Origin of the sequence: Petrotoga sp. 8T1HF07.NaAc.6.1, assembly GCF_016772115.1 — a bacterium.
Taxonomy (GTDB): Bacteria; Thermotogota; Thermotogae; order Petrotogales; family Petrotogaceae; genus Petrotoga; species Petrotoga mobilis.
In genome coordinates, this window is sequence record NZ_AUPG01000004.1 from 115,343 (window position 1) to 172,502 (window position 57,160).

Annotated in this window: 60 protein-coding genes and 1 riboswitch (1 of these 61 only partly in view); of the genes, 33 read left to right on the forward strand and 27 right to left on the reverse strand. The window is 34.7% G+C overall.

The window, feature by feature from the left end; translation table 11 throughout:
- The 5 genes in view from NAAC61_RS04065 to NAAC61_RS04085 are tightly spaced (at most 34 nt apart) and all read left to right on the forward strand, a layout consistent with a single transcriptional unit that may run on beyond the window.
- Positions 1 to 194, forward strand: partial view of an LptA/OstA family protein gene (locus tag NAAC61_RS04065; protein ID WP_012207876.1) — the end only. The gene continues 433 nt to the left of window position 1, outside the view; 194 of the gene's 627 nt are visible here — the last part of the coding sequence; its start codon lies off the left edge, out of view; the stop codon is at positions 192 to 194.
- Positions 195 to 196: 2 nt separating this feature from the next.
- Positions 197 to 712 (forward strand): hypothetical protein, encoded by a 516-nt coding sequence (locus NAAC61_RS04070; RefSeq protein WP_202695349.1) that lies wholly within the window; start codon positions 197 to 199, stop codon positions 710 to 712.
- A gap of 1 nt (position 713) precedes the next feature.
- Complete coding sequence (locus NAAC61_RS04075) at positions 714 to 1,166, forward strand: type II secretion system protein (RefSeq protein ID WP_121959134.1); 453 nt, start codon at positions 714 to 716, stop codon at positions 1,164 to 1,166.
- Between the two features lie 34 nt (positions 1,167 to 1,200).
- Entirely contained in the window at positions 1,201 to 2,469 is a 1,269-nt protein-coding gene (locus NAAC61_RS04080) for a HEAT repeat domain-containing protein (RefSeq protein ID WP_121959135.1), read from the forward strand.
- A gap of 7 nt (positions 2,470 to 2,476) precedes the next feature.
- Positions 2,477 to 3,097: a ComF family protein gene (locus tag NAAC61_RS04085; RefSeq protein WP_121959136.1), complete on the forward strand. Its 621-nt coding sequence runs from the start codon at positions 2,477 to 2,479 to the stop codon at positions 3,095 to 3,097.
- On the opposite strand, the gene NAAC61_RS04090 is transcribed toward NAAC61_RS04085, so the two are convergent.
- Positions 3,067 to 3,990 (reverse strand): carbohydrate kinase family protein, encoded by a 924-nt coding sequence (locus tag NAAC61_RS04090; RefSeq protein ID WP_121959137.1) that lies wholly within the window; start codon positions 3,988 to 3,990, stop codon positions 3,067 to 3,069. The two genes, NAAC61_RS04085 and NAAC61_RS04090, sit on opposite strands and share 31 nt — an antisense overlap.
- 85 nt (positions 3,991 to 4,075) lie before the next feature.
- Complete coding sequence (locus NAAC61_RS04095; protein ID WP_121514309.1) at positions 4,076 to 4,606, reverse strand: dihydrofolate reductase family protein; 531 nt, start codon at positions 4,604 to 4,606, stop codon at positions 4,076 to 4,078.
- Between the two features lie 322 nt (positions 4,607 to 4,928).
- Here NAAC61_RS04095 and NAAC61_RS04100 point away from each other — a divergent pair, with 322 nt between their 5' ends.
- From NAAC61_RS04100 to glmM, 4 genes are all read left to right on the forward strand, one after another.
- Positions 4,929 to 6,170, forward strand: coding sequence for an ABC transporter substrate-binding protein (locus tag NAAC61_RS04100; protein WP_012207883.1), 1,242 nt, complete (start codon positions 4,929 to 4,931; stop codon positions 6,168 to 6,170).
- 104 nt (positions 6,171 to 6,274) lie between these two features.
- Positions 6,275 to 7,177, forward strand: coding sequence for a carbohydrate ABC transporter permease (locus NAAC61_RS04105; protein ID WP_012207884.1), 903 nt, complete (start codon positions 6,275 to 6,277; stop codon positions 7,175 to 7,177).
- Between the two features lie 13 nt (positions 7,178 to 7,190).
- Entirely contained in the window at positions 7,191 to 8,042 is an 852-nt protein-coding gene (locus tag NAAC61_RS04110) for a carbohydrate ABC transporter permease (RefSeq protein ID WP_012207885.1), read from the forward strand.
- A 5-nt stretch (positions 8,043 to 8,047) separates the two neighbouring features.
- Positions 8,048 to 9,370: a phosphoglucosamine mutase gene (gene glmM / locus NAAC61_RS04115; RefSeq protein WP_121959138.1), complete on the forward strand. Its 1,323-nt coding sequence runs from the start codon at positions 8,048 to 8,050 to the stop codon at positions 9,368 to 9,370.
- A 62-nt stretch (positions 9,371 to 9,432) separates the two neighbouring features.
- Here the strand turns inward: glmM and NAAC61_RS04120 are convergent, their stop codons facing one another.
- From NAAC61_RS04120 to NAAC61_RS04150, 7 genes are all read right to left on the reverse strand, one after another.
- Entirely contained in the window at positions 9,433 to 10,794 is a 1,362-nt protein-coding gene (locus NAAC61_RS04120) for a Do family serine endopeptidase (protein WP_121959139.1), read from the reverse strand.
- An 89-nt stretch (positions 10,795 to 10,883) separates the two neighbouring features.
- Complete coding sequence (pyrE, locus tag NAAC61_RS04125) at positions 10,884 to 11,474, reverse strand: orotate phosphoribosyltransferase (protein ID WP_121959140.1); 591 nt, start codon at positions 11,472 to 11,474, stop codon at positions 10,884 to 10,886.
- Between the two features lie 104 nt (positions 11,475 to 11,578).
- Positions 11,579 to 12,316 (reverse strand): alpha/beta hydrolase, encoded by a 738-nt coding sequence (locus NAAC61_RS04130; protein ID WP_146026678.1) that lies wholly within the window; start codon positions 12,314 to 12,316, stop codon positions 11,579 to 11,581.
- Between the two features lie 19 nt (positions 12,317 to 12,335).
- Positions 12,336 to 13,661: a transcription termination factor Rho gene (gene rho, locus NAAC61_RS04135; protein ID WP_012207890.1), complete on the reverse strand. Its 1,326-nt coding sequence runs from the start codon at positions 13,659 to 13,661 to the stop codon at positions 12,336 to 12,338.
- Positions 13,662 to 14,156: 495 nt separating this feature from the next.
- Positions 14,157 to 15,032 (reverse strand): DUF1385 domain-containing protein, encoded by an 876-nt coding sequence (locus NAAC61_RS04140; protein WP_233581182.1) that lies wholly within the window; start codon positions 15,030 to 15,032, stop codon positions 14,157 to 14,159.
- Positions 15,016 to 15,246: a hypothetical protein gene (locus NAAC61_RS04145; RefSeq protein ID WP_231282472.1), complete on the reverse strand. Its 231-nt coding sequence runs from the start codon at positions 15,244 to 15,246 to the stop codon at positions 15,016 to 15,018. The genes NAAC61_RS04140 and NAAC61_RS04145 overlap by 17 nt, the downstream gene beginning before the upstream one ends.
- Before the next feature lie 26 nt (positions 15,247 to 15,272).
- A complete protein-coding gene (locus NAAC61_RS04150; protein WP_012207893.1) occupies positions 15,273 to 15,572 on the reverse strand; it encodes a stage V sporulation protein S in 300 nt (99 codons plus the stop codon).
- A 159-nt stretch (positions 15,573 to 15,731) separates the two neighbouring features.
- Positions 15,732 to 15,896: riboswitch (cobalamin riboswitch) on the forward strand.
- A 68-nt stretch (positions 15,897 to 15,964) separates the two neighbouring features.
- On the opposite strand from NAAC61_RS04150, the gene NAAC61_RS04155 reads away from it, so the two are divergent.
- Genes NAAC61_RS04155 through NAAC61_RS04170 form a run of 4 tightly spaced genes read left to right on the forward strand, consistent with a single transcriptional unit; the run spans position 15,965 to position 19,383 of the window.
- On the forward strand, positions 15,965 to 16,843 hold the full coding sequence (locus tag NAAC61_RS04155) for an ABC transporter substrate-binding protein (RefSeq protein ID WP_103064770.1): 879 nt from the start codon (positions 15,965 to 15,967) through the stop codon (positions 16,841 to 16,843).
- The gene (locus NAAC61_RS04160) at positions 16,840 to 17,850 is read left to right on the forward strand and encodes a FecCD family ABC transporter permease (protein ID WP_012207895.1); all 1,011 of its coding nucleotides are present in this window, start codon (positions 16,840 to 16,842) and stop codon (positions 17,848 to 17,850) included. The genes NAAC61_RS04155 and NAAC61_RS04160 overlap by 4 nt, the downstream gene beginning before the upstream one ends.
- Positions 17,847 to 18,617 carry an ABC transporter ATP-binding protein gene (locus NAAC61_RS04165; RefSeq protein WP_103064771.1) on the forward strand — a complete coding sequence of 257 codons (771 nt, stop codon included), beginning with the start codon at positions 17,847 to 17,849 and terminating at the stop codon, positions 18,615 to 18,617. Before NAAC61_RS04160 ends, NAAC61_RS04165 begins: the two co-directional genes overlap by 4 nt.
- Before the next feature lie 10 nt (positions 18,618 to 18,627).
- Entirely contained in the window at positions 18,628 to 19,383 is a 756-nt protein-coding gene (locus NAAC61_RS04170; RefSeq protein WP_103064772.1) for a PfkB family carbohydrate kinase, read from the forward strand.
- Positions 19,384 to 19,388: 5 nt separating this feature from the next.
- On the opposite strand, the gene NAAC61_RS04175 is transcribed toward NAAC61_RS04170, so the two are convergent.
- From NAAC61_RS04175 to NAAC61_RS04200, 6 genes are all read right to left on the reverse strand, one after another.
- A complete protein-coding gene (locus tag NAAC61_RS04175) occupies positions 19,389 to 19,841 on the reverse strand; it encodes an RrF2 family transcriptional regulator (RefSeq protein ID WP_103064773.1) in 453 nt (150 codons plus the stop codon).
- A 138-nt stretch (positions 19,842 to 19,979) separates the two neighbouring features.
- The gene (locus NAAC61_RS04180) at positions 19,980 to 20,525 is read right to left on the reverse strand and encodes an ECF transporter S component (protein WP_121959141.1); all 546 of its coding nucleotides are present in this window, start codon (positions 20,523 to 20,525) and stop codon (positions 19,980 to 19,982) included.
- 28 nt (positions 20,526 to 20,553) lie between these two features.
- Positions 20,554 to 21,255, reverse strand: coding sequence for a 2-phosphosulfolactate phosphatase (locus NAAC61_RS04185; protein ID WP_158245394.1), 702 nt, complete (start codon positions 21,253 to 21,255; stop codon positions 20,554 to 20,556).
- Between the two features lie 31 nt (positions 21,256 to 21,286).
- Positions 21,287 to 21,940, reverse strand: a complete 654-nt coding sequence (locus tag NAAC61_RS04190; RefSeq protein WP_012207901.1) for a histidine phosphatase family protein — start codon at positions 21,938 to 21,940, stop codon at positions 21,287 to 21,289.
- Between the two features lie 17 nt (positions 21,941 to 21,957).
- Complete coding sequence (gene guaA / locus NAAC61_RS04195) at positions 21,958 to 23,481, reverse strand: glutamine-hydrolyzing GMP synthase (RefSeq protein ID WP_121959143.1); 1,524 nt, start codon at positions 23,479 to 23,481, stop codon at positions 21,958 to 21,960.
- A 30-nt stretch (positions 23,482 to 23,511) separates the two neighbouring features.
- A complete protein-coding gene (locus tag NAAC61_RS04200; protein WP_121959144.1) occupies positions 23,512 to 24,804 on the reverse strand; it encodes a nucleotidyltransferase in 1,293 nt (430 codons plus the stop codon).
- 241 nt (positions 24,805 to 25,045) lie between these two features.
- On the opposite strand from NAAC61_RS04200, the gene surE reads away from it, so the two are divergent.
- From surE to fmt, 3 genes are read left to right on the forward strand one after another with little or no spacing between them, the layout of a single operon-like run.
- Entirely contained in the window at positions 25,046 to 25,804 is a 759-nt protein-coding gene (gene surE, locus NAAC61_RS04205) for a 5'/3'-nucleotidase SurE (RefSeq protein WP_012207904.1), read from the forward strand.
- A gap of 4 nt (positions 25,805 to 25,808) precedes the next feature.
- Positions 25,809 to 26,345, forward strand: a complete 537-nt coding sequence (def, locus tag NAAC61_RS04210; RefSeq protein ID WP_202695350.1) for a peptide deformylase — start codon at positions 25,809 to 25,811, stop codon at positions 26,343 to 26,345.
- On the forward strand, positions 26,342 to 27,301 hold the full coding sequence (fmt, locus tag NAAC61_RS04215) for a methionyl-tRNA formyltransferase (RefSeq protein WP_012207906.1): 960 nt from the start codon (positions 26,342 to 26,344) through the stop codon (positions 27,299 to 27,301). The genes def and fmt overlap by 4 nt, the downstream gene beginning before the upstream one ends.
- Here the strand turns inward: fmt and NAAC61_RS04220 are convergent.
- Together NAAC61_RS04220 and NAAC61_RS04225 are read right to left on the reverse strand one after the other, a co-directional pair.
- Entirely contained in the window at positions 27,288 to 28,055 is a 768-nt protein-coding gene (locus NAAC61_RS04220; RefSeq protein WP_012207907.1) for a TatD family hydrolase, read from the reverse strand. The genes fmt and NAAC61_RS04220 overlap by 14 nt on opposite strands.
- 34 nt (positions 28,056 to 28,089) lie before the next feature.
- Complete coding sequence (locus NAAC61_RS04225; protein WP_202695351.1) at positions 28,090 to 28,512, reverse strand: PPC domain-containing DNA-binding protein; 423 nt, start codon at positions 28,510 to 28,512, stop codon at positions 28,090 to 28,092.
- A gap of 326 nt (positions 28,513 to 28,838) precedes the next feature.
- On the opposite strand from NAAC61_RS04225, the gene NAAC61_RS04230 reads away from it, so the two are divergent.
- From NAAC61_RS04230 to murA, 3 genes are read left to right on the forward strand one after another with little or no spacing between them, the layout of a single operon-like run.
- Entirely contained in the window at positions 28,839 to 29,672 is an 834-nt protein-coding gene (locus tag NAAC61_RS04230) for a Cof-type HAD-IIB family hydrolase (RefSeq protein WP_202695352.1), read from the forward strand.
- Positions 29,623 to 30,435 (forward strand): hypothetical protein, encoded by an 813-nt coding sequence (locus NAAC61_RS04235; protein ID WP_202695353.1) that lies wholly within the window; start codon positions 29,623 to 29,625, stop codon positions 30,433 to 30,435. Before NAAC61_RS04230 ends, NAAC61_RS04235 begins: the two co-directional genes overlap by 50 nt.
- A gap of 33 nt (positions 30,436 to 30,468) precedes the next feature.
- The gene (murA, locus tag NAAC61_RS04240; RefSeq protein ID WP_202695354.1) at positions 30,469 to 31,761 is read left to right on the forward strand and encodes a UDP-N-acetylglucosamine 1-carboxyvinyltransferase; all 1,293 of its coding nucleotides are present in this window, start codon (positions 30,469 to 30,471) and stop codon (positions 31,759 to 31,761) included.
- 73 nt (positions 31,762 to 31,834) lie between these two features.
- Here the strand turns inward: murA and NAAC61_RS04245 are convergent, their stop codons facing one another.
- The 4 genes from NAAC61_RS04245 to secG all read right to left on the reverse strand — a co-directional run bounded on the left by NAAC61_RS04245 (position 31,835) and on the right by secG (position 35,811).
- Positions 31,835 to 33,205 carry a hypothetical protein gene (locus tag NAAC61_RS04245; protein WP_202695355.1) on the reverse strand — a complete coding sequence of 457 codons (1,371 nt, stop codon included), beginning with the start codon at positions 33,203 to 33,205 and terminating at the stop codon, positions 31,835 to 31,837.
- A gap of 104 nt (positions 33,206 to 33,309) precedes the next feature.
- Positions 33,310 to 34,266, reverse strand: a complete 957-nt coding sequence (locus NAAC61_RS04250) for an S-layer homology domain-containing protein (protein ID WP_202695356.1) — start codon at positions 34,264 to 34,266, stop codon at positions 33,310 to 33,312.
- 99 nt (positions 34,267 to 34,365) lie between these two features.
- Complete coding sequence (gene tyrS, locus NAAC61_RS04255) at positions 34,366 to 35,559, reverse strand: tyrosine--tRNA ligase (RefSeq protein WP_202695357.1); 1,194 nt, start codon at positions 35,557 to 35,559, stop codon at positions 34,366 to 34,368.
- Positions 35,560 to 35,574: 15 nt separating this feature from the next.
- Positions 35,575 to 35,811, reverse strand: a complete 237-nt coding sequence (secG, locus tag NAAC61_RS04260) for a preprotein translocase subunit SecG (protein ID WP_202695358.1) — start codon at positions 35,809 to 35,811, stop codon at positions 35,575 to 35,577.
- Positions 35,812 to 36,349: 538 nt separating this feature from the next.
- On the opposite strand from secG, the gene NAAC61_RS04265 reads away from it, so the two are divergent.
- From NAAC61_RS04265 to arcC, 10 genes are all read left to right on the forward strand, one after another.
- Complete coding sequence (locus NAAC61_RS04265) at positions 36,350 to 37,354, forward strand: LacI family DNA-binding transcriptional regulator (RefSeq protein ID WP_158245174.1); 1,005 nt, start codon at positions 36,350 to 36,352, stop codon at positions 37,352 to 37,354.
- 74 nt (positions 37,355 to 37,428) lie between these two features.
- Positions 37,429 to 40,128 (forward strand): type I pullulanase, encoded by a 2,700-nt coding sequence (pulA, locus tag NAAC61_RS04270; RefSeq protein ID WP_202695359.1) that lies wholly within the window; start codon positions 37,429 to 37,431, stop codon positions 40,126 to 40,128.
- Between the two features lie 145 nt (positions 40,129 to 40,273).
- On the forward strand, positions 40,274 to 41,182 hold the full coding sequence (locus tag NAAC61_RS04275) for an RnfABCDGE type electron transport complex subunit D (RefSeq protein ID WP_202695360.1): 909 nt from the start codon (positions 40,274 to 40,276) through the stop codon (positions 41,180 to 41,182).
- A complete protein-coding gene (locus NAAC61_RS04280) occupies positions 41,179 to 41,790 on the forward strand; it encodes an FMN-binding protein (RefSeq protein ID WP_012207919.1) in 612 nt (203 codons plus the stop codon). Before NAAC61_RS04275 ends, NAAC61_RS04280 begins: the two co-directional genes overlap by 4 nt.
- Positions 41,790 to 42,401: an Rnf-Nqr domain containing protein gene (locus NAAC61_RS04285; RefSeq protein ID WP_103064791.1), complete on the forward strand. Its 612-nt coding sequence runs from the start codon at positions 41,790 to 41,792 to the stop codon at positions 42,399 to 42,401. Before NAAC61_RS04280 ends, NAAC61_RS04285 begins: the two co-directional genes overlap by 1 nt.
- Positions 42,401 to 42,994, forward strand: a complete 594-nt coding sequence (locus tag NAAC61_RS04290) for an NADH:ubiquinone reductase (Na(+)-transporting) subunit E (protein ID WP_012207921.1) — start codon at positions 42,401 to 42,403, stop codon at positions 42,992 to 42,994. The genes NAAC61_RS04285 and NAAC61_RS04290 overlap by 1 nt, the downstream gene beginning before the upstream one ends.
- Before the next feature lie 10 nt (positions 42,995 to 43,004).
- Positions 43,005 to 44,123 carry an FAD-binding oxidoreductase gene (locus tag NAAC61_RS04295; RefSeq protein WP_202695361.1) on the forward strand — a complete coding sequence of 373 codons (1,119 nt, stop codon included), beginning with the start codon at positions 43,005 to 43,007 and terminating at the stop codon, positions 44,121 to 44,123.
- Positions 44,124 to 44,146: 23 nt separating this feature from the next.
- On the forward strand, positions 44,147 to 44,599 hold the full coding sequence (locus tag NAAC61_RS04300) for a hypothetical protein (protein ID WP_012207923.1): 453 nt from the start codon (positions 44,147 to 44,149) through the stop codon (positions 44,597 to 44,599).
- Positions 44,600 to 44,619: 20 nt separating this feature from the next.
- Entirely contained in the window at positions 44,620 to 45,609 is a 990-nt protein-coding gene (gene argF, locus NAAC61_RS04305) for an ornithine carbamoyltransferase (protein WP_202695362.1), read from the forward strand.
- A gap of 5 nt (positions 45,610 to 45,614) precedes the next feature.
- Positions 45,615 to 46,556, forward strand: a complete 942-nt coding sequence (gene arcC / locus NAAC61_RS04310; protein WP_103064793.1) for a carbamate kinase — start codon at positions 45,615 to 45,617, stop codon at positions 46,554 to 46,556.
- A gap of 23 nt (positions 46,557 to 46,579) precedes the next feature.
- Here the strand turns inward: arcC and NAAC61_RS04315 are convergent, their stop codons facing one another.
- From NAAC61_RS04315 to NAAC61_RS04335, 6 genes are all read right to left on the reverse strand, one after another.
- Positions 46,580 to 47,389: a MurR/RpiR family transcriptional regulator gene (locus NAAC61_RS04315; protein ID WP_012207926.1), complete on the reverse strand. Its 810-nt coding sequence runs from the start codon at positions 47,387 to 47,389 to the stop codon at positions 46,580 to 46,582.
- A gap of 19 nt (positions 47,390 to 47,408) precedes the next feature.
- Positions 47,409 to 48,590, reverse strand: a complete 1,182-nt coding sequence (locus NAAC61_RS04320) for a glycosyltransferase (RefSeq protein ID WP_202695363.1) — start codon at positions 48,588 to 48,590, stop codon at positions 47,409 to 47,411.
- A gap of 33 nt (positions 48,591 to 48,623) precedes the next feature.
- Complete coding sequence (locus tag NAAC61_RS04325) at positions 48,624 to 49,598, reverse strand: carbohydrate ABC transporter permease (RefSeq protein WP_121514335.1); 975 nt, start codon at positions 49,596 to 49,598, stop codon at positions 48,624 to 48,626.
- A complete protein-coding gene (locus NAAC61_RS10630; protein ID WP_337919696.1) occupies positions 49,592 to 50,161 on the reverse strand; it encodes a carbohydrate ABC transporter permease in 570 nt (189 codons plus the stop codon). The genes NAAC61_RS04325 and NAAC61_RS10630 overlap by 7 nt, the downstream gene beginning before the upstream one ends.
- Positions 50,071 to 50,475: a carbohydrate ABC transporter permease gene (locus tag NAAC61_RS10635; RefSeq protein ID WP_237729747.1), complete on the reverse strand. Its 405-nt coding sequence runs from the start codon at positions 50,473 to 50,475 to the stop codon at positions 50,071 to 50,073. Before NAAC61_RS10635 ends, NAAC61_RS10630 begins: the two co-directional genes overlap by 91 nt.
- 69 nt (positions 50,476 to 50,544) lie before the next feature.
- Positions 50,545 to 51,834, reverse strand: a complete 1,290-nt coding sequence (locus NAAC61_RS04335) for an ABC transporter substrate-binding protein (protein WP_012207930.1) — start codon at positions 51,832 to 51,834, stop codon at positions 50,545 to 50,547.
- 524 nt (positions 51,835 to 52,358) lie between these two features.
- Here NAAC61_RS04335 and NAAC61_RS04340 point away from each other — a divergent pair.
- The 4 genes from NAAC61_RS04340 to polA are packed head-to-tail and all read left to right on the forward strand — an operon-like array spanning position 52,359 to position 56,987.
- Positions 52,359 to 52,907, forward strand: a complete 549-nt coding sequence (locus NAAC61_RS04340) for a macro domain-containing protein (RefSeq protein WP_202695364.1) — start codon at positions 52,359 to 52,361, stop codon at positions 52,905 to 52,907.
- 4 nt (positions 52,908 to 52,911) lie between these two features.
- Complete coding sequence (locus NAAC61_RS04345; RefSeq protein WP_202695365.1) at positions 52,912 to 54,240, forward strand: phenylacetate--CoA ligase family protein; 1,329 nt, start codon at positions 52,912 to 52,914, stop codon at positions 54,238 to 54,240.
- A 31-nt stretch (positions 54,241 to 54,271) separates the two neighbouring features.
- Positions 54,272 to 54,838 carry a 5'-3' exonuclease gene (locus tag NAAC61_RS10640; RefSeq protein ID WP_237729748.1) on the forward strand — a complete coding sequence of 189 codons (567 nt, stop codon included), beginning with the start codon at positions 54,272 to 54,274 and terminating at the stop codon, positions 54,836 to 54,838.
- Positions 54,828 to 56,987, forward strand: a complete 2,160-nt coding sequence (gene polA / locus NAAC61_RS04350) for a DNA polymerase I (RefSeq protein ID WP_237729749.1) — start codon at positions 54,828 to 54,830, stop codon at positions 56,985 to 56,987. The genes NAAC61_RS10640 and polA overlap by 11 nt, the downstream gene beginning before the upstream one ends.
- Positions 56,988 to 57,160 lie beyond the last annotated feature (173 nt).

The following is a 57,160-nucleotide window of genomic DNA, read 5'->3' on the forward strand; positions in this document are numbered from 1 at the left end:
ATATAATAAACGCAAAATCCTTTGTTTTTGTTGAAAAAGAAAACTTGCTCACACTTTCCGAAAATGTACATATAGTCAATTCTGTGGAAAAAATTGATATGAAATCAGCATATGCCACATTCAATACCCAGACCAACGATATAGAAGCCCAGCAGGTTAATTTAATTTTGGAAGTAGCAGATGAGGAGGAATAGTTGTGAAAAAATTTTTTGTTGTTTTTTTCTTAGTTTCTCTATTTATTTCCGTCTTTTCGCAAACATATTATGAGATGGGTTTTTCTTTGCTGAATTATCCCGATGATTTCAAATTTGCTTTAAGGAGTGGTTTGGAATCAGATTCCTTCAACCTTAATTTTGATCTTAGCCCAACTTTTGAAGAAACGTTCTCTTTGATCACGATTACCGATGTTTCTGCTAAAATTTTGGATATAAACCCGAACGCTTTTTTAGATGTTGGTTTATTATGGGTCTACGGTGAAGATTTTCCAGGTACTCTTGCATATGGAGGTTTCAATCTGAATTTTAACAACATTTTAGGAAAATTGTACATTGGATACCCATTCAACAATACCGACGATCCTTTGAACTATTTCGCAATAAAATTGGGTTATGTAGTTCCAAAACCTGCCGATTTCATCGATGATTTAAAGTTGGAGTTGAGGGTGGTAAATGGAAGGATTGACTTTTCAATCTTTTTAGTAGAACCTTTGTGAAATGAATAAAAATCAAGGGTTTCTACTGATAGAGAGTGTATTTGAGATTTTTATTGTTTCTTTAACAATGTTGATTGTAATAGGTACTTTTTCCGGTACATTGAACATTTTAAAAAGTTCACTGGAGGAAATGATTAATATAAATCTTATTTCAAATGCCATTATGGAAGTGATAGTTATCGCAAAAAATGAGATGACTAATGTGACCTCCTACGATTCCGATTCTTCAACCGTCTTAGGAAATTCATCTGATGGTGAAACAGTTGGTTTTTCCTACAATAGATTTGCACAAAAGATCAACCGTTACAAAGACTCGGGGTGGGATAAAGGATCTACATTAATTTCAGAAAATATAACTGCTTTTTCATACGATGGAAAATTTTTAAAGGTAACATGGAATGATGAGTATGAATTAAAACTTTTCATCCCTGGCCGTGTTACAAAGGAGCGCTAAATAAAGATGAGACTTAGGAGGAAAACATTAATCAATGGCAAATGAAATAATCGAAACATATAAAATTTTAGAAGAAAGAATAAAGTCAGAAAACATTCAAATATACTTTGATATGTTGGATTCTCCTTATCCTTCTTTTAAATCCAAGGCTATTCAGGAACTAACAAAGCAAAAAATTGATGCCCCAAGGATTAAAGAATACTTAAAAGATCCCGATAAAAATGTCAGATTTTCTGCATATAGGTACTTAGATAAAATGGGTCTTTTGGATGAGAATAATATAAAAGAAGCTTTGAAAGACATTTCAGCAAACCTCAGAAAAGAAGCAATCATCAGCTACATTCAAATGGGTATAAAACCTATAGAATTTATTTTGGAGTTTACCGAAGATCCAGATCCAATTGTTAGATATCAACTCATATCCACATTTTTGGAATTCTACCCAGAAGACTCAGAAAAAATTATTAGCAAAATGAAAAATGATCCCTACGTTAAGATAAAACAATTGATTTCAGCTTTGGAAAACATCTCTGAAACCTTAAAATCCGAACAAGTAGATAAAAGCGTTAAGGTTATGGCGCTAAGAAGATTTTATGAAAGAGACGATGCCTATACTTTTTTTAATTCACTAAAAGAAACATACTTTGATTGCAACAATGAAACTAAAGGTATAATAATTAAATTCTTTTCAGGTTTACCATGTGAAGTTATAAATAAATTCATAGAAAAAATCGTGCAAGAAGAAAAGGATATTCACATTCTTCAACTAACTGCAAATACCTCAAAGAAAGTTTGTGGAATTGATTTTGTTCCTACTTGGTTGATCGACAAATTGGTAAACAGCGAAGAGGCAAAAGTCGTAAAGTTTGGATTAAAGTTAGCTTCTGAAAAGGAAGATATGGGGTATGTGGAATTTTGTAGGGACTTGTTATCGGCAGTAGATGATGACTTAGTCATCGGAGCGAGTGATTATCTTATTTATTTTCAAGACTATATGCTTAAAGATTACGTTCCGAACTTTCTCAATTCATTGTCCTCCAAACGAATAAGGGAAGGATTAAAAATAATCAGAAAATTAAAGTTAGATAATTTTTTAGAAGAAATATCATTAATCGCTCTCAACAAAATGAATCCTATTTCCTTGAGAAAAGCCGCCGTCAATCTACTGAAATTTTTTAAAGCCAAAGATTATTGGGAAGTGCCAAATCAAATACTCAAAGACCCTTACGAAAACGGGAATTTAAAACTTGCTGCGTTAAATGCACTTCTACGTCTAAATGCGGAGATGGTAGTTAATTTTTAAAAAGATAATGACCACAATTTTTGAACCTCACTGTCTTGTTTGCAAAAAACCTATTGCCTTTGGAGAACTTATTTGCGACAATTGCAAAGAAAATCTTTATTCGCCTTCTCTTTCAGATGGTGCTTTTAAGGTTTATCATTATGGAAAATACGAGTACCCTTTATCTAACTTAATAAAAGAATTCAAATACAATTCACATCCAAAAATTGCACGGCTTTTGGGGAATATGTTAGCAAAGTTTTTTATAGATTTAAAATTTCCAGAACTAAATTATACTGTGTCATATGTACCTTCAAATTTCTCAAGTGTTCATGAAAAAGGCTTTGTACCTGCTCACTTAATTGCTAAGCATTTTTCAGACATCTTAGGCTTTCCCTTAATAAATCTCTTTTCCTCAAAAACTCTTAAAAGACAAGTTCAATTGGATTATAAAAAGAGAAATGAAAACGTTAAAAACAAGATAAAATTGATTCAGGATCCCCCAAAGAACATTATTATTATAGATGATGTGTACACTACAGGGGCTTCAATGAACGAAGTAGGTAATCTACTCATTAAGAAATGTGATGTTTTAGTTGGCATCACTGTAGCAAAAGCTTATAGGTATTCTTTTAATAAATCTTTATAGTTTTTTATATCACAGATTGCACCAACATATTTTAATTTTTCTGCTGAAAATGCATTCCCTAACTTTGCAGCTTTTATAGGATCCAAACCTATAATCGTTCCTATGTATAAACCTGACCAAAATGCATCCCCTGCTCCCGTTGTGTCTATTACCTCTTTTGCATAGGAGTCAAAATGAGTAATTTTTTTACCGTCCGAAAATACAAATCCCTTTTCACCTAAGGTAAGAATTACGTTTTTTACTCCCCATTCATGAAAAATATTTATGTATTCTTCTTCATTCTTATTTTCTTCGAAAATATGTGTACAATCATCTAAAGAAGGCTTAATAAAATCCACGTAAGGCATAATCAATTTTAGAACATCTTCTATTTCTAAGGATGTTTTCCACAAGATCTTTCGATAATTTGGATCAAATCCTATTAAAACATTATTATTTTTGGCAACTTTTAACAATTTAAGCGTGTTTTTTAGGTTTTTATCAGAAGATAATGACCAAGAAGAAAAATGAAAGATATTTGCTTTTTTCACAATATCAAAGAATGAATCTTGAATTTCTAAATTTAAAGAGGCAGATCTCAATGGATAAAATTCTGGAGATGATTTAGACTTCAAAACATAAACAATATCTGTAGAAAATCCTTCATCTTGTAAGATGCCTTTTATATCAACATTATAATTTTTTAATTGTTCAAGGATAAATTCTCCAAAAGGATCCTTACCTATCCTTGAAATTATAGCGGATTTAAAACCCTGTTTAGAGATATTAACAGCTATGTTACTGGGGGAGCCACCTAAAAATTTGTCAAAAGAAGTTGCATTTTTTAATCCTCTTACATAATCTTTAGAGATGAAGTCTATCAATACCTCACCAAACGAGACAAAATTAACCATACACTAATCCACCTTCTTTTTTTATCTTAGCTTATCGCTCCACTCTCCGCCTTATCTTTGAAAACTTCTTTTATTTCGCATAAGGCTATTTTTTATCGTCAGTTTTCAGGTAATGCAAAAGAATAGTATCTTCATTTAATTTTTTAAAATCATTCAGCTTGAAATTATATTTATCATTCACGTATTTGAAAATCGATAGATCACCTTCAATAATTACTGGTTCGATAGTTAGAAAGATTTCATCAATTAAATTTTTCTCTAAAAACAAGGAGTTTATCGTAGAACCACCTATTAATGCAACTTCAGGGTATCCTTTCTTCTCTAGTTTATCCAACAATATCTCTGGAGGATTATCTGTAAAGTAGAGATATTTGTCATATTTTAACTCAACTTCTTTATATTTTTCAGGATTTCCTGTCAACACAATATTAATTCTATTTTTTAAAGGAGATCCTATCTCTTCAAATGTTTTTCTCCCCATAAGTATTATGCCAATATCTTTGGTTATATTATAGAAATGTTCCTTATCTTCTGCTGAGGACCAACTTCTCTGAGAATCATCTGACATTCGGATTTTTCCATTGATACTTTGAACCATAATTAACTTTACTCTCATAAAATTAATCCTCCCCAAACTTAAATTCTCTTAAAATTAATATTTTTTAGAATTTACAAAACTTCTTACCGCCCTAAGCACCCTAGATTAGTTCGAAATGTTAAATTATTTTTGTTTTTTTAATAATAGTTATAACAGAATTTATCATTTTCAAGGAAAACTAAGATTTTTGGCTCTAATCGTCTTTATTCGGATTTAATTGGTTCTAACAGCTTCTAATTTCATATAATTACCTTTTGAGATGAAGGTTACATGTGATAAAATAATTAATGATTAATTTGTTTATTTAATTTATTATATCATATCAGGAGGTGGCAGTAGTATGAAAAAAGTAGTTGTTTTATTTGCTATATTGACGATGGTGTTGAGTGCCTTTTCTATTACCATTACAATGACAGCGGGTGCAGTAGGAAGGGAATTAGAAGTTCTCAATGAACAAGTTGAGATGTTTATGAAAGAAAACCCAGACATAACGGTAAATGTTCTTCCAATGCCCAACAGCTCTACGGATAGGCACGATCTTTACGTTACTTACTTAGCTTCAGGTACACCGGATCCAGATGTATTAATGCTTGACGTTATCTGGCCAGCAGAATTTTCGCCATTCTTAGTAGATTTGACTGATGACTATGATTATTTTGGACTTGATGGATTTTTCCCTGGAACCGTTGCTTCAAATACCGTCGATGGCAGTTTGGTTGCAGTTCCTTGGTTTACTGATGCAGGTATTCTTTATTACCGAAAAGATTTGTTGGAAAAGTACGGTTACGATGTTCCAGAAACATGGGATGAACTTTATACAATTGCAAAAGATATATCCCAGAAAGAAGGAATCGAAGGTTTTGTATGGCAAGGAGCCAGGTATGAAGGTTTAACTTGTGACGTTATGGAATTCGTCCATAGTTTTGGTGGAGAAATAATGAAAGATGGAGAAGTTGTCGTTGATGATCCTGAATATTACGATAACAATGTTGCAGCAATAACCTTTATGGATAAATTAATAGAAGATGGCGTAAGTCCAAGGGGAGTAACTACCTACATGGAAGAAGAAGCTAGAAGAATTTTCCAAAATGGTGACGCAGTTTTTATGAGAAACTGGCCATACGCATGGTCCTTAGTTAACGCTCCCGAGTCACCAGTTGCTGGAAAAGTTGGTATAACGGTTCTTCCAAAAGGGCCCGAACCAGATGGAAGGAATTCTGCTACTTTGGGTGGATGGAACCTTGGTATAAACGCAAACTCTTCTGCTGCAGAGGTAGAAGCTTCTAAAAAACTGATCAAATTCTTGCTTAGTAAAGAACAACAAGTTTACAAAGCGGTTTATTCAGGTCAAACACCAACTATGATCGAAGCATACAACGATCCAAGAACTATTGAAGCAAATCCTTTCTATGCTGATCTTTTAGATGTTTTCTTGAATGCTGAACCAAGACCAATTTCTCCAATATATGCTGAAATTTCTTACGAGATACAAGTTGCTGTTCACGAAGTTCTAACGCAACAAGCTGAACCTGAAGATGCTCTAAACAACTTAGCAGAAAATCTCAAATCTATAGTTGAATGAAAAAGAAGAATTTGATATAATTTTCATAGGTGGGCGGTAAACGGAGTTCCTCCGTCTACCGCCTTTCTGTATAATATAGTAGACTATAATTAGGGGGTGCGTTAATGAAAGTAAAAGGTACGTATAAGAGATCCGATATCTGGCTTGCCTTTTGGCTCATTATTCCAACTTTAATTGCTATCGGTATTACCGCCTTCTATCCTCTAGGACAAACTCTTTATGATAGTTTCTTCAAATGGTCTCTCAGACCAGGATTTGAAAGAGAGTTTGTAGGATTTCAAAATTATGTCAATTTGTTTCAAGATCCAAGATTTTTGAGTTCTTTGTGGAATACAATTTATTTCACTTTTTTTTCTGTACTTATAGAATTCCTTTTGGGATTAGGAACAGCTTTAATATTGAATGCGGATTTTAAATTGAGAGGTTTGGTAAGAGCAGCAGTTTTAATACCATGGGCAATACCTACAGCGGTCTCTTCCCAAATGTGGAAATGGATGTATAATGATCAATATGGTGTAATAAGTTTAATGCTATATAATCTAGGAATACTTGAGGAAGGTACCCCCATTCTAGGAACTCCAGGTATGGCTATGGCTGCGATTATAGGCGTTGATGTCTGGAAAACTACTCCATTTGTTGCTCTTTTACTCCTTGCAGGACTTCAAATCATACCTAATGAGTTATACGAAGCAGCTAGAATTGACGGCGCCACTATATGGAAGCAATTCACTTCTATCACTTTACCTGTGTTAAGGCCTACGATTGGTGTAACGTTGATCTTCAGAACTTTGGACGCTTTGAGGGTTTTCGATATTGTTTACATCATGACACAAGGAGCCGTGGGAACGGAAACTCTCGCAGTTTACAATAGGTCACTTTTAATGGATAATATCTTCTCTCCAAGAGGTTTGTTTGGTTATGGCTCTGCATTATCGGTTGTAATATTTTTGATAATTGGTATATTTACAATAATCTATATGCGCTCGTTGAACATTAAATTAGATTGAGGAGGGCAAAAATATGAGATGGGGAATGCGAGCAAAAAGAAATACTCAACGTACAATTTTATATATTCTGGTTATATTGATGGTTATCTTTTACATTTTCCCTTTCTATTGGGCAATTAAAAGTTCTTTTACTGCCGATCAGTACCTTTTTACAAAAAACATTACACTCTGGCCTCAAGGTTTTACCTTTGAAAACTATATAAAGGTTTTCACAGAGAGACCTTTTGGATTAAATATATTAAATTCTATTATAGTTGCTGGAGCTACGACTATTTTCTCAATAATCGTTGGTTCTTTTGCAGCCTACGCAATAGCTCGTTTAAAGATTCCTGGGAAAGGGCCTTTGATGTTACTGATACTTGCGGTAAGTATGTTCCCTCAAGTTTCTATATTGGGTGGCCTTTTTCAGTTGCTCAGAAATTTAGGATTGATAAACACTTATGCTGGGTTGATAATCCCATATATTGCATTGAACTTGCCTTTAACAACGTGGATTTTACAAAATTTCTTCAGAGAGCTTCCCAAAGAGATAGAAGAATCTGCTTATATAGACGGATGTTCTAAATTTGAAACTTTGTGGAGAATTGTTTTGCCTCTTTCCGCTCCAGGTTTGGTCACGACTGGTTTGTTAGCTTTTATTCAAGCTTGGAATGAGTTCTTATTTGCTCTAACTTTTATGCAAACTCCTGAAAAATACACAGTTCCTGTGGCAATTGCTATGTTTACAGGTAAAACCTTCTACGAAGTTCCTTGGGGACAACTAATGGCGGCGTCTGTAATAGTTACGATGCCTTTAGTTATTTTAGTTTTAGTGTTCCAAAACAGGATAGTTCAAGGTTTAACGGCCGGTAGCGTAAAAGGATGATGTAGATGAAGTTTTTATTCGGTACAGACGGCATAAGAGAGGTCGTTAATGAAAAGCTGACCGTTGACTTGGCGATGAAACTCGGAAACGCACTTGCTAACCTTTTTGGTTCAGAGTATAAAAAATTGTATATTGCAAGAGACACACGAAATTCAGGAAAGGTATTGGAAATGGCTTTAGCTTCTGGAGCATTGGTAGGTGGAATGAATGTAGAGTCATGTGGAGTTCTGACTACACCAGGATTAGCATTTATAACGAAAATAGAAAAATCTATAGGTGTTGTCATTTCTGCATCTCATAATCCTCCAATGTACAACGGATTAAAAGTTTTTTGTGAAGGATTTAAAATTTCAGATGAAACAGAAGAAAAGTTAGAAGAAATAATTTTGAAAGGTCTACTTAAATACAGTGATTATAGAGATATTGGAAGATACATAGAAGACTCTTCAAAAAAAGAATATGTTGATTATGTGGTTTCTCTATATAAAAAGAACTTACAATGTAATGATTTAAAAATTGCTGTTGATGTCGCTAACGGAGCTGCTGGAGCGATAATAAACGATATATTTGGTGAACTTAACTTGAATTATACGGTATACCAAAATGCCCCAGATGGTTTCAATATCAACGAAAACTGTGGTTCTACATCACATCAAACATTATCTAAAATCGTTAAGGAAGAAAAATATGACTTTGGCATCTTGTTCGACGGAGATGCAGACAGATGCCTTTTTATAGATCGCTTCGGTAATCTCGTAGATGGTGATGTTTTGATGGCTATCAACGCTCTGAAATTAAAGGCTCAAGAAAGACTAAAAAACAAAATTGTTGTTTCAACAATTATGAGTAATTTAGGTTTGGAAGAGTATTTAAAGAAAAATGAAATACATCTTATACGTACAGACGTAGGAGATAAATACGTTTTGGAAAAAATGCTACAAGAAAATGCTACAATCGGTGGTGAGCAATCAGGACACATTATATTTCTTGATAGATCCACTACCGGCGACGGAATAATTACCGCTTTAGAGACTTTGGAAACGCTGAAATATTTTTCTAAGTCTCTTGATAATTTTCTTCAAGAAATTCCTAAATATCCACAACACTTGGAAAACGTTACAGTAAAAGATAAAGTAAAAATCATGAAGGACAGCAGAATTGAAAATTTAATAAGAAAATATGAAAGTATTGAAGGATTCAGAATTGTAGTCAGACCTTCAGGAACTGAACCAAAAATAAGAATCATGACAGAAGGGTCCAATGAAGAAACAATTAAAACATGCGTCACAGAATTTAGCCAACTTATACAAAGTATTGATAACGAGTGAAATAGTTTAAAAAAAACGGGGTTAGTGTTAAAAAGCCCCGTTTTTTAATCGATTATTCTGGTTTACCTATAGAAGAATTGAACAACGTACCTCACATTATTTCTATAAACTATCAATGCCACATAACTGTTCTTTTCAACTGAGGAAGCTATTTTTTCCCAGTCAGCTACGTTCTGTATGTCGTAATACACTCCATTAACCGCTATCTCTGTAATAACATCACCTGCTCTTAGCCCAAGCGCGTAGGTATCGTCTTGTATTTCTTCAACAATGACTCCTTGAATGCTACTTCTTATACTGTATTTTTGTCGATCTTCTGAAGTTATATCCTTAACTACGATTCCAAAATAGGCTTCTACGACTTCAGGCGTTTGGCTCCCCAAAGTTACATTGAAAGTAATCCTTTCTCCAAACCTATCGACAACAACCTCTACAGTATTCCCTGCTGGATAAGTAGCCAACAATGAAGTTAAATCGTCTGTATTTTCAATTTTTTTACCGTTCACTTCAACTATTACGTCATTCACTTTTATACCTGCTTTCTCAGCTGCTCCTCCTGGTACCAAATCTTGGACATAGGCTCCTTTGTCTACTTTTAACCCCAAAGATTTTTTCAATTCTTCAGTTATATCGCTGATGTATACACCTAAATAAGCTCTTTGAAAGGTCCCTGTTTCCATTACAGAATCAGCAAATCTTTTCGCTATGTTAATAGGAATGGCGAACCCTATGTTCACGCTTCCTAACTGAGGATCTACTGCGATTGCAGTGTTGATCCCAATGACTTCCCCATGTATATTCAGTAAGGGACCTCCACTATTACCTGGATTAATAGTTGCATCCGTCTGTATTAAATCAACATAATTCCCATTTCCATCCGGTTTTGGAATGCTCCTATTGGTTGCACTTATAACCCCTGCCGTAACAGTATTTTGTAAACCCAGTGGATTGCCTATAGCTATAGCATCTTCTCCAATCCTAATCTTGTCTGAATCACCTAAAGGTAGCGTTGGTAGATCTTCGTCAGCACTTATTTTTATTATTGCTAAATCGAGATCTTCATCACCACCTACCAACTCGGCGTCATAGTCCTTTCCATTCGGCAAGGATACAGATATCTTTTCTGCACTATCTATCACATGGTAATTTGTCAATATATAACCTCTTTTATCGAAAATAAAGCCAGACCCCACTCCTTTTGTTTGATACTCTGGCATTTGTTGACCAAAAAATCTTTCAAAAAAATCTTGAATGTATGGGTCCACAGGAACTGGAGCTGAACGAGTGGATTCAATATTTACAACCGCTGGAGCAGCCTCTTCAACCACGTTAACTATGGGGCTTTCGTATCCTTCATTCACAATTGAAAACGAAGATATGGAAAGCAAAAATACTGTCAAAATCAAAACGATAGATTTTTTCATACTAGCACCTCCGATTATTCTATTTACTTAAATTATAAACCAACTTCTTAAAAGAAACTTAAAAGCTTGAATTTTCAGTTTTGTTGTTTCTATTGTTTTCTACTACCTGGTTTTACTAATTGTAAACCTTGGATACATACAGGGCAGTTTTCTGAGGAGTAGGTAGCAGCTTGTATCTTAACTAGAGATATGATTTCTCTGTTTTCTAAAACAATTTTATCAGATCTATTGACGATACAGGCGAATGAAGTCACGTATCCTCCGTTACTTTCAACCAATTTTGCAACTTCCAGTGTGGATTTTCCTGTAGTTATTACATCTTCTACTATTAGTATTTTGCTGTTATTATTGATGACCTGATCTCTACGTAAACTCATGTTTCCCATTTCATTTCTCTCTGCGAATAAAAATGGGACTTTTAAAGCTCTCGCCACTTCGTATCCTATGATAATTCCTCCCAATGCGGGGGAAACAACGTAGTCTATTTTTGAGGCTACTTTATCAGCAATTAATTTGCCAAGAAGTTCCGAATACTCTGGATATTTAAGAACTTTTGCACATTGAATATATGTGTCTGAATGTAATCCGGAAGATAATAAAAAGTGCCCCTTTAAAAAGGCCCCGGTGTCTTGCAGTATTTTTAATACTTTAGTTTCATCATTTTTTGTGTTATCTATCATTAAGATTTTTACCTCCTGGTATCTCTATTTTATATACTCTAAAATTATGTTAGCGCCCCTTTGCCCCGCTCCCCACCCAATTTTTATTTCTAAAGAATTTATCTCTATTTTAAAAATTCGAAAATCTTATCATAAAATTTATTTTTATTGTAAATGCATTCAAATAACTCATGTTTACCTTTGGAAAAAGAAATTTTGGAAATGTTTGAATTCTTTATCTTCTTATACTCTTCGATGTTGACTATTTTATCTTCCTCTCCAAAAAGCAACAATGTGGGAATATCAACCTTTTCGATTTCATTCAATGCAATATCAGCTTCGTCAAACATTTGTCGAGCAGTTCGAACAGTTATTTTATCGTGTACCAGGGGATCTTTTTCATAAAATTCACAAGCTTTTTCATCCGTCGATAGATCATAAGGATTTATCCGATTTGAAAAGGAAAGGGTAGGAAATATTGAGAAAAGGTTTAAAAGCCAACTCAGTTGTTTAATATCACCCAAGGCAGGAGAAGAAAGTATAAGTTTTTTCGGTTTTTTCTCTGTTATTTCAACAAATCTTGTGGCGACCAACCCACCAAGAGAGTGTCCGAATAGAATATATTCTTCTTGAACATAATTTTCCAAAAAAGAATAAACTTCGTAAAAATTCTCTATATCACCTTTTTTCCCAGAAGTATAACCGTGCCCGGGAAGATCAAAGGTATACACAGCAATCCCTTTTTCATTTAATTGCTTAATGAAATTCACGTATCTTCCAGAATATTCTCCGAGACCGTGAATCAGATATAAAGTTTTATAGTTATAAGTGTTTGGCATGTAGTATCTATGATATATTTTCATAAACAAATTATATCACAGTTCACAAAGCTTTTTGATTTTCTATCGCTTCCATTATTTCATCATTAGTTTTATGCTTTCGTAATAAACTCAAGATGAATTCCAAGGCTTCTTTTGGGGACATATCGTTAATGAACTTTCTTAGAATGATTGTATTTTTCATCTCATCAGGACTATATAACAATTCTTCTTTTCGGGTACCCGATAATTTTAAGTTTATGGCAGGAAATATTCTCTCATTAGACATTTCTCTAGCTAACACCAGTTCCATATTTCCTGTACCTTTAAATTCTTCAAATATCACTTCATCCATCTTCGATCCTGTTTCTATTAATGCAGTGGCTAAAATAGTAAGACTACCGCCTTCTCTAATCTTTCTTGCAGCACCAAAAAATTTCTTTGGGAAAATTACAGCGGCAGGGTCAAGACCTCCACTCAGCAATTTCCCACTGGATGGTACATAAAGGTTGTATTCACGTGCAACTCTCGTCAAACTATCAACAAGGACAACTACATCGTGGCCAAACTCAACCAACCTCTTAAAATGTTCCAAAGCCATTTCTGCGATTCTTATTTGATTTTCTGGGTCCATATCGAACGGTGCTGCTATGACGTTAGCATCTACTGTATCACGAATATCCGTTACCTCTTCAGGTCGTTCGTCTATTAAAAGTATGTACCTTCTAGTATCGGGGTAATTTTCAGCAATGGAGTTAGCAATATCTTTTAACAGCGTGGTTTTACCAGCCTTAGGAGGAGCAACTATTAAACCTCTTTGCCCAAAACCTATAGGAGAGAATAGATCAATAATTCTGGAACTGTATGGTGCGTTTTTATGTTCCAAAACCATTCTGGTTTTGGGATACTCGGGAGTCAAATTTTCGAAAGAGACTCTATCCCGAGCGTTTTCGGGAGGTAAAGAATTTACCGCTTCTACTCTTAATAAGGCAAAAAATCTTTCACCTTCTTTTGGAGGTCTTATTTGACCAGCTATTATGTCTCCCGTGAAAAGGTTGAATTTTCTAATCTGTGATTGAGAAACATATATATCATCGGTTCCAGGCAACAACGAGTTGTCTACGCTTCTCAAGAAACCGTAACCATCCGGCAATACTTCCAAAATTCCTTCATAGAAGAAGTATCCGATTGATTCAGTTTGCTTTCTTAAAATAGCAAACTTTAATTCGCTTTTTGTCATCTTGGAATAATTTGATATTTCGAGTTTACGAGCTAATTCGTATAATTCTTTTCTGGTCATTTCGTTTAATTTAGCCATATTAATTTCAATGGCTTGGATATTATCCCTACTTTGTTTCTTTGATACTAAATTGTTAGTATTTTCATCCATGTGAATCCTCCTTATTACCTTTAGTATATACTGTGTTTAGGAATCCTAAAACTGTACTAGCGCCCCTTCGGCCCGCAGCCTACCCTTCTAAGGAAAGTAGTTTTACCCTTTCATTGCGAAGCTCAACCCACAAATTATCCTTTATAAATGTAGGCATTTGACTTCTAGAGTAAGAATATAACATACAGATCATAATATATTAATGAATTTTGTGTGGATACCACAACATAAGAATGAAGTAATCCCTCAAAAGCAAAAAGGGTTAAAATCAAAAATAGTATTGTGAGGAGAACAATAAACGTTCTTGGGAGAATCTAAAAGAAGTTCAATCGTAATTCAGAAAATATAATATAAAAAATTATCAAACACGATAAAACTTTTTAAAAGCCAAGCAATTTATTTTAAGACATTAAGAATCGACTTTGAAAGAAGTTACGCCTGGAGCTAAGACTTTGCTTTCGGTACCTCGATTTTCAAGTAGGTTTCCATGTTTATCTAAAAGTATTTCCCCATCAAAATTTTCTTTGAGGCATATTCTAAAGATATGAGCCCTATTTCCAATTGTTCTTTTTCAGGTTCCTTGGTAGTAATTTTTTGAAGCAACAAACCCGGATAGGCAAGAATTTTTCCTATTTTTGTGTCGATGATTTTTGCGGTGAACCTTTGAAATTCGTAAGCTAAGCCTGCAACTAATGGAAGAAGCACTATTCTAGATATTACTTTCTGTAAAGTTGAATTGAAGCCTAATCCTCCCGTTATGGCAAAAACAATAATCGAAGCAAAAACTGTAATTATCAAGAAACTAGTACCACATCGAGGATGTAAAGTTGTGTATTTTCGGGCGTATTTGACCTCTAAAGGTTCGTTGTTTTCGTAGGTATATACACTTTTGTGTTCGGCTCCGTGGTACTGAAAAACCCTTTTTATATCTTTCATGAAAGAAATACCCCAGATGTAGGCGACAACCAAAAACGCTCTTATAAAACCTTCAACAAATGCAAACCAAAATTCAGATTTAATATTGAAAGGTCTGGTTAAAAATACAGGTAAAACACCAAACCCTAATGTTGCAACTGCAACCGCAAGCAATATGGCGATAACCATATCTTTTGTAGTTAATTCTTCATCTTCTTCTCCAGATACTTTAGCCGAATAAGATAATGCGTTCATACCAATTATCATTGAATGTAGCAATACAAAAAAACCTCTTATAATGGGTATTTTTTCCCAAATTCCCCATGAGTTATCCTTTAATCTTTTAACTGCAATACTTCCGTCTTTTCTTTTTACCGCGACTACGGTATTTATTCCTTTCATCATTACGCCTTCGATAACCGCTTGTCCACCTACTGTTTTAGGTTTTGGTTTCACTAGATTGGATCCTCCTTAAAATTTCTTCTGCAACACCTTGTTCAGTGACTACATAGTAAAATTTTATAGCCTCTTTGTCTATTCCATTGTTCTTATTAAGCACTTGAGACGCCTTTCTTCTCAATTTGTACCTTTCATCATTATTCAATTTTGTAATGTCTTTTATTATATCAAAAAGGTGCGTGTTTTGTGAACACGCTTCAATGATTTCCAATATTGCTTTCTCATTTTCATTCATTTTTACTGTTGAGAATATTCTTCTGGGGAAATACTTTCAGAAACCCTTGCAACGACTTTAAACTTAATACCAGTTCTTTTTTCTGAACCTACTTCAACCTCCACAAAACCAGGGATAACGTATATCTCCTTGCCTTTAGCCTCGATAAATCTCTTTGCAATGGCAATAGCCTTCACTGCTTGATTAACCGCTCCAGCTCCAATAGCTTGTAGCTCAACCTCGTCTGTTTTTGACAGAACTCCTGCTATAGCTCCAGCAACTTTGTTCGGTGCAGATGAATGACTGACTTTCAACACTTCCATGTCTTGGCTCCTCCTTTGTGGACAGGCTATATATATTTATTCTATCATAAATTTTAATAATGTCAAAGAAAAAATTGAAAAAAGAATATCTAAATGATATAATTAGAAAGAAACAGCCTCACGGCAAATAAGGAAACAGCCTCACGGCAAGTAATGAAGTTAATATTTACTGCATTATTTTAAGGGAAAACGGTGAAAATCCGTTACGGTCGCGCCACCGTAATCGGGGACGAAACTTACAAAAAGCCACTGGAGAGATCCGGGAAGGCGTAAGGAGTAGAGTGATCCGAAAGTCGGGAGACCTGAATAATGCTGTTTTTTCTATCTCTTCGCGCCAAAGAGATAGAAAAAATGTTTAAATGGCGCTAATTTATACAAGGAGGCCATTTGGTATGAGGAAGGTGTTATTTACTTTTTTTACAGTTTTGTTGTCGGTTGTTTTGAGCGCTGAGTATTTATTGGTGGACGACCTTGGAAGATTAGTTCCTTTTGAAGAGGAGGTCAACAGGGTTATTTCCGCCGCACCAGCTGTATCTGATTACATCAAATATCTAGGTTTAGAGGACAAAGTTGTGGGCGTTACAGATTGGGATATTAACATTGATGCCGAGAAAATTGGTAATTTAGTACCTTTAAACCTGGAGAAAATAGTTTCTTTAAGTCCTGATGTTGTATTTTTAACCGGAGGATTTCAAGAGCCTGAGATTAGTAGGTTGGAAAGGTACAATATTAAATCGTTGGTGATTAATCCAGTGAGTTTCAACGATATTTACAGGGAAATTGTATTAATTGGCAGTATTTTGGGGGAAAGAGAAAAAGCCCAGGCTCTTTCAAATGAACTGAGGCAAAGTGTTTTAAATATTGCCAAAAACTCTTTCACTTGGAAAGATAAACCAAAAGTTTTATATTTAATGGTTCAAAATAATGTATCTGAAATTTGGACAGCAGGAACCGGTTCATATATAAATGAGTTAATTGCCTACGCTGGAGGATTAAATTTAGCCGCTCCATATACTGGGAACAATGGTTTTTTACTGGTTGGACCTGAATTCGTCGTTGCTCAAAATCCTGATATAATAATTGTTTCCTCGTATTATGAAGGCGACGAAACCTCTAAAAATACTATCTTAAATGCCGAACAGTTTAAAAACGTAAAAGCTGTTAAAGAAGGAAAAATAGTAATGGTCGATGGTAACAAAATGCATCAAGCTTCTCCATCATTGATCGATATACTTGAACAATTATACGAGTATTTTGGTGAAAATAGATGAAACAGATCAAAAAACGAGGGGAGTTCCCCCTTGTTTTATTTCTCATAATCTCGAGCTTTTTATTAATTTTACTTTTCACATCCTTTGGGAGTGTCAAGGTTCCCGTTAAAGACATTTTCACCTCTTTAATAGCTAAAAACAACAACGATATTTACAACAATTTGATTTTAAACATAAGGCTTCCAAGAGTGGTTGGAAGTTTTCTTGTTGGAAGCATATTAGCAGTTTCCGGGAATGTTTTACAATTGGTAGTACAAAATCCCCTCGCAGATCCATACATTTTAGGAATCTCGTCAGGGGCAAGCTTTGGTGCTGTGTTATACACCGCGTTGAGCAGTATTTATGGTCTTTCTCTTTTTCTCGGACTGGAAACTTTTTCTTTTCTTTTTGGTATCTTAGCGACATTTATTGTTTTAATATTGGCTCGACAGGGTAAAAAACTCCCTGTTTTATCTCTAATACTAAGCGGGGTGATAATTAGTTTTTTGTTTAATTCTTTTACAACACTTTTTACCGTGATGTATTGGGGAAACTTAATTCACGTCAATACATGGTTGATGGGAAGTACAGCAGATTTAATTTGGAGCGACAATTTTAAATTTATTTTTACACTTATCTTTCAATTTATTTTAGTTTTATTATTTTCTAAACAACTGAACGTCCTTTCTATGGGGGATGACATGGCTGTATTCTCAGGGATAAACCCCGATAGATTGAAGCTTTTTTTGATTGTAATAAACGTTTTTGCAGTATCTTTTACTGTGTCGCAGGTAGGAATAATTGGTTTTGTAGGACTTATTATCCCTCATATAGTTCGAATGATTAAAGGGCCGTACTCGTTTGTTTCAAATTTGTATTCACTCTTCATTGGAGGAATGTTTTTAATGTCTGCCGATTTTGTTTCCAGAACACTATTTGCTCCAACAGAACTTCCTATCGGTGTAGTGACCTCAATAGTAGGTGCTCCAATTTTCATTTTTGTAATGAGGAGAAAAGAGAAAATATGATAACATTTAACAACGTCCGTTTCACTTATGGAAATGGCTTTTTTTTGAAAATCGATGATTTAAAAATAATAAAAGGAGATATTATTTCTATAATTGGTCCCAATGGAGCGGGTAAAAGTACTCTGATCAAGATTCTTTCAGGGATCATCAGAAATTACAAAGGAGAAATAATACTAAACGATAGTGAATTAAAGAATTATTCTAACAAAGAACTATCTAAGAAGGTAGCAGTTGTACCCCAAGAATTCAACACCGCTTTCGATTACGATTTGGAAAGTATCGTTTCAACGTCAAGAATACCTTTCTCAAAGAGAATAAGCTTTTTTGAATCCGAACAGGACAAGAGGATTATCGATGAAGCCCTTCAAACTGTTGGACTAATAAATTATAAGAACAAGCCATTTTCATCTATGTCTGGAGGAGAAAAGCAAAAAGTTATGATAGCTCGAGCAATTGCCCAAAGAACTCCCATATTGCTTTTGGATGAATTCTCTTCGCATTTAGACCCAGGTTATACCCAAAGTCTTTTGAAATTAGTTAAGGAAATGGTCACCAAAGAAAAGAAAACGGTCCTAGCAGTATTTCATGATGTGAACAATGCTGCATTATTCTCCGATAAAATAATCATTATGAAGGATGGAACTGTTAAATATTCAGGTACACCGGCGGAGGTGTTAACTGAATCCATCATGGGGGAAATCTTTGAAATGGATGCTTATATTATAAAACATCCGATAAAAAAAGTCCCTCAAATTTTATTCAAATAAGGTGTGAAAAATGGCTACTATCGACGTAATCGGTGGGATTTTTTTAGACATTTATATACTTAAAAATGATGGTTTTCACAATTCTGAAATTTTACAACTTCCGGGAGGATCGGCACTAAATGTGGCTATCGGTCTTTCTCAATTAGGCCATAATGTGAGGATGTTCGGTAATGTGGGAAAAGATTTCGTTGGAGAGTACTTGTTGGAAAAACTATCCTTTCATTCTGTTAATGTTGAATGGATAAAGATGGTTGATAAAAACACTGCTACTTTTATTACATTAAATGAAAAACCAATTGCAATAGATAGAAGAATAAATGATTTAGATTTGTTTATACCAAAGAATAAATCAGAGTATCTCTTCATCACTACCGAAACTAATGAACGAATAATAAACAGCGATATTTTTCTGAATTACAAAAAAATCTTTTTTGATATAGGTCCCAGGCCAAAGTTAATAGATAAAAGGTGTGAAAATGTGTTTTTTATTGGTAACGAAAAAGAGTGTGAAAATTTTCTGTTTACCTGTGATGTTGTGAAGATGGGAGAAAAAGGGGCCAAATGGGGTGAAAAAATAGTAGCATTATCTGGCCAAAAGGCTTCATATGAAATCGGTATGGGTGACGTGTTTGATACAGTCTTAATAGACGGAATTTTGAATAATTTAGAGAAAGAACAAATTCTACAAAATGCCGTGGACGCTACTCAGAAAATCTCAGAATACTTAGGAGCTTACAACAAAATTATCAATATGAAGTTTAAATAATAATATTATTGACTTTTAGATGCTAAAGCTTCCTTCTTCTCACCGTATTCTATCACGTCTTTTAACGTAATTTTAGATAGTTCATTGAATATTGCATTTTGTACCCTTTTCCAGACAAATTCGACAGGACAATTTTTTTGATTTTCACATTCACCCTCGGAAATACAATCATACGAGTTCAACGGCACTTCTAAGACCTCTACAATTTCCGAAAGGACGATTTCTTCAGGTGCTTTTGTAAAATAAAACCCTCCAAATTTACCTTTTTCCGAAGAAACTATATTGGCTTTTTTTAACTCGGCAAATATCTTTGCCAAAAATTCTTGAGAAATACCAGAACTTTCAGCAATCTTCGCTATTGAGATTTTGTTGTTTTTCTCATCTTCGTTTCTGTTTTGAAGTTTATACATTTCATACAAACCACGTATGGCATAACAACTTTTTACTGTTAACGACATTAAACTCCTCCGCCTTTATTTTTTTTATAGTCCCTTGAAGAATTCTAAGACCCTTTTAAGCACCCCTTCGCCCCGCTCCCCACCCATAAGGAAAAGGTTTTATTATTTTGACCCAAACCCAGAAAATCATAGGAGTCTTTACCTTTTCGCTCCTCTATCTGCTCTAACAGAAAACGGCATTCTTTTCACAATCATCGGTATAAATAACAGTTGAAGAATTATACCTGGAATCCCGAACACATAACTCATCAAAATTGAAGTTAAAGGACTAAGGTTTATGTTAAGTATTAGTCCTATGGTGTAATAAGCTATCATATATACACCTCTACCTATCAACATTGATACTATAAGATTAAAATATATGTTTTTCTTATTTAAAAGTCCTGATATAAAACCGTAGGTTGCAACTTCTATAGTCATAAATATAAAAACAGGGAATGGTGGCATACCAAAAAGCAAGAAATTTAAAACAGGCATCAAAGCCCCTACAAGTAATCCAATCGTTGCCCCTTCCATGATACCAGCCATTAAAGCAACAAAATGCAACGGTAAGATTATTGTTCCCAGCATTGGATTGCCAATACCATGAACCAAAAAAGAAAAAATAACAACACCCAATGCTATATATACAGGCGATCTTGCGACTCTTCTTAGGGTTGTCTGACGAGCAGTAGTGTTTTCCATCTAAATCACTCCTATTTTGATGTATGAGCTAAATTGTAATTAAATTTTTGAACGTATAACTGTTTTGTTTTGAAAAAGGTACTACTTGAAACAAATCCATGTTGAAACAAAATTCCAGATCATCTTTGAGCCCAAGGTTTTTAAGCCTTTTGGCATGATCGGAATTCATAATTAAACTTCTCTTGCTATTTGTTAAATTTAAAGATACTTTTGCGCCATCGTTCAAGTGGTAAGTTTGCTTTTCGATGATTCTTTGAACAAATAATCCAGCTAAATATGAATCTTCTAAAGAAACGACCCCATTGGTACCAGAGCACACTATGCCAATATTTTGAAAATCCCTCTGTATTATGAAATCTACGACAGAAGAGAAATTTAGCAACGAAAGGGCAATCGTATCCCCAAGTTCGTTTATTTTTTTCATAGCTTTAGATCCGTTGGAAGTGGTTAGTACAATCGATTTTTTCCTTATTTTATCAGAATTATTTAAAAATTCCAACGGAGAATTGCCAAAATCAAAACCTTCTAACTTTATAGCCCCTCGTTCTCCAGCGAGTAAATATCCCATATTTTTCAATTCTTTTGCCATGTTGATGTCGTCTGTTACAAAAATTTCTTCAGCACCACAATGTAGTAATGCTGATATGCTAGAAGTAGCCCTTAAAAGATCGATAAGGACATAGATCTGATGATTTTTTATATTCTCATTCGGTAGAAAATAGACATTCAATTCTCGTTCAAAAAGACTTTCTTCTGTTATCTTAATCGATCTCCTTTTCTTCTGGAGTGAGATAGGTTTCTAGCCCATAATATTCGAGATGCCACGTTTCGTTTAAAGAAGCTAAAACGTATCTATAATCTCCTTCATATATAACGTGTGAGACAGACGTATTGTCAACTCTAAAAGAAGTGTGTTGATTAAGTGGAATATTGAGAATCCATGAAATAATGGTCCTAATGGTTAAACCATGTGCAACTACCACTATTCTATCCTCTAAGTTATGCTCCTTAACTATCCTTTTTATTGCCCTTACCGCTCTTCTTTGAACATCACCTAAAGCCTCAACACCTTCCACCAATGCCCAGATATCTTTATGCCAATATTCTAATTCTTCTTTGTAATTAAGAAGTATCTCTTCTAACTTTTTCCCATCCCAACTTCCTATATTACATTCGTTCAAATCAGGATCTTTTACTATTTGCAAATTGTGGTATTGATTGATGATTTCTCCCGTTTTAATAGCTCTTTTTAGAGCGGATGTATACATTGCATCTATTTTCATATCTTTAAATCTTTCTGCGGTTGCCTTCGCCTGACTAATTCCTTCTTCATCAAGCTCTACGTCTCTTTGGCCTTGCCAAATTCCCATTTTGTTCCAAAGTGTAGCTCCATGTCTTACTAAATAAATATCCAAAACTCAAACACCTCCAATTATTCCCATTCTATTGTAGCAGGGGGTTTTGATGAAATATCGTAAACCACTCTTGTAATTTCTTCAACTTCGTTGGTTATTCTGCTGGAAACTAAGTCCAAAATTTCAAAGGGAACCTTAGACCAATCTGCAGTCATTCCTTCCACACTATCAACGGATCTTAAAGCTGCCACATAGCCATAACTTCTTTTATCCCCAGTTATACCAACTGTTTTTACCGGTATTAAAACAGCGAAAGCCTGCCATACTTTATCGTACCAGCCTGTTTCTTTAAGGGTGTTTATAAAAATATTGTCTACCTTTTTTAAAATGGTGAGTTTTTCATCGTTTATTTCTCCCATGATTCGAATCGCCAATCCCGGTCCTGGAAATGGATGCCTGTACAGTATCTCTCTTGGGAGACCTAAGATTTCTCCGACGCTTCTAACTTCGTCTTTGAAAAGTTCTTTAAGTGGTTCCACTATTTTTAAATCTATATCCTCTGGAAGCCCTCCCACGTTGTGATGGCTCTTTATCTTGAATGTCTTTTTCCCGGATTTTGCACTTTCTATGACATCTGAATATATTGTTCCCTGTATTAAATACTCGCAACCTTCTTCTTTTTTTGCTTCTTGCTCAAAAACCCTTATAAACTCTTCCCCTATGATCTTACGTTTTTGTTCGGGATCGGTGACCCCTTTTAATTTGCTTAAAAATCGCTCCTGGGCGTCTACTGTTGTCAAATTCAAACCCATATAATCTCTGAACGTGCTTTCAACTTCTTCAACTTCGTTCATTCTCAAAAAACCATGGTTTACAAAGATAGCTTTCAGGTTGTTGCCAATAGCCCTGTGGGTTAGTACAGCGGCAACCGATGAATCTACTCCACCTGATAAAGCTATAATTGCCTTTTTATCACCTATTGTATCTTTTATTTCTTTTATCTTATTTTCAACAAAATCCATCAAGGTCCAAGAACCTTTCAAACCACATATACCCTGAATGAAATTTTTCAATATATCAATTCCAAATTCAGTATGTCTAACTTCGGGGTGAAATTGGATGCAGTATATATTTTCTGATTCGTTTTCAAAAGAAGAGATGATATTGTTTGAGGTGAGAGAAGTAATTTTAAATTTCTCAGGAACTTTAGTTACCATATCCTTGTGGCTCATCCAAACGTTAAACGTACTGGGAATCTTTTTAAACAAGAGGGATTGATCGGTTATGTTAATCTTCGTTTTTCCATACTCAGCTATACCTCTTTGTTCAACCTTCCCGCCAAGTTTCTTCGCTATAAGTTGCATTCCATAACAAATACCTAAAATAGGTAGTTCAGCGTTCAAAATTTCATCTGATATATCGGGTGCATCGATATCATAAACGCTGTCAGGTCCACCGGATAAGATTATGCCTTTCACATTGCTAAGGGATATATTATCGTCATATTGAATTACTTCTGAAAATACCCCCAGATCTCTAATCCTTTTTGCGAGAAGCTGAGTGTACTGAGAACCATAATCGATAACAAGAATCTTTTCCATTGAAGAACCTCCGAAAACGAAATGTTTTGATTATAAAATTATAACCCTTTGCTTTTTATCAGGTTCATATGAAGATAAATCCCTGTTTTTGAATAATAGGGTGTAAATATTACTTGCCAAAAAATCGTATTCAATCTGATTTAAATAGATTTCAGGAATACTTTGATACCTTTTTTTGCTTGATAATAAATTGTCGTTTAATCTATTATATATTTTTCTGTATGTCGATGGGGTAGTAATAATTGGATAAGCAGAAAGATCTTTCATTTTACCAAGTAACTCTTGCCCCTTCTCTGTGAAGGCTAAAACCCTTAAGTACTGTGGTCCGTGATTGTTGTATAATTTCACGTCTCTTTCTTTTAAATCAAAAAAAATCTTTAAAAGCGTTCTTTTTACTCGCGTCAACGTAAACCTTTTCGTCTTGACGTGGTTTACTAATTCTGTGAGGTTGGAACTTATTTTCGAAAATTTTGAATATCTAGTTTCTAATCCTTCTTTTACACCGTCTATTTGTATTAATTCTTCTTTTTTCATCATTCGCAGCTTACCTAAAATCATATCTCTCATATCTTCAAACATGATTGGAGCCTTACCTTTCTCAATCTCCCTAAGAAGAACTTCATATGAAAGGGATGGAACCCCCTGTCTAACTTTGTTCATATCGTTTTTTTCTATAAGATTTCGTATTGCAGTGGCACTGGAAATTTCACCCGTGAATTCTTTTTGATTATATTCCGCCTTTATTCTTTGAATAGTATGTGGTACGATCTTTGAACCATATAATTTTAGGGCATTTAAATACTCTAAACCTAAGATATCGTTTGATTGTTCTAATATGTCTATCACGTTGTGTTCGTAATTTGAAGATTCTAAATACTCGACTAAGGCAAACTTTCGAGCGTTCGGAAAAGATAAACCTTTTTTTAAATTCTTGTTGAGTAACTTTTTAAAAGTTTTGGGTTGTTCATATAAAATACTCGATATTTTATCCAAAACTTCTAAATTACTCGATTCACTTCCAAAAACTATATCTGTAACAACGTTCGTTCTCTCTAATACACCAATGGACCCCGTAGCGAAGCCACTCGCATCTTGTATACAATAGACAAAAGGCAATTCGAAGACGATGTCTACTCCCATATTTACCGCAACTTCTGCACGCGAAAACTTATCCAAGATTGCAGGTTCACCTCTTTGGACAAAATTCCCACTCATCACAGCGATAGTGTAATCAGGATTAATTAAAGTTTTAGCTTCTCTCAAATGATGAAGGTGTCCATTATGAAAGGGATTGTATTCAACAACTACACCTAAAACTTTCAAAATTGGTCTCCTTATGTAAAATATTGCCTTTTATATTTATTATACCAGATTTGTGTACATCATTTGCAAACATCATTTGCGAAGCAAGTGAGCTATTGGTAATTATTTCTAAGGCATTACAAAAAGGCATTTTGCACAGTTCAGCAAAATTAATTAAGTATTTAATGAATTATAATCTAAATATGTTAAAATTATAAAAAGCAAATTAATAGATATATTTAAAAAAGGAGTAGAAAGACTTGTGAATATTTTACTTTCAAATGATGATGGAATAATGTCTCCAGGTATTATCACACTAAAAACTTATCTCCAGCAAAAGCATGATGTTTACGTTGTCGCTCCCGACATCGAAAGAAGTGCAACAGGGCATGGAATTACAGTGAGAAACCCTCTTTGGGCTAAAAAAGTTAAGTTTGGAGATACTTTCTTTGGTCACGCAGTGAATGGAACACCTGCCGATTGTGTTAAAATTGGATTAGACGCGATATATAAAGACATACATTTCGACGTGGTAATCTCCGGTATAAATAGGGGAGCCAATCTTGGAACAGATGTCCTTTATTCTGGTACCGTTTCTGCGGCGTTGGAAGGCGCTGTTGGTGGTTATCCTTCTATCGCTGTTTCATGTGTTGACTTTTCCAATCCTAACTTTGAAGATGGAGCAAAGGTTGTTTTGAACATATTGGAAAAATTAGATTTGAACAATTGGCCAGAATTTACTACATTAAATGTCAATATCCCAAAAATCCCTTACGATGAAATGAAGGGGATAAAAATTACCAAGCAGAGTAGAAGAAGATACCAAGATTACTTTGAAGAAAGAAAAGATCCTTTTGGGAATTCTTATTATTGGATGTTGGGAAATATCATAGAAGATGATAACGATGACAATTCAGATTACAACGTAATAAATCAAGGTTATGTTGCTGTAACGCCTTTAAGTGTTTTCATGACAAAATATGATTTTATAGATGAATTAAAATCATGGTTGGAGGTTTAAAAAGATGGAAATTAGAATTATTGGAGACCCTGTTTTAAGAAAAAGGGCAAAAAAAGTGGAAAATTTCGATGACAATTTAAAAGATGTCATTGATGAGATGTTTTCTACAATGTATCTATACGATGGAGTTGGTTTAGCTGCACCTCAAGTGGGAATATCTTTGAGGTTTTTCATCATGGATTCTCGGGAAGAAAATGAAAAGGGCAAAAAAGTTGTTATTAATCCCGAAATAATAGAGTTCTTAGGAGAAGAGGTTAGCTTTGAAGAAGGATGCCTAAGCATTCCTGATATATTTGAAGATGTTGTTAGACCTGAGGGCGTGAAAGTACGTTATCAGGATTTAAGTGGCAACGTTATAGAGGAAGAACTTCACGGGTATCAGGCAAGAATATTTCAACATGAAACAGATCACCTTGAGGGAATTCTATTCACTGACAAATTACCCATTGTAAAGAAAGCCAGGTTAAAAAAGGAATTGAACCAACTAATAGAAAAGGGCAAAAAACGTGCATGGGAGTTAGGTGAAACGGTAAAAACATGACAAATAGTAAGGATTTTAAAATTGTTTTCATGGGGACACCTGATTTTGGTGCCCAAGTTTTGGAAGAACTAATAAAAAACAATTTCAATGTTGTTGGAGTATTTTCCCAACCTGACAAACCTAAAGGGCGGGGGAAAAAGTTTCAACCACCAGCGGTTAAGGAAGTTGCCCTAAAATACAATGTCCCGGTATTTCAACCAAAAAGCGTTAATAAGGGAGAGGGGTTTGACTTTTTGAAAGAGCTGAACCCTGACATTATTATCACCGCAGCTTTTGGAAAAATATTAAAAACAAATGTTTTAAAACTTCCACCTAAAGGATGTTGGAATGTACATGCTTCTTTATTGCCAAAATATAGAGGAGCAGCCCCAATTCAACGCGTTATAGAAAATGGAGAAAAAGAAACGGGAATCAGTATTTTCAAGATGGTAGAAGCTCTTGATGCGGGAGATATAGCCATTCAAAAAAGTGTCCCCATTGAAATAAACGACAATTACGGCATAGTTTATGAAAAATTATTATCACTTGCAAAAGAAACTGTTTTAGAGTTTTTGAACTCATTCGATCATTTAACTTTGAAACCACAAAACGAAGAAGAAGCCTCATATGCAGAAAAAATTACAAAAGAAGATCTAATTGTAGATTTTAATAATGATGCTATAAAGGTTCATAACAAGATTAGAGCTTACGATCCATACCCCGGGGTAAGAAGCGTCTACGAAAAAGAAGAGGTAAAGATATTTGGTTCGGAATTTTCTGATGATTTGTTTACAATAGAAAATAAAGAAGAACCAGGAACAATAATACGTATTGAAAAAGACGGAATACTTGTAAAATGTAGAGATGGGGCTGTAAAGATAAAAGAGATACAATTCCCTGGTAAAAAAAGAATATCTACAATAGATGCCATCAATGGGAAAAAACTAAAATTATTGGGACATTTCAGCCCTTATTAAAGAAAAACTTTTCAGCATTGCTTTTTGTGATCTCTTTCAAAGTTTCAACATCTATCCCTTTTATTTCTGATATTTTTTCATAAACATATTTTACATAAGTTGGGTTGTTTCTTTTTCCTCTGTATGGTACGGGAGGTAAAAATGGTGAGTCTGTTTCAGGTAAAATTCTTTCAACAGGTGTTTTTTCAACCACTTCCCTCAATTTATTATTTTTTGGATAAGTAATCGGCCCATCAAAACCTAAATATAATCCCAAATCCAAGAATTTCTCAGCCATTTCCCAATCACTTGAAAAACAATGAACGACACCTTTTCTTGCTGGCAACCCTTTTTTCTGCAAGAAATTGTATGCCTCTTCATATGCGTCTCTAATATGGAAAACTACCGGTAAGCCCATTTCTTCAGCAATATCTAATTGTGCATCCAAACTTTTATACTGATCTTGTTTATTCGTTTCCCAATAAAAATCCAATCCAATTTCTCCAATAGCTACAATCTTAGGCTTTCCTGCCAGTTCTTTTATTTTATCTAAATCTGTTTCCTTTAAATCCTGGCTTTCAGTGGGATGTATTCCGACAGCTCCAAATATTTTTTCCTCATCTTTTACAAAATCAACGACACTTTTTGAAGACTCTACATTTATACCAATTTCTATCAACAGATCCAACTCTTCATTAGCTTTTTTCAACATCTCTTGCCTATCATCATCAAACTGTTTGAGTAACAAATGGCAATGGGTATCAATAAAATTCAAATTATTTGCTCCCTTCTCAAAATAGACTTCACTATCACCTAAAATTATACAGATTGAGACCTACTTCTGAATCAAATTTTCTCTCTACTGCACCCTCTATACTTTCAACTACTATTTCCGCGGTTCCACTAACTATTGCAGAATTCAAATGGCCACCATAAGAATGAAGATCTGAATCCGAGATACTCACATGTAAATGCAAATAAGTCTCTCCATTCATAGTAGATATGTTACCTGTGAGATTCAAAATTTCAAAATCTCCTTTAAACTCTTTTGAAAAGTATTTCTTTTCATGGGTATTGAACAAACCAATCGTTATAGCGTTTGTTGAACCCAAACCGTATACGGTGCCTAATTTTATTGAATTTTTTGAACAAAACTCTTTCAACGTTGAAACGAGTTCTTCTCCCTTATCCACTCTAACAATGTATTTACTGCCAAATTTAGCAAAATCCATTTGATACTCCCCCTTCAATTAGATTAATCAAAATCATACCACACATTTGTTATGATGGTTTTAAGCAAAAGAAAAACCTTATAAGAGGTCTCTATTAATTTATAATTAATGATTTTTATGATAAAATATAAAAGAAAGGGTGAAAGTCTCTCATATCCTTATGGGTGAGCTGCGGGTTGAAAGGGTGACCAAAACCCTTCCTTAGATGGGTGGGGAGCGGGGCGAAGGGGCGCAAACGTAGATAGAATAAATATTTTAGAAACTAACTAATTTTTAAAAATAAGTTTTTGCTTCTAAAAAGGTTACAGTTTGGAAAGGAGAAGAAAATGAAAAAAGCCTTTGTTTTTGATTTAGATGGAACTCTTTTAAATTCTGAGGTAAGAATTTCACCAAAAACATATCAAGCTTTAAAAAAATTAAAAGAAGAAGACCACCTTATAATAATAGCAAGTGGAAGAATGTATGCATCGACCATGTACGTCGTTGAAAACTTTCTCCCTTTTTTGAAAGGGAATGTGATTATTTCCTCTTACAACGGAGGATATATAGTGGATCACAATGAAAAAGTAGTTTTTGAAAAGGGTGTTTCAAAAGAAAGCACTGTCAAGTGTATAAAATTTCTTAGAGACCTTAATATCCACAGACATATCTATATAAACGATAAACTTATTTCGGAAATAGACGATAAAGAAATTAGAGATTACTCTAAACATTCATTTGTTGATTACGTGCTGGTAAATGATTTAATAACTGAAATAGAAAATTCGTCCCACCCAACACTAAAAATATTAGCAATTGGAGAGCCTAATAAAATAGACCTAGTTAAAAAATTGGCGGAAAAAGAGTTCCAAGGAGAGTTTAACCTTATGAAATCTTGGGATACCTATTTGGACTTTATTCCTTACGGTGTCTCCAAAGGAAATAGCTTGAAGATAATTTCAAAAATCTACAACTTAGATCCAAATACTCTTTACGTTTTTGGTGATTCCGAAAACGATATAGACATGCTTGAATTAACAAAAAACAGTTTCGCGATGGGAAACGCTAAAGAAGATGTAAAAAAAGTAGCAAATTACTTGTTACCAAGTAACGATGAGGATGGTGTGGCATATGCCATTGAAAAGATACTGGCTGATGATCTCGATAATGTTAATATTTAGCTTTACTTTTGGAAGTATATACGATATAATAAAAGAGGATAATCAAATAGTTGGAAAATTTTTTCATACTTTAACCGATATTGAAAATACTGAATTAGACCCAAATTACATCGTGGGGTATTTTTTAGATTTAAATGAGATTGATCCCGAGCTTTGTTATTTGGCTTTAGGATCAGTTAGAAACTTTTCTTTAATTCAGGATTTTTCAAGAGAATTAGGTTATTACCTTAAAAACTTGGGAATTGATTTTGTTGTGTTCGGTAATTTAATGATTTTGGAAAAAAATACAGATGATCCTTTGAAGTATATTGGAAATTCACCTTATTTGATATCTGAAATTCTTTATAGAATGATAAGAGGGTTAGAAACAAGTGGAGTTACCCCTGTAATCATTGTAACCTCCAAAGACGATAGAAATGCCACACAATCATTACTTCAAAAGAGTGGATCGTTTTATACTTATTCAGGTCAAATAAAGAATGTAGATCTCTTTTTTGATGGTAATAATCTTTATTTGCAGAAAAACAATCTATTTTCACTTCCGTGGAATTACGGTAAAGATACTCTCGAAGAAACAATTCAGGAAATTTTTAACAATAGCATCGTATTAACGGGATGGCGTGATGAAGGAGAAAACTTATTATATAGAAAAATAAACACTACAGATTTAAAATCAGTAACGTATTTTTCCAAATCAGTTGAAGAAAGTGCAAGGAAGGTTTTTTCTGGTGAATTACTACCTACCGGAAATAAAAATTGGTAAAAGTTCTTTCATTATTTCTTAGGGGGGCTAAAATTGAAAAGCATTGGTTTAGATACATCTGGAAAAATGATCGTAAAAGGACCTCAAAAGGCAAAAGGCACTTTAACCGTTTCTGGAGCAAAAAACGCCGTGCTACCAATTATGGGAGCATCTTTACTCACTGATGATGATATTGATTTAAGGAATGTCCCAGATCTAGCAGACGTGAGAACCATGATTGAAATACTAGAAAGTGCAGGAAAAGTAATAGAACGTTTCGATGATCAATTGATAATTAAGAGTTCAGGTAATATCAATTCTGAGATTCCATATGAACCCGTAAGGAAAATGAGGGCTTCTTTCAACGTTTATGGTCCATTAACCCTCAGGAATGGTTATGCGAAAGTTGCACTTCCAGGTGGATGTTCTATCGGTGCAAGACCTGTGGATTTTCATTTAGAGGGTTTAAAAAAGTTGGGAATAGAAAGTACGATTGAACACGGTTTCGTAACCAGTAAATTGAACAATCCTAACAGTTTTATAAATATATCCTTACCTTTTCCAAGTGTTGGAGCCACAGAGCATGTCTTGACCACCGCTTGCTTACTAGAAGGCGTAAAAACGACTATCACCAATTGCGCTATAGAGCCAGAAGTAACTGATTTAGTAAACTTTCTAAATAAAATGGGAGCTAAAATTACAGGTGGTGGAACCTCAATATTGAAAATTGAAGGCGTAAAAAAATTATCGGGGGTAAAATACACCATAATTCCTGACAGAATTGAAGCTGGTACATACATCATACTAGGTAAACTCGTGGGCGAAAAACTAACCATAAAAAATGTATCTGCTGAACATCTAAATAGTTTATTCTCAGTATTTGATAATATTGGAAGCCCAGTAGATTACGACGAGAAAAAAAGAGAAGTAAAAGTAGCAGAAACTCTTCTCAATCCATTAAATAGTATCAGCATGGAGACAGCTCCTTTCCCGGGATTTCCAACTGATTTGCAACCTCAGATCACAACATTTTTATCTTTGGTCCCAGGCAGATCTACAATAACAGAAACTGTGTTTAAAAGTAGATTTTACCATATTGACGAATTGAACAGAATGGGAGCTAAGATTAGGGTAGAAGACAACACGGCAATTATAGAAGGAGTAAACAAACTATCGGGAGCGCCTGTAGAGGCTACAGATCTTAGAGCCGCAGCAGCTTTACTTATAGCTGGACTCGTTGCAGAAGGAGAAACAATTATCTCGAATGTGGATCATATCTTTAGAGGATATGAAAACATACACGAAAAATTGGAACAAGTGGGTATAGAATTAATTTATGAAAAATAAGATTTTTTTCTAAAACTTCAAAAACTAAAAAAGCTGGCTTTAAAAAAGCCAGCTTTTTGATTTATCAATTATCTTAGAATTCAAACTCAGCTTTGAGATATAGATACCAATGTAAGTCTGCTAAGGTATCTGCTCCGATTACATTACCATAAACGTCCAGAGTTTCGTTGCCAAGGTGGGCACCTGCAGACATGTAGTCGTTGAAAGCATAAGAAACGTTGGCTATATATGCTATTGGATTTTCTACCTGTTCTCCATCTTCGAAGAAATAGTAAACATCAGCACTTAAAGTTACAGGAACTTCAGCCACACCATAGGTTATATATCCATGAGGTGTAATAGATAATGTACTTGCGAAGTCAGTTAAGTCAGCAACTTCAACAGGTACTTCTACTCCTGCAACACTTAGTTCTGAAATAGCGTACTCAACGGTTGGAGTAAGAGCCAAGGAATACACAGGTGTTGCTTCTAATAAATCTATTGTTAATGTATCAGTTAAATCGACAGTCAATGGGGCCAAAAGATAGCTCAAATCTACCCCTGCTGTGACTTCTTGTGTGTCAGCCCAACTAACAGTGACATATATATCATTTGCAACTTCTTCTGCATAAACTGTTTTTAGGTTATTCTGCCATGTTAAACCAACGTGGGGTGTAACTGTTATGTCTTCCATTTCATATGGATATTCATAAGCTAAAGCTACTCTGTAAGCGCTTGTGGAGTCTGCAGTTGTGTCATCTCCAAAATTCAAGTAACCAAAAACTAAATCAGCACTTAAATCACCTGGAACTGGCACTTCTGTAACTTCTCCTTCAACGGTAACTCTGTTGTTGGTAGCATCTTCAAATTTGAAAGCACCAGCAACAAGCCCCTTTACCCCACTTACATCGAGATCGTAACTAGCACCTAAAATCATATTCCCAGGGATTGCAAAGTCTCCTGTTGCATGTTCGGTTACTTCTCCAGCTAGCCTATCCGCTAATACAACATTGACTCCGTAATCTGTCAAACCAAGTTTTAAAGAGCCTACAGCGTTAGTAAATCCGCTTATGGTGTAATTACTTAAAGCTATAACGCTTGGTTGGAATCTTAACAACCATGCTTCTTCCTCATATTGAACGTAGTTCAGACTTAATCCTGGTGCAACAACAACACTTGTTAAAACATCTGTATCTGTTGCTCCAGCTGTTGTGGTAACTTTCGTTGATTCAGTAGTCACAGTCACAGGTGAAAATGTAAAACCTGCCGTTAAAGTTGCCGGAAGTGTTGTAGTAAAACTAACATCGATACTGAGATCTGCGTCTAACACCGATTCGATATCCAACGCCTTTTCGTCCATCTTGAATTCAAAACCAGCCGTACCGCTAACATCAAATGCTGGCTCTACTGCAAAAAGTGCCAATGAAGCAAAAACTACCAACAAAGACAATAAAACTTTCTTCATACAAAAACCCCCTTCTACTTTTGATTTAATTTTTTAAAAAATCCTTATTATTATAGCAAACATCCATAGTACTTGTCAATACGAATCATACATTTGATAAAATTTTATTGAGGCATGAAGATACCAACGGCACCTAAAATAACTCCTAAACCAGCTACTAACCATAACATTGTTTTATCTTGCGCTTTTTCTATTTCTGCATTTTGAGCTTCAACTTGTTGACTTAACTCGGTTATTTTTGCTTCGTTAGAAGCAGCTTTTTTTGCAAGATCTGGTAAAGCCTTAACATACATCTGATTTAGCTCAGCTATAGTTCTTACTTCTGCTAAATCTTGAGACAAAGATGCGATTTGCTCTTCATTTGTAGATACCCTGCTACTTAATTCGTCGATCTTGTCGTAGGTATCGTATTTGAGATTCAAATGTTGCTTTGCCATGGTTGTTTTGAATTCTTCAAGCGAAGCAATCCTTTCTTCGTTTGATGCTACTTTTTGAGAAAGCGAAGGCAATGCTTTGACAAACATTTGATTTTGTTCAGCTAAACTCTTTGTTTCTTCTACCGTTACCTCTAATTGACTAACCGTTGCCTTTAAACCAGCTACGTCCTGACTAACTGCCAACAGATCAGTCTCTAAAGCATCACCAATGTTTTTGGCTCTATAGGCTGTCTTTTTAACATCTTGATACGTTGCCTGCAGATCAGATAAAAGATCATTCGCTTGCAACTGCTCATTCAATGAATTGAACTGACTTTCAACGCTATTTACTTTCTTTGAAAGATCGTCTACTTTGACTTCCAAATAGGCTAAATCGCTCGTCTTTGCGATTTCAGGAGAGTTTTCTAAATAAGTTACCAACCTCGACATCCAAACTGCTGCATCCGACCTTGTCAAAGGTTCATAGCCTCTAAATGTTGGTTCATCTACAGGAATTACACCTTTTTCTACCAGCTTCATAACGTAATCATACGCCCAATGATCCTCTCCTACGTCGGTGAAGCCAAGTGAAAAAGCAGACACCACAAATACCATTACTGCAAATAAAGCAAGCGTTTTCTTCATTCTTCCTTACCCCCTTTTATGATTTTGATTTGGTAAAAAACTACTTCTTTCAAAAACCCGTTACTCTATTATACTATATTTAAAGAAATTTTGCAAAATCTATTTCATCTTTTTTATTTTAAAAAAACTCTTTTTCCCAACTCTTAATATAGCTCCATCATCACAATCAACAACATCTTTGAAATCCTTTATTTTTTCGTCGTTGATTCTAATGGCACCTTGCATTATAGCCCTTTTTATTTCACTGTTGCTATCGTAAACGTTGGTCTTGGAAACTATGTCTAAAATCGTTTCTCCACTTTTAATTTGAATCTCTGGCAAATCTTCGGGCATTTCTCTTTTCTGGAAGATTGAGACAAAGTTTTGTTTAGCTTTTTCTGCTTCTTCTTTATTATATAACAAATTAACTATTTCTTCTGCTAAAACCATTTTAATATCTCTTGGGTTCACTTCTTCACTCTTCATTTGATTTTCAATATCTTTTATTTTATCTTTTGGAGTATCTGTTAAATATTTCATATACTTAATAATCAAATGATCAGGGATAGACATAACTTTACCGAAAATATCTTGTGGAGAATCGTTAAAAGCTATATAATTGTCGTAACTTTTACTCATCTTTAGGTACCCATCTGTTCCCTCAATCAAAGGCATTGTAAGCACCACTTGTGCGGACTGACCGAACTCTTCTTGAAGCTTTCTTCCAACTAAAAGATTGAAAAGTTGGTCTGTACCTCCAAGTTCCACATCAGCTTCAATAACAATAGAATCATACGCTTGTGCTAAAGGATACAAAAATTCAGATATACTTATAGGCTGATTTTCTTTTAACCTTTTACTGAAATCATCTCTTTCAAGCATCCTGGCAACTGTGTATCTTGATGATAGGTTAATTATATCAGCAAAAGACAATTTGGAAAGCCATTCGCTGTTAAATTTTACCACAGTTTTATCCGGGTGAAGAATTCTAAAAGCTTGTTCAACGTATGTCTTAGAATTTTCTCGGACTTCATCTTCAGAAAGTAAAGGCCTCGTTTTTGATCTTCCAGAAGGGTCTCCTATTCTTGCCGTGAAATCCCCGATTATTAAGTAAACTATATGACCTAACTCTTGAAACTGTTTTAACTTTCTTAAAACAACAGCATGGCCTAAGTGAAGATCTGCTCTAGAAGGATCCACTCCCAACTTAACTTTTAATTGGCCTTTTTCTCTTAATTTGTTCAAAAAATCTTCTGGTGTAATAAAATCTACGGAATCTTCTTGTATAATTCTAAGTTGGTCTTCAGGGTTCAAATATTGGTTCCTCCTTTAAGCTATTATCCAAGTTACCAAGAAACAGTTGATCATGAAAAGTATGCCAAAAGTTAGAGCAATTTTGGAGGTTTTATCTAGCCCTTTTTCTCTTCCAAAATTGGTAGCAGAACCGCCTGCACCAAATGCCCCACCTATTTCACTGTTTTTTTGCATTCTTTGCAGTGCAAAGTAGATTACTCCTAAAGCTAAAATGATATGAATAATTATAAGCAAGACTCCTAGAAAACCCATAAATTTCCTCCTCTTTATAACTTAGATTATCAATGAAATTTTATAATTCCTTTTTTATTATATCATACGAATAAACGTTATGCAAACCTTTTTCAAATTTCTTAAAATAGAGAAAAACGAAGTTTTTCTCACTTATTCGATGATAATCGCCTATAATCGTCTCTAATCAGGAATAATTTGATTAGCTTTTTTTTAATCAAAAAGGTAAAATAAGATTGAGTAAAAAAGGAAACGGTTCCTTATTGGTGGAAAGCGGGGCGAAGGGGCAAATACTCCTTTATCCTTTAGGTAAAGGAGCTTGGAGAAGGGGCAAAAACTCTTTTATCCTTTAGGGTGGGGAGCGTTTGCTGCAATTTGCAAACTATGTTTTTTTGCAGTTTTATGCAAAATGGTTTTTTTCGTAATGTTTTTGAATAACTTTCCTAATCTCATTTGCTTTGCAAATGATGCATTGAATTTGGGGTTTTTAAGGGGCTTGCCCCTTAATGTAGGGCTGAAGCTCCGCTATATATATAATTATGATTCCGAGGTGAATATTGTGAAAGAGAAAAAGAGAAATCCAAATCCCACTATTAAAGACGTAGCACGACTCGCCAACGTTGGAATAGCAACAGTTTCAAGGGTATTAAATAATTCCGAAAAGGTAAGCGAAAAGACAAAAGAGAAAGTTCTAGAAATCATAGAAGAGTTGGGATATTCTCCCAACATTAACGCTAGAACATTATCTTCAAAAAATATAAATTCTCTTTCTTTTGTAACACCAGACATGGGAAACGAATTTTATGGAATCATGTATTCTCTACTTGAAAAGAAAATTTCTCGAAATAATTATAGGTTGATTGTTTTTCCCCTCATAGATCAGATATCTCTGGAAAAGATTAAGCAAAATACTGATCTAATTTATCAAACCGATGGTGTGTTTATCTCTTCTCTTTCCGTTTCAAGTATTTTTCATAACAGAATTCCCCCTAAGAAAATAATATTGATCGATTCATATGATGAGAGATTCGATTCTGTTTACGTTGATAATTATCAAGTCGGGAAAACAGCCGCTCAATATCTCATAAATAATTCACCTGCAAATAGTACTTTCTATTTAGTTACTTTTAAGGAGCTCAACAATGAATTTACCTCTTTCGTCTTCAAAAAAAGAGACGAAGGTTTTTTAGAAGTTATGGAAGAGAACAATAAAAAGGTAAAGATTATATATAGCGATTTATTGTGGGATGGGGGGTATAAAGCGATTGGAACCCTTATAAAAAGGCGCCCCAGAAAATATTCATCCATTTTTGCAACATGTGACATGATTGGAGTAGGTGTCAAAAAATACTTGGAAGAAATGAATATGTATCCAAAAAAGGATTATTCATTGATAGCTGTTGACAATCTTCCTATTAGTAGGCTATTTCAATTAACAACGATTAGACAACCGATTAGCGAAATGGTCGAAATTGCTTATGAGATGTTCGTCTCTTCCATGGAAGGAAGAGAAAAAGCTGAACATTACAAATTGGAAGCCAAAATAGTAGAAAGAGAAACATAGAAGATATTATTATTTTTTTCTATATTGTGGAAACCTTTTCACTATATCACAACTTCAAAAGGAGGTCGGTATTTATGAGGAAAGTAGGTTACTTTTTGCTAGTATTCTTCTTAATTTCTTTGTTGTTAGGTTGTTCCGCGCAAGCAGATCAAGCCACACAAACTCAAGCTTTGCCTGAAGAGGTTGAAAGTACAAATCCTAACAATTTTGTAAGCCTTTCTGAAGGGAAAACCGCTGCTAACTTTGACGCACAGACCGTTTTGATCGTACACTATCACAGACCTGATGGTGATTATGAACCTTGGAATCTTTGGATTTGGCCAAGTAAACCTGTTTCCAAAGAAGGCGCTAGATATTTATTTGAAGGTGAGGATAGTTTTGGTAAGTATGCGATTGTCAAATTTGAGGAAAAACATGAGGAGTTGGGGTTCATTGTAAGAACAGATAGTTGGGAAAAAGATATTTCAATGGATAGATTCGTGAGTATACCTGAAAGCGGAGTTGCTGAAATATGGGTCTTATCTGGAGTAGAGAATTACTATACCGATCCTAAAAACCTTGACTTAAGTCCCCGAGTAAATGCAGCTATCATGGATTCTTTCGATGAAATAAAGGTTAGTCTAACGGTACCCTTTGATACAAAAGAGTGGGAAGGAAAAGTCCACTTTTATCAGGTCGATGGTTCTGATCCTATTGCCATGGATGTATCAGATGTTTATAAAACCGATCCCACCGATATTTCTGTTACCTCAAATATTACAATAAAACTAGCTAATCCAATATCTTCCCAGGATGTGGATAAATTGTATAAAATAGATATAGAAGGATATGTATCAGAAAATTATGTGATTATGCGTAATATTTTAGATGATGAGGTTTTTCATTACTATGGGAACGATTTAGGAGCGGTTTATTCTCCAGCTAAAACAGATTTTAAAGTATGGTCCCCAGTATCCTCAGAAGCAAAGGTACTACTTTTCCATGATTATTTGGATGAAGAACCCTATAAAGAAATTCCCATGTCAAAAAACGATAACGGAGTTTGGCATGCCACTATGAACGGTGATTTAAAAGGGCAATATTATCTATATGAGTTCGTATCTTATGGCGAAACAAGAAGAACAATAGATATTTATTCCACAGCTCTTGCCGTCAATTCCGCGAAATCAGCTATTATAGATTTGAATGATACAGACCCAGTAGGTTGGAATAACGATACAAGACCTGTTCTTAAAAATCCTGAAGATGCAATTGTTTATGAAATTCATGTAAAAGATTTTACAATAGATGAAAGCTCTGGAGTTCCAGAAGAGTACAGGGGTAAATATCTTGGATTGACTGTAGACAATACACAATCCCCCACAGGTGTGAAAACAGGATTATCACACCTAAAGGAACTTGGAGTTACTCACGTTCACATTATGCCTATTCAAGATGCTGGTTCTTTAGATGAAACTAAATTCGATGAGCAATACGGTTGGGGATACGATCCCTTAGTGTACAATGTTCCAGAAGGTATTTATTCGACAGATCCATACGATCCATTAAAGAGAATAAATGAAGTGAAAACCGTAGTCAAAACTTTTCACGAAAACGGTATAAGGGTTGTGATGGATGTTGTGTACAACCATACATACCAAATTGGAAAAAATTCACCTTTCGATCAAACGGTTCCTTACTTCTATTACCGTACTGATCAATCTGGGAAATATACAAATGGATCTGGAGTGGGGAACGAAGTAGCCACGGAAAGGTTCATGGTGAGAAAATACATAGTAGATAGTTTAAAGTATTGGGTCGATGAGTATCATGTTGATGGATTCAGATTCGATTTATTGGGCTTATTCGACAAAGAAACGGTAAAAACAATATCAGAAGAATTACATGCCCTACTACCAGACGTACTTTTGTATGGAGAACCATGGACTGGTGGCGGTCAAATAACGTTTGGCAAAGGAGACCAAAAAGGTTTAGAGGTAGCTGTATTCAACGATGATGTTAGAGACGCTATTAGGGGAAGAGTATTTGAACCTGAGGTCAAAGGTTTTGGATTAGGGGCTGCAGGACAACAAACAAAGATAAAAAGAGGTGTTGTCGGATCTATTGAATACGACAGCACAATAAGATCGTGGGCACAAGACCCACAAGAAACTATGAACTACGTTTCCAACCATGATAACCATACCTTATGGGATAAAAATGCACTTGCTCTCGGTGTAAAACCGTGGGAAGAAGAGTTAGACCCACAAACTTTAGAAACCTTAAAAGCCTCTCAAAAATTCTCCAATGCAATGATCTTAACGATGCAGGGTGTACCCTTCTTACACGGTGGGGTGGATTTTGCAAGGACTAAGAACGGTAATCATAACCCATACAATGTTTTAGAACCAAACGTATACGACTGGAACAGGAAAAGCGAATTTTACGATATATTTGAGTATTACCAAGGTATGATAGAATTAAGAAAAGCTCATCCTGCTTTTAGAATGACCAATAGTGAAGATATAATAGCTCACATTGAATTTTTCGAACTACCTAAAGAATATAGAAAAACCGTTGCTTTTATCATAAAAGATAATGCAAACAACGATCCATGGAAAAATATTGTGGCTGTCTACAATGCAGAACCAGAATCTTCTGTTCAAATCACACTACCTGAAGGCGAATGGAATTTAGTTGTAAATGAAAACACAGCTGGTACCGAAACACTGGATGTAGTGGAAGGAACAATCGAAGTGTCACCTTTATCCGCTTACGTTTTATATCAAAACTAATAAACTTTAGAAAATCAAAGGGGCGAATTTTTTCGCCCTTTTTTAATTCTTACAAATTGATAAAATGAATCGTTGATATCTAAGGTCATATATGTTAAAATATCAATAGATTTATTAATTTAGATTTAATTAAGGGGGTGTTCATGTGGCATCAGGCTTTTTCCAAAAACAGGTTATGATGAGAAGGGTACTGTACTCACTGATACCTGTCTACGCTTTTGCTTTTTACATGTACGGATGGAGATTGATTTTTCTATCTATATTTGTTTATGGTTTTGGGATTTTGACAGAGTACATTATGGAAAAAAGACAAAAACGTCAAGTTAGCGAAGCTGTATTAGTCACCAGTACTTTATTCGTCTTATCCCTTCCTCCTGCAACGCCTTGGTGGATCGCCAGTATTGGGATTATTTTTGGTGTTTTATTTGCAAAAGAAGTTTATGGGGGTTTTGGAAGAAATATTTTTAATCCAGCCATTGCTGGTAGACTTTTTATTTACATAACCTTTCCAAATATTATGACCCAATCATGGCTTCAACCGGGAAATTTTGGGAGAGCGACATCTGATATCTTAACCTCAGCAACACCTCTACAAGTTTTAGCAAATGGTGAAAGTTTCGGCTTGTTTGAATTATTTTTTGGACTCAGATCAGGTTCAATGGGAGAAGGTCCTATATTTCTAATACTTATCGCTGCAATTTATCTCATCGCCACAAAAACCGCTAGTTGGAAAATTATGTTATCCACATTCTTGAGTGCTTCTATATTGACAGGCCTTTTTTCTTTAATAGGCATACCGGAAGCCTCCTATCCTTTAGAATTCTTACTTTCTGGAAGCTTCATGTTTGTCACCGTTTTTATGGCAACAGATCCTGTGACAGCACCCAAAAATGAAACTTCTAAATGGTTTTATGGCATTATAATAGGAGTTACGGCTATACTTATCAGAACGTTTTCTCTTTTCCCAGAAGGTACGAGTTTTGGAGTGTTAATGGGTAACACCTTTGCTGCTTTGTTGGATACAGCTTTTGCTACAAAGAAGGTGAAAGCATGAAAAGGGAAGGTAGAGTTTATACCATTATATTCACATTTATTATTTCTTTTGTGTTTGTTTTCGTTTTGGCAGTAGCAAATGAACTAACAAAAGATACGGTAGCAAGGAATCAAGAATTGTTCCAAATTAAAGCAATATTATCTGCAATGGGTATATCTTATGAAAGTGATGAAGAAGCCTTTCAAAAATACAACTCTATGGTTTCAACTGAATCTATTAATGGCTCTCAACTATACACTGCCGAAGTAAACGGACAAAATGTCTATGCTACCATCTTCACTGGTAGTGGACTATGGGGCACTATCACGGGTGTCTTAGCTGTGAACGAAGATGTTTCTAGAATTGTTGGCATTGATTTTATATCTCAAAACGAAACACCTGGATTGGGAGGAAGGATAGAAGAAGATTGGTTCAAAAGGCAGTTTTCCGGTCTTAAAATTATAGACAGTCAAATAAGAGTAGTAACTGGGCAAGGTTCCGGGGACTACGACTACGAAAACGGACAAGTTGATGCAATAACCGGTGCAACAAGAACTTCTGAGTCTATTGAAAGAATTGTAAACGAGACGATTGCAAATTTGAAAGATATTCTGGGGGTGAATAGTTAATGGCTCAGAAAAGTTGGATAGAAATTGCTAAAGATAATTTATGGTATAACAATCCTGTATTCATCCAAATACTCGGAATATGTTCCACATTAGCGGTAACTAACACTTTAATAAACACATCCATTATGACTCTGGGAGTCGTTTTTGTGACAGGCTTATCAGCGTTGACGGTTTCTTTGTTAAAATCTTTCATTCCTAGGAAAGTCAGAATGATAGCCCAAACTTTGATAATATCTTTTTATGTTATAATTGTTGATATCGTTCTACGGGCTTATGTACCTGATGTCAGTAGAGCCTTGGGACCTTACGTAGGTTTGATCATAACTAATTGTATAATAATGGGAAGAACAGAAGCTTTTGCTCAATCTAACCCTCCATTACTTTCTTTGTGGGATGGTTTAACTAGTGGAATAGGGTATATGTATGTTCTTTTGATGGTTGCATTTGTGAGGGAGTTATTGGGCTTTGGAACAGTTTTTGGATTTCAAATATTACCAGATAACTTTGTAAATTGGACTATAATGGTTATGCCTCCAAGTGCCTTCTTTATGTTAGCTATTTTCATATGGATATTAAAAGGTTACATGTTTAGAAAGGAGGTTAAAAAATAATGTCCCCTGACGTAGGTTTGATATCTTTATTCTTTGCTTCTATTTTTACAAGCAACATACTTCTTGCAAATTTTTTAGGAATGTGTTCCTTTATATCGGTTTCAAAGGATTTCACTTCTTCTAATGGGTTGGGTCTTGCAGTAACCTTTGTTATGACTATAACTACCGCAATTAATTGGCTTGTATACCATTATTTGTTGATTCCTTTCGGTTTAGAATATCTTAGATACATAGTGTTCATAATAGTTATTGCCGCAATAGTTCAGATATCAGAAATGGTTATAGAGAGGATGTCAACTAATTTGTACATGAGCTTAGGTATTTTTCTTCCATTGATCACTGTTAATTGTGCTATACTGGGTGTAGCTCTTTTTATGCAGATTAGAAATTATAATTTCCTTCAATCAGTTATATTTGGACTTGGTTCAGGCTTAGGTTGGTGGTTAGCAATCATATCACTAGCCGCAATAAGAAAAAAGGTTGATAAATCTCCCGTACCGGGACCGTTAAAAGGACCTGGAATTACCTTAATCACGATTGGACTTATGGCGATGGCTTTTATGGGATTTTCCGGTATGCTAAACGTACAGTGAGGTGATTGATGTGAACGCAATTTTAGCTGCTTCATTTATAATAGGTGGATTGAGTGCGGTTTTAGCTGCTATGATTGTGGTTGTTGATAGCGTAGTTAACAATTATGGTGAAGTTAAGATCGATATCAATAATGGAAAAAAGGAGTTAAAGGTAAATGGAGGCGCTCCACTACTTACTACTCTTTCCGAGCAAGGCATCTTTATCCCTTCAGCATGTGGTGGTAGGGGAAGTTGTGGGGCATGCAAGGTAAAAGTTTTATCAGATATTGGACCAATTTTACCCACGGAAGTGCCACTTTTAGACGAGGAAGAAATGAAACAAAATATAAGATTATCATGTCAAGTGAAAGTAAAATCTGACATAGCGATAGAAATTCCAGAAGAGTTATTTTCTGCAAAAATTTTTAAAGGTGTGGTTGAAAAAATAAATGATTTGACATATGATATAAAAGAAGTTAAAATTAAACTTGTCGAGCCCAATGAAATTGAGTTTAAAGCTGGACAGTATATGCAATTGGTTATACCTCCCTACGAGAAAATAAACGAATATACACAAAGGGCATATTCCATTGCATCGTCGCCAAGTCAAAAAGATTCCATAGAATTTTTTATCAGACTTGTTCCAGGTGGAATTGCGACAACTTATGTTCACAAATATCTAAAAGAAAATGATCAAATGGAATTGGTTGGTCCTTTCGGTGAATTTTATATGAGAGATACGGATGCGGATATGATATGTGTTGCAGGAGGTTCAGGGTTAGCTCCGATAAAATCTATCGTTGCAGATATGTTCGAAAGGGAAATAACCAACAGAAACGTCTGGTTGTTTTTCGGGGCAAGAAGCTTGAAAGATCTTTATTATCTGGATTTCTTTCAAGACATGGAAAAGAAATGGGACAGATTCCATTTTGTTCCTGCACTTTCAGAACCACAACCTGAAGATAATTGGAAAGGAGAAACGGGACTTATAACAGATGTATTGGGAAAATATTTTAAAGAAAAAATGGACCAAAATACCCAAAAGGAAGGATATTTGTGTGGAAGCCCCGGTATGATAAATGCCTGTGTTAAAGTAATGACAGCGAACGGCATATCCGAGCATAAAATATATTATGACAAGTTCGCGTAATTAAAAGGAGGTGTTTTTCCTCAATGAAAATGACTGAAGATTTAAAGAAAGCCTATGAAAACATGAAGCCCGGAGTTATAACCGCTGATGGATTTTTAGGTGATGATGAAAGACTTTTGGTTGACATAATTGAAAGTGATGAAGAAAAAATTAGGGCTTTAAACATAAATTTACAAGATGACCTTAAAAAGATTAGATACCTTTTTGAAAAAGGGAAAGAAACCTTTGAAGAACCTGTAACCGTTGACAATAAATGGCTTATAAAAGTGGATGAAGCTAGAGGACATTTACCTTGTCCCTTTGAAGACGGTATTTTTAGGAAAGTTAATTTAAGAATTAAAAATTTAGATAACAAAGAAGAACTTCTTATCACAGAATTATCGCTTCACTTGATAGAAAAACATCATTTTTTCCAAGGTAAGGGGTCACCATTCAGGGTAGACCCTGAAAAACTCAAAAAAGTCTTAGAAGGATAAAAAGGAGGAATTAAAGAAGCATGCCTATCAATTTAAGAGGAAGAAGCCTTTTAACGTTGAAAGATTTCACACCAGAAGAGATAAAGTATCTTTTGGAGCTTTCAAAAGATCTAAAAGCCAAAAAGCGAATGGGTATTAAGGGGGATTTGTTAAAGGGTAAGAACATAGTTTTGCTATTTGAAAAAACATCAACAAGAACAAGATGCGCCTTTGAAGTAGCTGCTTTCGATGAAGGGGCAAACGTTACATTTCTAACTAACAGTCAAATGGGAAAGAAAGAGTCAATAGAAGATACGGCAAGAGTTTTAGGAAGATTTTACGATGGTATAGAATTTAGAGGCTTCAAGCAAGAAACGGTAGAAATTTTAGCAAAATATTCAGGTGTTCCCGTGTGGAATGGTTTGACAGATGAAGATCATCCCACCCAAGTGTTGGCAGATTTCCTAACGATTATGGAAAACTTTGAAAAACCTCTTAATAAGATCAAGTTTGTGTACGTTGGTGATGGAAGAAACAATATGGCAAACGCACTCATGATTGGTGCCTCTAAAATGGGCATGGATTTTGTAATTATTTCTCCAAAAGAACTTTTTCCAAGTAAAGAACTGATAAATGAAATGGAAATGACAGCTGGTGAAAACGGTGGAAAAATTACCATCACAGACAAACTTGATGCCGTTGCTAATGCAGATGTAATTTATACTGATGTCTGGATTTCTATGGGAGAAGAAAGTAAAGTTGAAGAGAGGATCAAATTACTTAAACCTTACCAAGTAAATATGGAATTGATAAAAAAGGCTAACAATCCTGAAGTTATTTTCCTACATTGTTTGCCTTCTTTTCACGACACAAAAACCGATATGGGATACGATGTTTATCAGAAATACGGCATTACAGAAATGGAAGTTACGGATGAAGTGTTTCAAAGTAAGTACTCAAAAGTTTTTGACCAAGCAGAAAATAGAATGCATACCATAAAAGCGGTTATGGTAGCAACGTTGGTAGGTTGATAGGAATGACTGAAAAACTTGCAATTGTAGCAATAGGAGGAAATGCCTTATCCCAACCAAAAGAATCTCCAACCGCTGAAAATATGCTAAAAAACTTAGAGAACACGGCAAAATGCCTAGTTGAGCTAGTAAAAAAAAATTATAAAATAGTTATAACTCACGGAAATGGCCCTCAAGTAGGAAACATTCTAGTTCAACAAGATATAGCCAAAGAGGTTATTCCTCCATTTCCTTTAGATGTTAACGGAGCTATGACTCAGGGATATATAGGATACATGATTTCCCAAATGTTAAAAAATGTTTTAACAGCAGAACATATTGAAAAAGATGTTTCAAGTATCGTTACCCAAGTACTTGTTGATAAGAATGATCCAGCCTTTAACAACCCTTCAAAACCTATTGGACCCTTTTACACCGAAGAAGAAGCTAACACTTTCATTAAAGAAAAAGGTTGGAGCATGGTAGAAGACGCCGGAAGAGGTTGGCGAAGAGTAGTACCTTCTCCAGAACCGTTAGAGATTGTAGAGATAAGAGCTATTAAACAATTGGTAAAGGACAACAATATAACCATAGCAGCGGGTGGTGGGGGTATCCCAGTAGTAAAAGAAGAGAACAAATTAAAAGGCGTGGAAGGTGTTATAGACAAGGATAGAGCCTCTGCTTTGTTAGCTATAGAATTGGACGCCGATGAGTTCATAATTCTAACCGCTGTAGAAAAGGTATTTATAAATTTCAATAAACCCAATCAACAAGCTATATCTTCAATGACTGTGAACCAAGCAATACAATATATGAAAGAAGGGCATTTCTCAAAAGGGAGTATGTTGCCGAAGATAGAGGCATGCACAAATTTTGTTCTCAAGACTGGAAGATCAGCTTTAATTACAGATTTAACGAAATTGGTTGATGCTTTGGAAGGAAAAACGGGAACTATTATTACTAAATAAGGGGGGATTAGCCCCCTTTTTTGTTAATTGAATTTTTTTGTCTTCATCGCTTGACTTATTCTACTTTCTTTGTTTTTGAGGGACATCTTAGAAGCAACTGAATTGTACAAAAGTTCCACCATGAACATTTCTCCGATTCTGCTAACGGTAAATTCGCTTTCTTGAGGCATTTCAGCTGAGGTATATAAAACTAGATTAACTATTTTTGATAAAGGTGAGTTAACCCCTGCAGTCATGCCTATGGTGAAAGCACCAGCTTCCTTGGCTACTTGGGCGGATTTATAAGTATCTCTGATAACTCCAGAATGACTGATAGCAATTACTACGTCATCTTTTTCAAGATTGGAAGCAACGATAACTTGCATATGTGGATCAGAATATGCAGTGGAGGCAAATCCTAAGGCAGCAAACTTCAAAGAAGCATCTAAAGCAATAGGAAAAGATCTTCCTACCGCATAGAATAGTAGTTTTTTACTGTTCATAATTATTTCGGAGGCATGAGTAATTTTATCTCTATCCACTTGCCTTAGAATATCGGTCAAGGCGTTTACAGTCCTATTGTAAATCATATCAAAAAGATCTTTTGACTCTTTTGAGTCAAGTGTAGGGGTGCTCAATTCCCTTGCCAATTCCAACTTAAATTTTTGATATCCCGAGTAACCAACCTTTTTTAAAACTCTGTATATAGTAGTTTCACTAGTTCCGGCCCAATTGGATAATTCTGTGATGCTGTAGTGTATTACATCGCCAGGCCTTTCGATTATATACTGAGCTGCCTGCTTTTCTTTATTAGTTAAAGAATTGTATATCCCTTTGATTTTGGAAGTTACCAACTTCCTCACCTCTTATCGACTATAACTTTTCTATCAATTCGTCTTTTTTATTAGCAAAAAGATTTATTTGATCTTTGATAACTTTTTCAGCTTCTACTTCGTTCATATCTTTTGTCAATTCAGCGAAATCAGCTACTCTCCCAAAATAGAGAGGTACTAAGGATTCCACCAACTTTTTGTCTTTGTTTTTTGAATACTCTATTAATGCATTGAATAAGATATCCACCCAGATTTGAAGTGGTACTTTCTTCTTTTCCATTATGAATCCTAAATGATCATTTGCCAATCTTTTGGATTCTTCGTTTTTTAAACCTTCTAAAAGTTGCATTTTCAAATTTTCTATGTTGATGTTGATAGGTTCAACAGCAACTTGGGGTATTTCACCATATATTGGGGCTTCTTCAATAGAATCGATATCTTTCCATTTGGAAGCGCTATCTACAATAATATCGAATAAGGTCCCAACTACCTGCTTAAACATAGGGGATAAATCGGCCCCTGGATCTTTAGGATCGTGAACTTTTGCACCTAAAGCAGCTTGATAAACCTTCTTGTTGGAGTTGAGTATGGCATTTATAGTCATCCAAATATCTATCCCAAACCTTGCAACCTCTGTTTTGGCAACACTTGAGGCAGCTTTCAAATAAACATCTATCATATTTTTACCTACTCCGAAATCTCCCCCTATTGGTTGCCTGATGGCTTGCCCAAATAAAGAAGAAACCAAAGGATAACATACTTGGTTTGTGATCGTACCGTCGTACTTGTGCCTCACATAATAAGGCGTAACATAATCGGAAAGTCCCTTCATTATAGGTCCAGTTAATCTTTCAATCCACCATGGTCGAACACTTTTTAAATCAGAATCTAAAAATACAATCGCTTCTGCGTCTAAGTTTTTAGCAAGTTCTATGACAGAAAGCATTGCACTTCCTTTACCTGGCAAACCAATATAATCGTAAGCAATTTTCGGTACATTTTTTGTGTCTGTTTTCATAAAAACTTCTTTTGTTCCGTCTTTTGAACCCCCATCAGCGTTAACAATTAACCCATCTGAATCAAAATATTCAACTATACCTTCTGCAGCGGTTTTAGAAACAAAGGAAATCGTTTCAGCATTATTATAGCTGGGAATACCAACAACTACTTTTACCTTTTTTGGTAAATTTTGTAAAATTTTATCATCGAAAAATATTGACATTTCAACTTCCTCCCTTTTGTCACCTTTTCACTTTTATTCTTTGACTCCACCAGCAGTTAAACCTGCTGTTAGATATTTTTCTACGGTCATAAACAATACAATGACTGGAACGGCTGTCAATACTGAAGCTGCCATCATTTTAGCCCATACGGCATGTTCAGAAAAGAAAATCTCCCTCAAACCTACGGGCAGCGTATAAGCTGAAGGATAAGGCCTTATGAAAATAGAAGCAAACAGATACTCATTCCATCCTATCATAAAGGCATATATGAAAACTGTTATTATAGCCGGCATTGATAGAGGAATAATTATCCTCATAATAGTTCCAATTCTTGTACTACCATCAATTAAGGCGGCTTCTTCAATTGATTCAGGAATCGTTCTGAAATAATTACCAAGCATGTACATTGAAACAGGCAACGTCTGAATTATATATATTATATACAAAGCAAACATTGAGGTTCCTCCTGAATTAGTTAATCCTATTCTTACAAACAAATCATACAAAGGAACAGATAATATCACTCCACCGACTAGGTATACCAGCAATACCCCTCTTTGAACAAGAGTTCTTCCAGGATACCAAACTCTGCTAAAAGAATAGGCACCAAATATACCTATTATCAAACTTGTCAAAGCGCTTAATCCAGCCAATAATAAACTATTACCAAACCACCTTAAAAAAGGAAATGATTCGCGCCTTCTTGATGATTGTATATTCTGAAGAACTTGCTCTCTTTGTTCTTCTGGAAGAGATTCTAATAGTTTCATGAGTTGTTGCTCTTCTTCACTCATCTGTTGCCTAATTGACTCCTGAAATCCTAATAGTTGAGCATACTGTGTCAATGTTGGATTCTCAGGAATCAATCCCCGATCAAACGCGTCTGAATCATACCTGAAGGAAACCGAAACCATATATGCAAAAGGATAGGCAACAAATATTACAACTAAAGCTATAAAAAACCAAAATAAAAATGTTTTTATGAAAGATCTTTTTCTTACTACCATTTTAACACCTTCCTCACATAGATGGATATGAGCGCCATCATAACTACAAAGAGGACAGTTGCTATCGCCGCTGCAACTCCAAGTTCTGGCAAACCTGTGAAGGCTTTTTCATATAGGTATATAGGCAGAGTCCTAGCCTCTTTAGACAACAAATATACCTCTTCAAATTTGTAAAAATTCCATATTCCTCTCAAAAGAACTAAAGAGCCTATTACATAATATAATTCAGGTAAAGTTATATGATGGAATTTTTGCCAACCATTGGCACCATCAATATCAGCTGCCTCATAATAATCTTGAGGTATTGATTGTAACCGTGATAAAATCATCAAATAAATAAAAGGAAAATTCTTCCAAATACTATAAAATGAAACAACTATGAAGGCGTTATTTGGATCATTAACTAGGTCTTTTGTCACATCCATGATACCTAAATTACTTAAAAGTATTGTTAAAGGACCATTCAAAGGCATTAAAACATATTGCCATGCGAAAACAGTTGAAATAACCGGTGCAACATATGGAAACAGTATAAGGCTCTGACTATACCTCTGCCGGGAAATTCTTTATTCATAAGCAAAGCAACCCCTAAACCAACTAAAATACTTCCAACGACAGTAATCAAAACATACAAAATAGTTATACCAAAGGAATTCCAAAAGGTAGGATCGGTTAACAGTTCTCTATAATTTTGAAAACCCACAAACTTATTTGGTGCTCCGGGTGTCAAAGATACTTCAAAAAAACTCAAGTAAATATTGTATAAAACTGGATACATAATAAAAAGACCTATTAAAATAACCGCAGGTGATACTAACTTCCATCCAAAGGTTGCTTCTTTCTTCTTTAAAGGAGATAAATCTCGAAATCGTTGCATATCTCTCTCCTCCCCATTTTTAGTAAAAAAGGGGAATAAAGCATTCCCCTTTCAATAGCTCAGACGCATTTAATCACTTAACAATCTTTCCGCTTCTTCTTGTGCCCATTGAGCGGTTTGCTGTGGTGTCCAATCGTTAGCGAACATCCTGTTTATTGCTCTACCAATTACAAAGTTACCAGACAGGATACTCATTTCTTCAATGATTTCTCCTTCCATGAACTCAAATCTTTCTACAGTATCTAAGGCAGAAATAATAGTAGTTATTTGATCTTTCCCATATCTTTCTAAAACAGGATTATCTAAAAATTCGTCCATCTGTGCTATAGAACTTCTGGTTGGATTCATTCCGCCAGGTGCCATGTGTAACCAGTAAATATAATTGCTGCCACTCATAAGAAATTTTACCCACTGTTCTGCCGCATTTTTATTTTCGGACGTGTTAAGTATACCCAATCCAACAACTTCTCCAAATGAAGACGGTCTTATGTTAACCATAAAATTTGCAAAACCTGTATTCTCAACAAGTTTAGGATCAAACTGTTCCACTCTTTGTTTTTGTACCTCTTCCACCGCAATATCGTCCATTATATAAGTGGAATAGAATACCATAGCGGCTTCATTGTTCAAATAACCATTCAATGCTTCTGGAACAGCAGTAAAACCAGGTCTGGAGTATTTGCCCAGTTCTTTATAAAATCTAAATGATTCGATCATCTCGGGAGTATTAAAAAGAATATTTCCGTCTTTATCAATTGGTCTTGCACCATTTGATAGAGCAATTTGTGAAAATACCTGTTCAGTATAAGCGTCAGCTTTCTTAGGCAATATTATACCGTAGAAACCATTAGCAGGATCGTTTAATGCTTTTGCAGCTGTAAGTATATTGTACCAAGATGTTGGAGCTCCTAGGTCTCTTTCTTCAAACAAATTCGCCTTATACCAAATCCCTTGAACCCAAGCATGGAAAGGTACACCATAATATCCTCCATCTGGTGCCTGCATCAATCTTGAAACACCGTCATAAACATCACCAAAATCTTCGATAATTTTTGCATTCAGTTCTGTATCCATAAAGCCCTGGCTCCCCAGCAAGAGTATAGGAGAGATACCGCCTTCTACAACGTCTGGTAAAGTTCCAGCTTGAACTGCTCTTGGAATCTGTTCTAAGATCTCATTTTCCTCAATAGGGACTAAGTTTACCTTTATACCAGTTTGTGCTTCAAAAATCTGTGCTAAGGCTCTTATCCTTTGTTGCCTATCTGTTTCTACCTGAGTGTGCCAAAACGTAATCGTTTGAGTGAACACCATCGCACTAACCAACACTGCTAAAATAACCACTGTAAGTTTCTTCACCATACACACCTCCTCCAATTTAGGTTCTAATTGTGAATAAAAAATTTTTTCAAAGATATAAGATAAAAAGAAAATTTTCGTTTTTATTATACAGAAAAAAATATTATTTTCAAAATCTGATTATTCGTGATTAGAATCGATTATAGGTAATTATTTGCGATTATAACCAAAAATCTTTGATTTTCTCATTATTGGATTTTGTTTGGGTTGGTCTACTAACTTTTGATATAATAAAAGAAACATCAACTATAATGACTGAAAAGACCCTTTTCCTTATGGGTGGGGAGCGTTTGCTGCATTGTGCAAACTATGTTTTTAAATGATTTTTTGCTGATTTATGCAAAGAAACTTTTGTTTGCAGACCTGTGCAAACAAAGATCTTTTAAAAAAGAGATTTTTTGTTTTTGGGGAGTTTGAGGGGGGTACCCCTCAATGTCCGGGTTTACCCCTTAACGATCGGCGCTAAAACAAGTTTTAGATCTTCTTCTAAAGAGAGTAAATCAAAAATTAAACGGAGGCGTTAATGTATGAACAAAATTATAAAACAACTAAAAGTCAACAACGTTGAAATTAAATTGGTATCTGGAGATATAACTATCGAAGAAACAGACGCTATTGTAAATGCTGCTAATTCGCATTTGCAACATGGTGGTGGAGTGGCTGGAGCAATATCCAGAAAAGGAGGACCAGGTATTCAAAAAGAATCGAACGAATATATCCAAAAATACGGTAAAGTCGAAACGGGAAATGTTGCAGTTACATCTGGAGGAAAGTTAAAATGTAAATACTTAATCCATGCAGTTGGACCTATTTGGAGAGGGGGCAGTCAACAAGAAGAAAAGTTATTGTATGATGCAGTTTTCAATTCTTTGAAAAAAGCAGAAGAATTAAAATTGAATTCAATAGCCTTACCTGCTATAAGTGCAGGTATATACGGTTATCCAATAGAAAAAGCGGTTCTCGTTTACAAAAAAGCAGTCTATGATTTTATTAATACCAATCCACAATTTGTAAAAGAAATCAGATTTGTAATATATGACGAAGCCCATTTAGATTATTTTTTGAAAGAATTTTGAGAGTATGAGTTTTCTAACAACTGTACACTATTATTATTCTCTACGAAAAAATCTTAATTATTCAAGAAAAAAGATATTAGCATTAAGGGAAAAGAAATTTAGAAAGCTATTAAAGTACGCGTATAAAAAAATACCGTTTTATAAAGATTTTTATACTTCTAACGGGATAAAAGAAAGCATGCTGGAAGAGATCCCCATATACGAATTACCAACGATCAATAAAAATCTTATTGTTGCTAATTTTGATAAGTTCTTTAAAGATAACCAAATTACTAAAAACAAAGTTGAAGATTTTTTAAAAAATAACCCGAATCCAACTTCTTTGCTTTTTAACAAGTATCATGTGATACACAGTTCTGGATCAACAGGCACGGTAGGATACTATTTGTATAGTGAAAAAGAGTGGGATTTCATCAAAGCTATCTCAACAAGGATGTTCTCAAATTTCACTCTCAAAAGAAAGAAATATGCTTTTATAGGTGCAGTTGATGGACATTATGCTGCCATAAGCTTGTTCCTCTCTCCACTAAATCAACCTGAAGAGTTTTTCTATAAAGGTTATATGGTAATGGATATAAACAAACCTATCAAATCCTACTTAAAAGACCTAAACGATTTTCAACCTGATAATCTCACAGGGTATCCCTTTGGTATAAGATCTTTGGCACAGTTTCAAAATGAAGGGATTTTGAATATTCACCCCGAAGTAATAGTTTGTGGTGGAGAATCTTTATTAAAAAACGTAAAACAGTTTTTAAAAGATGTTTGGAAAGATACTGAAATAGTAGATAGTTATGCAACATCTGAGTCTTTGGCGATGGGTGTTTCTAGGGAAGATTTAAAAGGTATGTACATATACGATGATGCGGTTTATCTTGAAATTCAAGAGGATAAAACAATTTTGACGAACTTGTACAATTACACTCAACCTATAATAAGGTATGAATTAACAGATATCCTTAAAAAATCAAAAGATAACGAAGGGAAATGGCCCTTTACAAAGATCGAACAAATTACGGGAAGAAACGAGTTAATTCCTTTTTTTATTAACGAAAACGGCGAAAAAGATTTCATTCACCCCATAGTAATTGCTGAATTTTTTGTTAAAGGAGTGGCTAAGTTTCAATTTGTTCAAAAAGATCAATCATCTTTTGTCTTTAAAATAGTCGTTTCACAAAAAGAGCCTTTAGATGAAATTGTAGAAGAAGTTAGAAACAAACTTAACGATATTTTAGAAAAGAAAAAAATGCAAAACGTCAATTTTGATGTAAAAATCGTGGAAGATATCAAGCCAGATGAAAAAACCGGAAAATATAAATTAATTGTAATTTAGTAAAAAATCAAAAGAAAAGAAGGTGCTTCACATGGCAAATTTATACTTAATAGACGGCTCAGGAATTGCATATAGAGCCTTTTTTGCGTTAGGAGACTGGATGAGCACTTCGGATGGTTTGCCGACAAACGCCATTTATGGTGTAGCTAGAATGCTTCTAAAGTTACTCAAAGAGTACGTTAAAAAAGGTGAAGATTCAATAATATTTGTTATGGACAAAAAAACCACCACATATAGACATGAATTATTAGAAAGCTATAAAGCCCAGAGACCCGAAACACCCGAAAAATATATACAACAGATCCCATACATATACGAAATGGTTGAAAAATTAGGCATAAAATTAGTTGCCATGGATAATTACGAAGCCGACGATGTTATAGCCACGATAGTGTCCAAAAAGAAAAGAAACTACGATAATGTTTATATAATTACCTCGGATAAAGATATGATGCAACTTGTTAAGGATAACGTATATATCTTAAGACCAGAACAAGGAATAACAGAAATGGTGAAATACGATGCACAGCAAGTAGAAAAAAAAATGGGAGTCCCCCCAGAAAAAAATTGCAGATTTACTAGCTTTAATGGGGGATAGTTCTGACAATATTCCAGGTGTAAAAGGTATTGGAATAAAAACAGCCCAAAAATTGCTGCAAGATTACGATAACATAGACGATCTTTATCAACATTTGGATGAGATTAAAGGTTCAACAAAAAACAAGCTAAAAAATGAAAAGGAAACCGCATATCTGAGTAAAAAACTAGTCCAATTGATGGTAGATGCCCCCATAGAAGAAATTTTTGAAGACAAAGAAATTATATATCAAGGATTCAGAGAGAATTTACGAGATTTTCTCAAGAAATTAGATTTCAATTCAATATTAAAAGAGTTAGATATGCCTGATACAACTACTAACTCAACTAAAGTTACAGCAGAGACAAAAGCAGAAAAAAAAGATTATTCGACGAAAGGTAAGTATTACGAATACAACGCACAAGATTACAAAGAACTATTAAAAATCTTAGAGAAATACGAAATAATATCTTTTGACCTTGAAACTTCTTCTCTTGATCCATATCAAGCAGATATAGTTGGAATCGCTTTAAGTTGCAAACCATTTGAAGGATATTTTTTGTATCTGTACAAAGAAAAAGATAGGTGGGAAATAACAAAGGAGATAGTCGATCTTTTAAACACTAAGAAGATCATTGGCCAAAATTTAAAGTACGATATGACGGTTTTGAAAGTAAATGGAATTGAATTAAACAAAGTATATTTTGACAGTATGATAGCTGCTTATTTGTTGAATCCGGACAGCAGAAGGTTCAATATGGACGATCTCGCAAAAGAATATTTGGATTATAAAACAATTAAATACAAAGAAGTGATGGGAAAAGATATCAAACTGTTAACCCTTGGAGACATTGATAAGAAAAGGGTTGTTGAGTACGCTGGAGAAGATGCTGATATTGCTTATCGATTATTTGAAGTATTAAAGCCTAAATTAGAAGAATTTGAACTATTTGAATTGTTTGAAAAAATCGAAATGTCAACTATAAATGTTTTATCAGAAATGGAAATGAACGGCGTGTATTTTGATTTAAAAGAACTACAAAAATTGGAAGAAGAATATAACAAAAAGCTAAACTCGTTAATGTATGAAATGAAAAAAATCGTCGGTTATGACTTCAATCCAAACTCCCCAAAACAAGTTGGAGAACTACTTTTTGAAAACTTAGGATTGAAGGGGAAAAGAAAAACTAAGAGCGGATCATATTCAACAGATGCAGATTCTCTAGAAGCCCTAAGAGATGAACATCCAATAATAGAAAAGCTCTTAGAATACAGAAAATACCAAAAACTTCTATCTACATACATAATCGCTATACCAAAACTAGTTAACAAAAAAACTGGAAGGGTTCACACATCTTTCAACCAAACTGGAACAGCTACCGGTAGATTAAGTAGCAGCGATCCCAATCTTCAAAATCTTCCCATACGAGAAGAAGATGGAGAAAGAATAAGAAGCACCGTTAAGGCACAAAAAGATGATTATGTACTACTGAGTGCTGATTATTCTCAAATTGAATTGAGGGTTTTAGCTCATCTAACTAACGATGAAACTTTAATAAATGCTTTTAACAATGGTGAAGACATACATGCTTTAACCGCATCTGCAATATTCGGTGTAAAAATCGACGATGTTGACTACAACATGAGAAGGGTAGGAAAAGTAGTTAATTTTTCCCTGGTGTATGGATCATCTCCGTATGGATTAGCCGAGAATTTAAAGATACCTGTAGAAGATGCAAAAGATTTCATGGAAAAATACTTTAAAACTTACCAAAAAGTCAAAGAATATCAAGAATCAAGTTTAAAGATTGCAACGCAAAAAGGCTACGTTGAAACCATATTTGGAAGGAAAAGATTTTTGAAAAACATAAAAACAGGCAAATCTGAGTTGAAACGAATAGTCATAAATACCCCTATCCAAGGTAGTGCTGCAGATATCATGAAATTGGCGATGATCAATTTATACAAAAAACTTCCAAAAGAAGCAAAATTGATACTTCAGGTGCACGATGAAGTTGTAATAGAATTACCTGAAAAAATCGTAGAAGAAACCAAAAAAAATGGTTCAAGATTGTATGGAAAATGCGGTCAAATTGAATATACCTTTAAAAGTAGATATCAGTGTCGGAAAAAATTGGCAAAAATGATAATTATAATTATGTATAATTAAATTATTATAATTTTTTCATTTTTTCAAGAAAATCTGATATAATCTAAATAACTATTTAAACATTCATAGATAAAAAGAAAGTGCAGAATATGGGTGAAGCTTTAATCCTCTTTCCTTCCTTAGATGGGTGGGCTTCGGGTCAAATGGGTTAAAATTCTTTTATCCTTATGGGT

Bases quoted from the DNA above. Each gene is read 5' to 3' on its own strand.
- NAAC61_RS04075 (WP_121959134.1), top strand. From the start codon at position 714: ATGAATAAAAATCAAGGGTTTCTACTGATAGAGAGTGTATTTGAGATT.
- NAAC61_RS04080 (WP_121959135.1), top strand. From the start codon at position 1,201: ATGGCAAATGAAATAATCGAAACATATAAAATTTTAGAAGAAAGAATA.
- NAAC61_RS04085 (WP_121959136.1), top strand. From the start codon at position 2,477: ATGACCACAATTTTTGAACCTCACTGTCTTGTTTGCAAAAAACCTATT.
- NAAC61_RS04090 (WP_121959137.1), bottom strand. From the start codon at position 3,990: ATGGTTAATTTTGTCTCGTTTGGTGAGGTATTGATAGACTTCATCTCT.
- NAAC61_RS04095 (WP_121514309.1), bottom strand. From the start codon at position 4,606: ATGAGAGTAAAGTTAATTATGGTTCAAAGTATCAATGGAAAAATCCGA.
- NAAC61_RS04100 (WP_012207883.1), top strand. From the start codon at position 4,929: ATGAAAAAAGTAGTTGTTTTATTTGCTATATTGACGATGGTGTTGAGT.
- NAAC61_RS04105 (WP_012207884.1), top strand. From the start codon at position 6,275: ATGAAAGTAAAAGGTACGTATAAGAGATCCGATATCTGGCTTGCCTTT.
- NAAC61_RS04110 (WP_012207885.1), top strand. From the start codon at position 7,191: ATGAGATGGGGAATGCGAGCAAAAAGAAATACTCAACGTACAATTTTA.
- glmM (WP_121959138.1), top strand. From the start codon at position 8,048: ATGAAGTTTTTATTCGGTACAGACGGCATAAGAGAGGTCGTTAATGAA.
- NAAC61_RS04120 (WP_121959139.1), bottom strand. From the start codon at position 10,794: ATGAAAAAATCTATCGTTTTGATTTTGACAGTATTTTTGCTTTCCATA.
- pyrE (WP_121959140.1), bottom strand. From the start codon at position 11,474: ATGATAGATAACACAAAAAATGATGAAACTAAAGTATTAAAAATACTG.
- NAAC61_RS04130 (WP_146026678.1), bottom strand. From the start codon at position 12,316: ATGAAAATATATCATAGATACTACATGCCAAACACTTATAACTATAAA.
- rho (WP_012207890.1), bottom strand. From the start codon at position 13,661: ATGGATGAAAATACTAACAATTTAGTATCAAAGAAACAAAGTAGGGAT.
- NAAC61_RS04150 (WP_012207893.1), bottom strand. From the start codon at position 15,572: ATGGAAGTGTTGAAAGTCAGTCATTCATCTGCACCGAACAAAGTTGCT.
- NAAC61_RS04155 (WP_103064770.1), top strand. From the start codon at position 15,965: ATGAGGAAGGTGTTATTTACTTTTTTTACAGTTTTGTTGTCGGTTGTT.
- NAAC61_RS04160 (WP_012207895.1), top strand. From the start codon at position 16,840: ATGAAACAGATCAAAAAACGAGGGGAGTTCCCCCTTGTTTTATTTCTC.
- NAAC61_RS04165 (WP_103064771.1), top strand. From the start codon at position 17,847: ATGATAACATTTAACAACGTCCGTTTCACTTATGGAAATGGCTTTTTT.
- NAAC61_RS04170 (WP_103064772.1), top strand. From the start codon at position 18,628: ATGGCTACTATCGACGTAATCGGTGGGATTTTTTTAGACATTTATATA.
- NAAC61_RS04175 (WP_103064773.1), bottom strand. From the start codon at position 19,841: ATGTCGTTAACAGTAAAAAGTTGTTATGCCATACGTGGTTTGTATGAA.
- NAAC61_RS04180 (WP_121959141.1), bottom strand. From the start codon at position 20,525: ATGGAAAACACTACTGCTCGTCAGACAACCCTAAGAAGAGTCGCAAGA.
- guaA (WP_121959143.1), bottom strand. From the start codon at position 23,481: ATGGAAAAGATTCTTGTTATCGATTATGGTTCTCAGTACACTCAGCTT.
- def (WP_202695350.1), top strand. From the start codon at position 25,809: ATGGAAATTAGAATTATTGGAGACCCTGTTTTAAGAAAAAGGGCAAAA.
- fmt (WP_012207906.1), top strand. From the start codon at position 26,342: ATGACAAATAGTAAGGATTTTAAAATTGTTTTCATGGGGACACCTGAT.
- NAAC61_RS04225 (WP_202695351.1), bottom strand. From the start codon at position 28,512: ATGGATTTTGCTAAATTTGGCAGTAAATACATTGTTAGAGTGGATAAG.
- NAAC61_RS04230 (WP_202695352.1), top strand. From the start codon at position 28,839: ATGAAAAAAGCCTTTGTTTTTGATTTAGATGGAACTCTTTTAAATTCT.
- NAAC61_RS04235 (WP_202695353.1), top strand. From the start codon at position 29,623: ATGCCATTGAAAAGATACTGGCTGATGATCTCGATAATGTTAATATTT.
- NAAC61_RS04245 (WP_202695355.1), bottom strand. From the start codon at position 33,205: ATGAAGAAAGTTTTATTGTCTTTGTTGGTAGTTTTTGCTTCATTGGCA.
- NAAC61_RS04250 (WP_202695356.1), bottom strand. From the start codon at position 34,266: ATGAAGAAAACGCTTGCTTTATTTGCAGTAATGGTATTTGTGGTGTCT.
- secG (WP_202695358.1), bottom strand. From the start codon at position 35,811: ATGGGTTTTCTAGGAGTCTTGCTTATAATTATTCATATCATTTTAGCT.
- pulA (WP_202695359.1), top strand. From the start codon at position 37,429: ATGAGGAAAGTAGGTTACTTTTTGCTAGTATTCTTCTTAATTTCTTTG.
- NAAC61_RS04280 (WP_012207919.1), top strand. From the start codon at position 41,179: ATGAAAAGGGAAGGTAGAGTTTATACCATTATATTCACATTTATTATT.
- NAAC61_RS04285 (WP_103064791.1), top strand. From the start codon at position 41,790: ATGGCTCAGAAAAGTTGGATAGAAATTGCTAAAGATAATTTATGGTAT.
- NAAC61_RS04290 (WP_012207921.1), top strand. From the start codon at position 42,401: ATGTCCCCTGACGTAGGTTTGATATCTTTATTCTTTGCTTCTATTTTT.
- NAAC61_RS04300 (WP_012207923.1), top strand. From the start codon at position 44,147: ATGAAAATGACTGAAGATTTAAAGAAAGCCTATGAAAACATGAAGCCC.
- argF (WP_202695362.1), top strand. From the start codon at position 44,620: ATGCCTATCAATTTAAGAGGAAGAAGCCTTTTAACGTTGAAAGATTTC.
- arcC (WP_103064793.1), top strand. From the start codon at position 45,615: ATGACTGAAAAACTTGCAATTGTAGCAATAGGAGGAAATGCCTTATCC.
- NAAC61_RS04320 (WP_202695363.1), bottom strand. From the start codon at position 48,590: ATGTCAATATTTTTCGATGATAAAATTTTACAAAATTTACCAAAAAAG.
- NAAC61_RS04325 (WP_121514335.1), bottom strand. From the start codon at position 49,598: ATGGTAGTAAGAAAAAGATCTTTCATAAAAACATTTTTATTTTGGTTT.
- NAAC61_RS10635 (WP_237729747.1), bottom strand. From the start codon at position 50,475: ATGCAACGATTTCGAGATTTATCTCCTTTAAAGAAGAAAGAAGCAACC.
- NAAC61_RS04335 (WP_012207930.1), bottom strand. From the start codon at position 51,834: ATGGTGAAGAAACTTACAGTGGTTATTTTAGCAGTGTTGGTTAGTGCG.
- NAAC61_RS04340 (WP_202695364.1), top strand. From the start codon at position 52,359: ATGAACAAAATTATAAAACAACTAAAAGTCAACAACGTTGAAATTAAA.
- NAAC61_RS04345 (WP_202695365.1), top strand. From the start codon at position 52,912: ATGAGTTTTCTAACAACTGTACACTATTATTATTCTCTACGAAAAAAT.
- NAAC61_RS10640 (WP_237729748.1), top strand. From the start codon at position 54,272: ATGGCAAATTTATACTTAATAGACGGCTCAGGAATTGCATATAGAGCC.
- polA (WP_237729749.1), top strand. From the start codon at position 54,828: ATGGGGGATAGTTCTGACAATATTCCAGGTGTAAAAGGTATTGGAATA.